A 42,218-nucleotide genomic window follows, 5' to 3' on the forward strand; every position below is an offset into this window, starting at 1 on the left:
CCCGTGCAGGCCGTCTGATCATGAACAACCCTCACAGAAACACAATACAAGGGCGGGTTAGCCAAGCGTAACCCGCCACCTCCACGACTCTTGCCCTTGGGAAGGCGGCTTACAGCGGTCACCTAACCCGCTGATTTTGTGCTGAGCAAACCGCAGCAAAAGAAACTGCATCAACTTGAGCTTGTCGGTATGCGGCAGGAATTCCACCATGGGCAAGAGTTCAGCCATAGACATCGCTATAAAATCCCCAGATAGCCAAAAAGGCCAAAGTCACGGCGCAATCTTGGGCGGTTTGTCGCCCCACGGCATCATCGCCACTGCCGAAAGCGAATTTTTCGGCGAGCCTTCGACCAGCTTGTCGCTATAGACCAGATACACCAAGGTATTGCGCGGCTGGTCGAGGAAGCGCACCACCCGCATCTTCTTGAACAGCAGCGAGCGGCGCTCGGTGAATACTTCCTCGCCGTCCTTGAGCTTCTCCTTGACGCTAATCGGCCCTACTTGACGACAGGCGATAGAGGCATCGGAGGTGTCCTCAGCCAGCCCCAGCCCGCCTTTGACACCGCCGGTCTGCGAGCGGCTGACATAGCAGGTCACTCCGGCAATTTTGGGGTCATCGAAGGCTTCAATCACAATCTTGTGATTCGGCCCCAGCCACTGGAAGGCGGTATCCACGCTGCCAACTTCCTGAGCATGAAGCCCGGACGCCAACAGCCACAGGGTGCCGCCCAGCAAGCCGGTGAATAGAGTGCGTTGCATCAAAGTCTCTCCGTAAAGGAAATCGGGCGGGAAGATACCGCTATTCAATCCGAGAACAGCCGCTACTGCCCGGCACACAAGGACTCACACGGCATCCCGTCCTTGTCGCCATCCAGTGATTTTACCCCGCAGGTGTCAAGATAAAACCGCGCCTCAGCGCACGAAGCCATTTCTCCACAGCGGTGTTTAGACCCGCATGAGTCATTCCGCGCCGCAGAAATCGCTGGTTTTGGCGCTTCGCCATGCCGCCAATCCCACGGCGGCAGCGGATTCGAATCAGCCCACAACCCGCGCCGCGCCGCTTTCGCCTCCGCTTCCAGCGTATACAGGCTCGGCGTCGTCGCATATTGGCGATACACCCACGCCATCCCGCGCCGCACCTGTTCGGCATCGAGACTCTGGCCCGCCACGAACACCACGCCAACAGTGCGCCCGTAGTCGTCGTGGGCGCGCACCTCGACAGTCACGGTCTTATTGAAGGCCAGTTGCGACAAACTCTGCTTGCTGCGCGATCCAAACGGTTGATCCTGTTCCGGCGCGTCAATTTCTGCCAGGCGGATTTTGACCCGCTGCCGGTCAGCAGTGAGCAGCGTCAAGGTATCGCCATCGGATACGCTGACAACCCGACCGGTCAAGGTTTCGGCTGTCGCTGCTCCAACCACAACCAGCGCCAGCAGCACACCTAACCCACGCAGCATCACGGTTATTCTCCCTAAAAGCGGCGGTCAGCACGATCAGGTCAACCAGGCTGGCAATCAGCACAAACGGCAACAGCAGAGCAGGCGGGATTCGAGAAAAGGGCGGTAGCGTTCATAAAAAGATTGCGCGACGATTGCGGAGAGTCGCAGGTGTGCGTTACTTCAGCGCTTCATTGAATCGAAGAATTCCTTGTTGGTCCGGGTACTTTTGAGCCGATCCAGCATGAATTCCATGGCCTGCAACTCATCCATCGGGTGCAGCAGCTTGCGCAAAATCCACATCTTCTGAAGTTCGTCGGCATCGGTCAGCAGTTCCTCGCGGCGGGTGCCGGAACGGTTGATGTCAATGGACGGGAACACCCGTTTTTCGGAAATTCGCCGGTCGAGGTGAATTTCCAGGTTGCCGGTACCCTTGAATTCCTCGTAAATCACATCGTCCATCCGCGAGCCGGTATCGATCAGCGCGGTGGCAATGATGGTCAACGAACCGCCTTCCTCGATATTGCGAGCCGCGCCAAAGAAGCGTTTCGGTTTTTGCAGCGCATTAGCGTCCACTCCGCCGGTCAGCACCTTGCCGGAGGCCGGCACCACCGTGTTGTAGGCCCGCGCCAGCCGGGTGATGGAATCCAGCAGAATCACTACGTCACGCTTGTGTTCGACCAGCCGCTTGGCCTTGTCCGACACCATTTCCGCCACTTGCACATGGCGGGTGGCCGGCTCGTCGAAGGTGCTGGACACCACTTCGCCGCGCACCGACCGCTGCATCTCGGTCACTTCTTCGGGGCGCTCGTCAATCAGCAATACGATCAAATAGCATTCGGGATGGTTGAGGGCGATGCTCTGGGCAATGTTCTGCAACATCATGGTCTTGCCGGCCTTGGGCGGCGACACGATCAAACCACGCTGACCCTTGCCGATGGGTGCGATCAGGTCAATCAACCGCGCCGTAATGTCCTCGGTGCTGCCGTTGCCGCGCTCCAGCGTCATCCGGCTGTTGGCGTGCAGCGGGGTGAGATTCTCAAACAGCACTTTGTTCTTGGAAGCTTCCGGCGGCTCGAAATTGATGTCGCCGACCTTGAGCAGGGCGAAATAGCGTTCACCTTCCTTGGGCGGGCGAATTTTGCCGTTGACGGTATCGCCGGTGCGCAGGTTGAAACGGCGGATCTGGCTGGGCGAAACGTAGATATCGTCGGGACCGGCCAGATAGGAACTGTCGGCAGAGCGCAGGAAGCCAAAGCCATCCTGCAGGATTTCCAGCACACCATCGCCGGAGATGTCCTCGCCACTTTTGGCCAGCGCTTTGAGGATGGCGAAGATCACATCCTGCTTGCGGGACCGCGCCATGCCTTCGAGTTTCAGCTCCTGGGCAATGGCGATCAGATCGGCGGCGGATTTCTTCTTGAGTTCAGTCAGATTCATGGACGAAACAGGCTCAGGGCGGCGGGCGCGACGGAAAGGCGCTCGTGGGGAGGAGTGAATGGCAGGGCTCCTGGGTGGGGGCCGAACCGGACAGGCGGAACGGTGCGGGGAACAAAATGGAATTTTAGAGGTCGCGGCCTAGCAACTAACCTAGCACGGACGTAAAACGGCGTCTACCTTGAAGCGGACGCCGTGGGTAAGACTTCAGCTCAGGCCGCTGTCCAGAAAGGCGATCAACTGTGACTTGGATACAGCGCCCACCTTGGTCGCTTCAACCGTACCATTACGGAACAGCATCAGAGTGGGAATGCCACGGATGCCGTACTGGGGGGGCGTATTCTGGTTTTCATCCACGTTCAGCTTGCAGATCTTGATGCGCCCTGCGTAATGAGTTGCGAGTTCGTCCAGGATCGGCGCAATCATCCGGCACGGCCCGCACCATTCAGCCCAGTAATCCACCAACACCGGCTGTTCGGCCTTGAGTACCTCCGCCTCAAAAGTGGCATCGGTGATATGCACAATTTGCTCGCTCACGGATAGAGTTCTCCAATTCGGAATCGGGAGGCGGTTCGCCAAAATGCAATGATTCGGGAAATACGGCGCCAGCCATCGTGGCGCGTTCCAGCAGCTAACGGGATATTTACGACGGGGGCAACCGCGAAAATCAGCGGCGCACAGCATTCAATGACGGATATTGTGGCAAAATAATCAATCGGGGCACAAATTCTTTCGATGTATTCCAGCCCAAATCGGGCACTCGCGCAAGCCCCCAACCCTGCTCACCCGGGAATAATCACCAAAAATCATGCAAACCGATCATCTGACCCATGTCCTATTTTCCTCACTTGGTCTAAGCGAATCGCTGCTGGAAAGCCTGGCGGATGCTGGCTTCGTCCATTGTACGCCGATTCAGGCTGCTACCTTGCCTCTGGCGCTTAAAGGCCAGGATATCGCTGGCCAGGCCCAAACCGGCACCGGTAAAACAGCCGCTTTTCTGCTGGCTGCTCTGCATCATTTGATGGAAACCCCCATCGCCGAAGGCACGGTCGGTCCCTGGGCTATCGTCATCGCGCCCACCCGTGAGCTGGCGGTGCAAATCCACCGCGACGCCGAATTAATCGGTCGCTACACTGGCCTTAAGTTCGCCGCAGTGTTCGGCGGCACCGGCTACGAATCCCAGCGTCGCCAACTTGAAGCCGGCGTGGACGTACTCATCGGTACGCCCGGACGCCTGATTGATTACTACAAACAGGGCATCTACACCCTGAATGGGATTGAGGTGGTGGTGCTGGATGAGGCCGACCGAATGTTCGATCTCGGTTTCATCACCGATATCCGCTATCTGCTGCGCAAGATGCCGGCGCCCGGCCAGCGCATTAACATGCTGTTCTCGGCCACTCTGAGCAACCGGGTGATGGAACTGGCCTACGAACACATGAACAACCCCCAGGTGATTCGAATCGAGGCCGAGCACGTCACCGCCGACAAGGTGCGCCAGGTGCTGTATCACGTCTCCGCTCACGACAAAATATCACTTCTGCTCGGGTTACTGCGCCAGCAGAAACCCAAACGCACCATGGTTTTCGTCAACACCAAACGGGCGGCGGATCAGGTGACCGGTTATCTGCTCGGCAACGGCTATGAAGCCGGGGTATTGTCGGGCGACATCCCTCAGAACAAGCGCTTGCAATTGCTGGAAGCGTTTCAACGGGGCGAACTGCCAATTTTGGTCGCGACCGAGGTGGCGGCGCGAGGTCTGCATATCGCCGATGTCACCCACGTTATCAACTTCGATCTGCCGCAGGATCAGGAAGATTACGTTCACCGCATCGGGCGCACGGCCCGGATTGGCGCCAGCGGCGACGCCATCAGCTTCGCCTGCGAGCAGTACGTCTACTCGCTACCGGATATTGAAAATTTCATTGGTCAGAAAATTCCGGTATTGCCAATTACTGAGGATCTGCTGGTGGAATACAAGCCGCCCAAACGACTGGATCGTCCGCGTCCGCCACTGGCTGGCGGTGATCGCCACCGGGGTCGTGCGCCGCAACGTCGCCCCACCCACCGGACCTGAGCCGGCTTTGCGCGTAGCGCAACCGTGATCGCCAGCCCCTCATGCCAAGCCGCAGCAGTCACGCGACAACGGTTAATTGAGGCTGTGAAACCAAGGGGTATGAGGTTAACACGATGGAATTGAAAGACTATCTGTTACTGCTGGCTCGCCGGGATGGATCGGACATCTACCTCAGTACTGGAGCGCCCCCTTGCGGCAAGTTTCAGGGGGTACTGCGGGCGCTGGACAAGGATCCGTTGCTGCCAGGCCGGGTCAAGCAGATCGCCTATTCAGTGATGGATCCGGCGCAGACCGCCGAATTCGAGAAGACGTTGGAGATGAATCTGGCGATCAGCGAGACCGGGATCGGGCGGTTCCGAATTAATATCTTCAAGCAACGCGGTGAACTCTCGATGGTGATCCGCAATATCAAGACCGACATCCCCAGCGTCGCCGATCTGGGTCTGCCACCGATCCTAACCGAGGTGATCATGTCCAAGCGCGGACTGATCCTGTTCGTCGGCGGCACCGGATCGGGCAAATCCACTTCGCTGGCGGCGCTGATTGACCACCGCAACAGTAACAGTGGTGGCCACATCATCACCATCGAAGATCCTATCGAGTTCGTCCATCACCACAAACGCTCGATCATCAATCAGCGTGAGGTCGGGGTAGACACGCTCAGCTACGCCGACGCACTGAAGAACACGCTACGGCAGGCGCCGGATGTGATCCTGATCGGCGAAATCCGCGACCGCGAAACCATGGAACACGCGCTGGCTTTTGCCGAAACCGGTCATCTGGCCATCTCCACCCTGCACGCCAACAGCGCCAATCAAGCGCTGGACCGCATCATCAACTTCTTCCCGGAAGAGCGGCGCCCGCAACTACAGATCGACCTGTCAACCAATCTGCGCGCCTTCGTGTCACAACGGCTGATCCCAACGGTGGACGGCAAACGGGCCGCCGCTATCGAGATTCTGCTGAACTCGCCGATGGTGGAGATGCTGATCAAGCGTGGTGAGGTGGGCAGTATCAAGGAAGTGATGGAGAAGTCTGCCGGACTGGGGATGCGGACCTTCGATCAAGCCCTGTTTGAACTGTATCAGGCCGGACGGATCGGCTATGAGGAGGCGATCAAGAATGCCGATTCCGCCAATAATCTGCGATTGCGGATCAACTTGGGCGGGCAATCGCCACGCCCGGAAGGCGGCGGCGGAGCAACCTTGACGCTGGAGACGATTGAGGAGCCGGCTGAGAAAGAACCCGCTGCCGGTGCGTCGCCGGTCGCCGGTCGCCCGATGCCGCGTCCGGGTGGGAGTTAAGGTGAACGCCGCTGCTCGTTTGACAACCCTGTTGGTTCCCACCGAGGTGAGGGGCTTGATCTTCGACTGCGACGGCACCTTGGCCGATACCTTGCCGCTGCATTATGCGGCGTGGGAGGAGACCTTTGCGACGCTGGGGCTGCATTGCCCGCTGGAATTTCTGCTTCGACACAACGGCAAGCCTACTGATCGGATTGTCACCCTGTACAACGCCGAATTTGATCAGCAGATCGATATTCATCAATTCACGGCGGATAAGGAACGCCGGACCTATGCCCGACTCGACCGGGCGCAGCCCTTGGAGCCGGTGGCGACGCTGGCGCGGCGCTATCACGGCCGCCTGCCGATGGCCGTGGTTTCAGGCAGTAACCGCGCCAACGTGGAGCGGACGTTGAAGACCATCGGTCTGCGCGAGTTATTTCCGGTGGTGCTGACCGCCGACGATGGTTTGCCACCCAAACCGGCTCCGGATTTGTTTCTGGAAGCGGCTCGTCGGTTGGGAGTGGACCCACGGGATTGTCAGGTGTTCGAGGATGCCGACGCCGGTCTGGAAGCCGCTCGTTGCGCTGGAATGCTGGCCACCGATGTGCGTTCAGTGTTGGGACTGTGATAGATCTCAAGCCATGCTCGAACCTCTTCCGCCGCGCCCCCGCCTTTTCGGCCTCAAGCGCCAATTTTTGCTGCTACTGGCCGGGGTTTATGTGCTGACCGGCACGGTAGCGCTGGGGCTATTCGGCTGGGGCATCCACCGCGTGACCCGGCAATTGGGCGAGGAATTCGCTGCCCAATACGCGCTGCGACAGAAAGACCGCATTCTGGCGCCGATTCAACGCGAACTGGCCCTGGCCCGCACGCTGACCGATTCGCCGCTGCTCCAACGCTGGGTGCGCGACGAAAACAATCCTGATCTTAAGGCCGCTGCCTTGGCGGAGTTGGAAAGCTACCGCCGTCATTTTGCTGACCGCAGTTACTTTGTCGCTATTGATTCGTCCAAACACTTCTACTTCAACGACGCCGCCAACGCTTATCAAGGTCGGGAACTCGGTCATACCCTTGATCCTAATCTGCCCAGCGATTCCTGGTACTTTGCCACGCTGGCGCAGTCGGCAGATTTCGTGCTGAACATCAATTACGACGTGCCTCTCAATATCAATAAGCTCTGGTTTAATGTCGTCATTCGGGATGGCGCTGAACAACTGGGGGTAGGCGGGACCGGGCTGGAGTTGGACCGCTTTATCAAGGCGGTACTCAGCGAGGATCGCCAAGGAGTGCAAACCCTGTTACTGGATCGGGCGGGCGCGATTAAGGCACATCATCAGCGCGCCTACATTGATTTCAATACCGTAGCCAAGCCTGAAGCGGAACGCAGCACCCTGTATCGGTTGCTGACGACGCCACAAGAGCAAGATTTACTGCGCGCCCAACTGGAACGGCTTAGCACCGGTCAAATCGCGGTTGCGGTGCTGCCATTGACAGTCGAGGGAAAACCGCATCTGGTCGCTATTGCCTATCTTCAGGAAATTCAATGGTTCGCGGTGGCTCTGGTGGATATTGCCGATATTTACCGTTTTGGACGGTTTGCGCCATTTGCGGCGCTGTTGGCCTTGTCGCTGCTGGCGCTGGCGGGCGCAGTAACGGTGCTGCTTAACCGGCTGGTACTCAATCCGCTGGCCCAGTTGCATCATTCCACTCAAGCCATTGCCGCCGGTGATTACAGGCCATTGGCTGTGGTGGAGACCCATAATGAGATTGGGGAATTGACCAGCGCGTTTAACGACATGGCGCGAACGGTGCGGCAACACACTGATCATCTGGAGCAGCGAGTCGCAGAGCGCACCCGCGAACTCGATCAGGCCAACGGACAACTGGCGGAAGCGCACCGCCAGGTTCTCGACAGCATTCAATACGCCCAATTGCTCCAGCAGGCGATTCTGCCCCTGCCGGAATTATTGGCGCGGGCGCTGGGCGAACATTTTGTCATCTGGCGACCCCGCAATCTGGTCGGCGGCGATTTCTACTATTGCCAAGCGGATGAGCGAGGCTGTCTGTTAGTGGTCGCGGACTGCACCGGTCATGGGGTGCCCGGCGCGTTTATGACCATGGCGGTTAATTCGGTGTTGAACCATATCACCGGCACTTGCGGGATTGACGATCCAGCCCGTCTCTTGCAAGCGGTTAACCGGCTGTTGCGCGCCACCTTGCGGCAGGACGAGATGGGCGAGGGTTTCGAGAATGGTCTGGATGCCGGCGTGTGCTATTGGTCCTGGTCGGCGTCGAGCCTGATCTTCGCTGGGGCGCGGCTGGATTTGTACTATCGGGATGCCGACGGCGCCGTTGCAGTCCTTCGCGGTGACGGGTGTAGTGTGGGCTATCGGCGTTCCAACCCGGACTGGACCTTTGTGAGTCACGCCGTCGAAAGGGCGCCGGGTCGGGTTTTCTATCTGATCACCGATGGCCTGCTGGATCAGTCCGGCGGGCCGAAGGGTTATGGTTTTGGACGCCAACGCTTTCTGGCGTTTTTGCAGCAACAGGGCCATCTGCCGCTGGCTGCGCAGCAGATAGCGCTGGAACAGACGCTAGCGAACTGGCAGGGCGAACAATCGCAGCGCGATGATATGACCGTAATCGGTTTTCGTCCCGTGCTGGAACCACCCCTCTCACCTTGAGGAGTATGAACCGTGAACCCTCTTGATCTGACCCGTCTGCAACAGGAACTTAGCGATCAGGGCATCCTGATGAGTTTTAGTGGGCCGTTTTCGCACAGCATCATCGAGGAGTTGGGCAAAGCAGTGAAGAATCATCTGGAAAATGCGCAGGCGACCCGCTCGGTACTGATGGATGTGTTCGCGGTCTATATCGAACAGGCCCAGAATGTGCGCAACTATATCTCCCGTTGGGAGCAACATGCGGATCAGGCGCGGCTGGCGAATTCCGGTATCGTAGTGATTGCCCGCGAAGGTGAGCGCTATGTGGTCAGTTCCGGTAATCTGCTGAGTTGGGCGGACGCGCCGACCTTGATGGCGCGGCTGGAGCGGCTGCGTGACTTGGATAAGGCGGGATTGAAAGCCTTGTACAAGGAGCAGATGCGCCAGCCGCTGACCGCAGAAGGCGGCGCGGGACTGGGGTTGACCGAGATGGCGCGCAAAGCCAGCGAACCCCTGGAACATACGCTGAGTACCGTGGATGATCAGTATTTATTCTTTAGTCTACGGGTGGTGATCTGACGGCCAAGAGGGAACAAAGCAATGGATAATCTCATAATTGAAGCCACCCGGTCGTCGCCCGCAATTCAATTTGACGCTGACCGCCATTACTTGAGTATTTGTGGTGAGTCCTATCCAGAGAATGCGGCAGCGTTCTATGCGCCGGTCTTTGCCTGGCTCAAAGCGTTTTTGGCTGGACTCAATGATCCCGCTACGGCAGTGCAGGTCAATCTGGAAATTCGCTATTTGAACAGTAGCAGCACCAAGGTGATGCTGAATTTCCTCGACCTGCTGGAGCAGGCGGCGCAGGACGGCAAGCAAATCCGGGTCCACTGGTTTTACGATCCCGATAACGAGGCGGTGCTGGAATGTGGTCAGGATTTCAGCGAGGAGCTACAAGCATTGACCTTCAAGTTAGTAGAGAAAGGCTAAGATCCGGAAGATGAGCGCCCCCGAAACCGGTTTACTTGATAACGAAGAACAAGCGCTGGCGGCAGCAGAAGGGCTGGTGCGTGCTGGCCCACCGGGGCCTGGGGCCGATGCCTTCGCCGACCTGACCCGGCAATACGCCCGGCTGCTGCGCCATGTGCGCTATCTCATTAAAGTCAGTGACCGGATGCAGGTAGAACTCAATCATCTCAATGACCGGTTGCGAGAAAGCGAGCAGAAATATCGGTCGCTGTTTGAAAACGTCAGTGAGGGCATTTTCATTGCGCAACTGGATGGGCGGTTTGTGGATGTCAATCCAGCGCTGGCGCAGATTCTGGGCTATAAAATGCCGGTCGAGTTTTTGCGGGCACATGCGGAAGATTCGCTGTGGCCGTTTCTGGATGAAACCGAGAAGGAGCGCTTTCTTGGTACGCTGGCGGAATATGGGGTAGCGACCCATTTGCAATTGCGAATGATGCGCCGGGATGGGGTGGCGATCTGGGTTGAGATCAACGCCCATACCTGCACCGATGTTCGGGGGCCGGTGATGGCGGTCGAAGGAATGCTGTCCGACATTACTGAGCGCAAGCGGATGTTGGAGGAATTACGCTATTTGGCGACCACTGATGGGCTGACCGGTCTTTACAACCGCCGGCATTTTCTGGAGTTGTGCGAGCGGGAATTGCTCCGATCCCGCCGTTATCGGTCGGAAATCGTGCTATTGATGCTGGATGCCGATCACTTCAAAACGGTCAATGATACTTACGGCCATAGTGTGGGCGATGAGGCGTTGCGCCTGATCGCTCGCCTGTGTCGATCCCAGTTGCGCGAGGTGGACATTATTGGGCGGCTGGGCGGGGAGGAGTTCGCGGTGCTGCTGCCGCAAACCAGCTTACAGGCCGGATACGAGGCCGCTGAACGCCTGCGCAATGCCATTGCCCAAACGGCCCTGCCGCTGGGCGACGGACGAATGCTGCGATTCACGGTGAGCATTGGGGTGTGTTCCTGTGCGACCCAGAAAGTGACGGTCGAAGAACTGCTCAAGGCGGCGGATCAGGCGCTGTATGCGGCCAAGGACCAAGGACGCAATCAGGTGGCGCTGCAACCGGAGGGGTGAACCGCAGCGGCGGTGCGGGCGCTGGCGTCAGGTGGCGCTGCAACCGGAGGGGGTTGACAGCTACTGAAAACTTTATTGACTTTCATGGGCTTTCATTTAAGAATCTTGGCCGTTCTCAGGAACCTACCGCCAGTTGGGCGGAAAGTAACGCTTGCAGAGAGGGCGTGAGACCTGGGGGAACATGCGGTCGCCTCATCAGCGTAAAGTTCCCCACCCGTGGGGAATTTGAGTGGCGAAAACCAAGCCGTACCCTTGGGCAACCTCGTTGAAGCAAGAAGTGAGCTATGGAATAAAAGACCATGGTTTACGCAACGGATCACCCTGAAAGATCCCAGGGTCTTCCTTAAGTCATCCCGCTGCCCGCCCGCAGCATCCCCCGTCCAACGATGAACTCGATCACCGCCTCCAAGCCCTGCCGGGTTTTGAGGTTGGTAAACACAAAAGGACGCTCGCCGCGCATCTTGCGGGCGTCGCGATCCATCACTTCCAACGAGGCGCCGACATAAGGCGCGAGATCAATTTTATTGATCACCAGCAGATCGGAGCGGGTGATGCCGGGACCGCCCTTGCGCGGAATCTTGTCGCCCGCAGCCACGTCGATCACATAAAGCGTCAGGTCTGACAGTTCTGGGCTAAAGGTCGCGCTCAGATTGTCGCCGCCGGATTCCACGAGAACTAAATCCAGATCGGGAAAGCGCTCGCAGAGTTGCGCCACCGCCGCCAGATTCATTGAGGCATCTTCCCGAATTGCAGTGTGCGGACAACCGCCGGTTTCCACCCCGACGATGCGATCCGGTTCCAACGCCTCAGCGCGGGTCAGAAACTGGGCATCTTCGTAGGTATAGATGTCGTTGGTGACCACCGCGATCTGATAACGGTCGCGCAACGCCTTGCACAATGCCTCTACCAGAGCCGTCTTGCCGGAACCGACCGGCCCGCCTACGCCAACCCGCAGGGTGGATTTATTCATGCGACGTTCCATGATGGCGATCCAGAAAACCGCATTGTCGCCACGCCTCGTAAACGACAATGGCAACTGCGTTGGACAAATTCAAACTGCGGGCTTCAGTTCGCATCGGGATGTGCAGCCGCTGTTCCGACGCAAGATCGGCCAAGACTTGAGCGGGCAATCCTCGCGTTTCTGGCCCGAACAGCAAGGCATCATCAGGCTGGTAAGCAACCGCGTGGTAAGAACGTGCGCCTTTGGTGGTCAGGGCGAACAAGCGTGGCGGTCGCACCTCAGCGAGAAATGCCGCCAGATTGCGATGCAGTTTTACCGTGGCCCACTGGTGATAATCCAGCCCGGCCCGCCGCAACAAGCGATCTTCCAGTTGGAACCTGATCGGTTCAATCAGGTGCAGCCGTGCGCCGGTGTTGGCGCACAGCCGGATGATATTGCCGGTGTTGGGGGGAATTTCCGGCTCAAACAGAATGATGTCGAACATGGCTAGCTGGACCACCGCGCCTGCCCATTCATTCGAGTTGCAATTCCTTGATTTTGCGGGTCAGGGTATTCCGTCCCCAGCCCAGCAACCGAGCCGCATCCTGCCGATGACCGCCGGTCTGCTCCAGCGCCACCTGAATCAGCACCCGCTCGAAGCTCGGCAGCGCCGTTTCCAGCAGGCTCTGCTCACCGCGCCCCAGGCTCTGGCTCGCCCACAGCCGCAGTGCCGTCTCCCAGTTGTGGCCACCGTCATTCGCCGCCGGACTGCGCTCCCGCAATTCCATCGGCAAATCTTCCAGGTGAATCTCCCGACCCGAAGCCATCACCGTCAGCCAGCGGCACAGATTTTCCAACTGGCGGACGTTACCAGGCCAATCCAGCCGGCTCAGATAGGTTTCAGTTTCCGGACGCAGAATTTTTGACTCAACCCCCAGTTCCCGTCCCGCCTGCCCCAAAAACCGCCGGGTCAACAACGGGATATCCTCGCGCCGCCGACTCAGCGACGGCAACTGAATGCGAATGACATTCAGCCGATGGTAGAGATCATCGCGGAATAACCCATCACGCACCCGCTGCTCCAGATTCTGATGCGTCGCAGCGATCACCCGCACATCAACCCGGGTTGGCAGGTGACCGCCCACCCGGTAAAACTCACCCTCGGCCAGCACCCGCAACAACCGGGTCTGCAATTCCGCCGGCATATCGCCGATCTCGTCCAGAAACAGGGTGCCGCTATTGGCTTGCTCGAAACGTCCTTGGCGAGCAGTTTGTGCGCCGGTAAAAGCGCCGCGTTCGTGGCCGAACAGCTCCGATTCCAGCAAATCGCGGGGAATAGCGGCGGTATTGATGGCGATAAACGGCTTGTCAGCGCGTGGACTGTGGCGGTGCAGGGCGCGAGCCACCAGTTCCTTACCGGTGCCGGATTCGCCGGTGATCAGCACCGTAATATTGGAATGCGACAACCGGCCAATGGCGCGAAACACCTCCTGCATCGCCGGCCCTTCACCAACAATCTCAGGCAGTTTTTCAATCTGCTCCGGCGGATCAGTTTTCTGGCGGTGCATCTGGCAGGCACGGCGGACCAGGGCCACTGCTTCGTCTACATCAAACGGTTTGGGCAAATACTCGAACGCTCCGCCCTGATAAGCCGACACCGCGCTATCCAGATCGGAATGGGCGGTCATAATAATGACCGGCAAATCCGGCACTCGCTCCCGCAGCCGGGCCAGTAGTTCCAGACCGCTCATCCCCGGCATCCGGATATCGGCGATGATCGCATCCGGTCGCCCTTGGCGCAGTGCCTCAATGACGCCCGCCGCACTGTCGAAGGACTTGACCGTCATCTCATCGCGTTGCAGGGCTTTTTCCAGCACCCAGCGAATGGCATGGTCATCGTCAATCACCCAGATCTGTTCTTTTCGGATCATGCCGGTTTTCCCAAGGGCAGCAACAGTGTGAAAACGGTTTCGCCGGGCCGGCTGGTGCATTCGATCAGGCCACCATGCTGGTTAACGATGCTCTGGGCAATGGACAGGCCCAGCCCGGTGCCATCGGGCCGACCACTGATCATTGGATAAAAAATCTGTTCCTGTTGATCGGGAGGAATGCCGGGACCGTCATCCACGATGTCCAGCCGCGCCACCAGCTTATGACGCTTGGCGCCGATGGTGTACTGGCGCTGAACCCGGCTGCGCAGAGTGATGACGCCCCATTGGCCCAGGGCCTGCACCGCATTGCGCACCACGTTGAGCATCGCCTGAATCAGCCGGTCAGCATCGCCCCACAGCGGCGGAATACTCGGATCATAGTCGCGCTCAATCCGGATGCCGGGCGGCGCTTCGGCCTCGACCAGGCCACATACTCGCTCCATGATTTCGTGAATGCTGACATCGCTGTGAATGGGCAGTTGGTTGGGACCGAGCATCCGATCCACCAGATTACGCAACCGGTCGGCTTCACCGATGATGATGCGGGTGTACTCGCGCAACGCCGGGTCCGGCAACTCCCGCTCCAGCAGTTGCGCCGCTCCGCGCAGACCACCCAGCGGATTTTTGATCTCATGTGCCAGGTTGCGCACCAGCGCACGGGTGGTGTGATGCTGGGCCATGATGTTTTCCTCGCGACTGATTCGCAGCCGCCAATCCACTTGCCGCAGCTCCAGCAACAAGCCGATGGGTGGATCACGCTCCAGCAACGGCGCGGCAGTGCAATCCACCGTCACGGTCCGATCCAGGGCAAGGTTGAGTTGCAGTTCCCGCTCGATATAGGGGTGGCCGTTTTCCAGACACTGCCGCAACCCGGCAATAAACGATTTGGCACCGACGATCAGGTCTGGTAAAGCCAGTTGGTGGGCTTTACGAAAACTCAGTTCGAACAGCGTCTCCGCCGACGGATTCATGAACAACAACCGCAACTGCTGGTCAAGCACCAGTACGGCAATGCTCAAGCCCTCCACCACTCGGCGGGAGTAGTCTTTATACACGTTCGCCTCGTTTTCTGGTCGTCATCACCGTTACAGCAAAAACCAAACCAATTTAGGTAACTTGCGATCACTGATACTTAATATCGTGTTCGCCGCGCCCTTCCAGGACACACCACTGCGTTATGTGCGCATCTGATTTATCATTATGGCCGATCTTTTGCACTTTATTAGTGCAAAACCTCCAATAAAAACGCCCCCGATGGGGGCGTCGTTGTAAACGGACATGGGCCTAGCGCGGCTTTCACGCTACGCCTGTGACGATTACAGGCTGTAGTACATATCAAATTCGACCGGGTGCGTGGTCATCCGCAAGCGAGTTACTTCCTCGTTCTTGAGGGTGATATAGGCCTCGATCAAGTCGTCAGTGAACACGCCGCCCTTGGTCAGGAACTCGTGGTCGGCAGCCAGTGCGGCCAGCGCCTCGTCGAAGTAGAAGCAGACCTTGGGAATGGCTTTCTCCTCCTCCGGTGGCAGGTCGTAAAGATCCTTGTCCATCGGCTCACCCGGATGGATCTTGTTCTGGATACCGTCCAGGCCAGCCATCATCATCGCGGCAAAGGCCAGATACGGATTAGCGGTCGAATCAGGGAAGCGCACTTCGATCCGGCGACCCTTCGGATTCTGGACATGAGGAATACGAATGGAGGCGGAACGATTACGGGCCGAGTAGGCCAGCATCACCGGCGCTTCAAAGCCGGGCACCAGTCGCTTGTAGCTGTTGGTAGATGCATTGGTGAAGGCGTTCAGAGCCTTGGCGTGCTTGATGATGCCGCCGATGTAATACAGCGCCGTTTCCGACAGGCCGGCGTACAGATCGCCGGAAAACAGGTTGACGCCATCTTTAGTGAGCGACTGGTGAACATGCATCCCGCTGCCGTTATCACCGACCAGCGGCTTGGGCATGAAGGTGACGGTCTTACCGTAACTCTGGGCGACGTTCTGGATCGCATACTTCAGCGACTGCACCTCGTCGGCCTTGCGCACCAGGGTGTTGAACTGGACGCCGATCTCGCACTGGCCGGCGGTGGCGACTTCGTGATGATGCACCTCAACAACATGACCCATCTGCTCCAGCGCCAGGCACATTGCGCCACGGATGTCGTGCAGCGAATCCACCGGCGGCACCGGGAAGTAGCCCCCCTTGATGCCGGGGCGATGGCCGAAGTTGCCGCCTTCGTAGGCACGCTCGGAATTCCAGCCGGCCTCGGAGGAGTCAATTTTGTAGGAACAGCCGCTGATATTTGCGCCCCAACGCACGTCGTCGAAGATAAAGAACTCATTTTCCGGGCCGAAATAGGCGGTATCGGCAACACCAGTGGACTTCAGATAGGCTTCTGCCCGCCGCGCCACCGAACGTGGGTCACGTTCGTAGCCCTGCATAGTATTGGGTTCAATCACATCGCAGGTGAGCAGCAGGGTGGGTTCCTCGAAGAACGGATCGATGCAGGCGGTGGCCGGATCGGGCATCAGGATCATGTCCGATTCCTGGATACCCTTCCAGCCGGCGATAGATGAGCCGTCGAACATCTTGCCGTCCTCAAACACATCCTCGTCCATGGCACTGATCGGCACGGTAACGTGCTGTTCCTTGCCACGGGTATCCGTGAAACGGTAGTCCACGAACTTGATGCCCTTTTCCTCGATCAGCTTCATCACATCGGCAGCATTCATCGTCATTGATTCCTCGGGTTTGGAAAGAGTCGGTTGTTAGTGGGTCGCCTGCGGTGCGAAATGGCAACACACTCTGCCCGCCGCGTTTCAGCAGGAACCGTGCCACAGGAATTTTTTTCCAGCAATGGCCGTAAACCGTGCAGTTTCAGGGTGCATAAATCCATTATCTCTGTTCTATTTTAGGGCGCAGATGGAAGCAGTCGCACTATTTTAGTGCTTCTGCGCTATGTGATGCCGACGGCTATCCTATTGGGTGAACGGCTTATACTGCCGCCCTGGCAAAATCTATTAACTGGAGAGCAAAGCATGAAACTGGAATTTATGGTTGAGAATGTCAAATGCGGTGGCTGCGCCGGCGCGATTCAGGCGGGCCTGCGCCAGAATACCCAGGTTAGGGATGTCGTCGTGGATGTGCCGGCTGGCCGGGTTACGGTGGAGGTCGAAGCAGACCTCCGGGCGGAATTGAGCGCGGCATTGAAAGCGCTGGGCTATCCCGAAAAAGCGCACTAATCCGCGCCCGTCAGTACCAGATGCAGGAGCCGGAAGAGCGCCGGCCCTGCGCCCGTCACCCATGCTTAGAAGCGCATACCAATGTTGAGACCCACGACAATCGGATCGATGTTCACAGTACCAAGGGTGCCGAGGACGTTTGACTTGGCCTTGGTATCAATATCCATATAGCTGACCACCGCGTTTACAAACCAGTTAGGAGCCACGTCAATATCGACGCCTAACTCCCCCGCTAGGCCCCAGGACGGATCCAGGGTTAGCTTGGTGCCGGACAGGGGACCGGTGGTGTCTTCAGAGAAGAAGAAGGTGTAATTCAGGCCCACACCGGCATAGGGACGAACGGTGCTGGTTGGCATGAAGTGATACTGTAAAAAGAGCGTCGGGGGTAACTGTGAAGTGCTGCCAACCTTGGTGCCCGCGAGGGTGATGTCGTGCTTGAACGGCAGGGCAGCAATCAGTTCAATACCAATGTTCGGCGTCGCCATGTAGGTGAGGTTGAAACCCAGGCTGTAGCCGTTGTCCACATCGATCATTCCCAGTGCAGTATTCAGGTTATCGGATTTTGGGAATATGCCCCACGCACCGACCCGACCGATCCAGTCGCCGGCCTCATAGGCTTGGGCGACTCCCACCAACAGACTGCCCGCCAGAGCTGCTGCCAAAGTGCTTTTGGTGAATTTCGTAGCCATCGCTTACTCCCTATATCACTCTATTTTCGGTGGATTGAAGAATCAAAATGCGGTATTCACGCAAAACTATTGTGTACTATTCCTGACAAAACAGTCAAAATAATAAAAATGTATCTACAACGCAACAACTGGTTACATTATTCCTCCTCCAGCGGCGGCAGCACCTGAATGATCTCTTCAAAGGTGGTCAGCCCGGCAGCAATCTGTAAGGCGGCGCTCACCCGCAGCGGGCGCATCCCCTGTTCACAGGCTCGGCGGCGAAGGTCGGTCGCGTCCATATCGGGGCGCAACAACCGGCGCAGTTCCGGGGTAACGGTCAGCAGCTCATACAGACCGACGCGGCCCAGATAGCCGGTGTTACGGCATTCTGGACAGCCGCGTGGCTCTCGGATCATGGCTGGTTTCGGTAGCGACCACGGCCGAATCAGTGCATCCCACAGAGCCGGATCCAGTTGGCCCTCACCTTTGCAATGCGGGCACAGGGTCCGCACCAGCCGCTGCGCCATCACCCCGATCAACACGTTTTGAATCAGATAGTGGGGAATACCGAGATCGAGCAGTCGGGTTACTGCCGAGGCCGCATCGTTGGTATGCAGGGTTGAGAGCACCAGATGCCCGGTTAATGCCGCCTGCACTGCCATTTGTGCGGCTTCCAGATCCCGGATTTCGCCCACCATGATGATGTCAGGGTCCTGCCGCAGCAGGGTGCGAATGCCTTGGGCGAAGCTCAAGTCAATCGCTGGATGGACCTGCATCTGATTGAGTTCCGGCACCACCATCTCGATGGGATCTTCGACGGTGCAGACGTTCACCTCCGGGTTCGCCAGATGCTTGAGCGTGGTGTAGAGGGTGGTGGTCTTGCCGGAGCCGGTTGGGCCGGTGACCAGTACGATACCGTGCGGACGGGCGATCATCGTCCGCCAAATTGCTTCCTCGGCGGGGGCGAATCCCAACTGGCCGAAGTTTTTGGTCACCGTGTCCGGGTCAAAAATACGCAGTACACATTTCTCGCCGAAGGCAGTCGGCATGGTGGACAGGCGGAGTTCAATTTCCCGTCCGGCTGGGGTGCGAGTCTTAATCCGGCCATCCTGCGGGCGGCGCTTTTCAGCCACGTCCATCCGGCCCAGAATCTTGATCCGGCTGGTGACCGCGCTCATCACCGGCGGCGGCAACTGATAAATCGCGTTCAGCACCCCGTCAATGCGGAAGCGGATCTGGCCCTGTTCGCGGCGCGGTTCCAGATGAATATCACTGGCACGCTGGGCGAAGGCGTATTGCAGCAGCCAATCCACAATCTGCACGATGGGCCGTTCATCCGCGCTCAGTTCGCCGCGTCGGCCCAGTTCCAGTAACTGCTCGAAGTTGAGGATGCTCGATACCGGTTCCAGCGAACCTTTAAGGGCACCACGCACCGAGCGCGATACGCCATAAAATTCCAACTGATAGCGGTTGAGATCCAACGGATTGGCGATGACCCGTTGAATCTCCCGACGCAAAGCCTGCCGCAATACATCCTGCCAGCCGGTGAGATAAGGTTCAGCGGTGGCGAATACGACCCGGCGTTCATCCGCTGCAACCGGCAGGATTTGATAGCGAGCGGCGTACTCGTAGGACACATAGGGCAGTAGCCGCTCGACTGCGGCGATATCAAGCTTGAGCGGATCGATGCGCAAATAGGGCAATCCGACCTTACCGGCCAGCCACTCGGTGAGCCACTCCAGGCTCAGCGCCTGATGCGGCGGTTGCAGTTGGCGCAACTGTTTGTTGGTGATCACCACCAAAGGATGAAGTTCGCCGCGTTCCGAGCGAGCGCCGGCACTGACCTTTTCAATCTCGGTTCGGTCAACCAGACCATCGGCGACCAGTTCATCCAGCACTTCCTTGACGGTCAGCCGGTGTTCGGGCAGGCGTGGTCTGGATGAAGGGCTGGAACGGGGATCAGGGCTGCTGCCCAAAGCGGGAGGAGTGACTGAAACAGTGAGGATCGGCGCATTCACAGCGTTTCCAGCTTGGCGTAAGCCACCACCAGCCACTTGGAACCGCCTGCCTGCGGGAAATCAATCCGCGCTCGGGCGTGGTAGCCCGCGCCCTCGACTTCCAGCACCATGCCTTCGCCAAACTGGGCATGGCGCACCCGCTGGCGGGGCCGCAGCCCGGTGGGTAAGGTAGTGGGCGGCGCCGTTGACACGGCAATGGGCCGGACCGGCAGCGGCGTTTTGGTGCGATGACCGGCGCGAACCCGCACTGCGTGGATCAATTCAGTGGGGATTTCATTCACGAAGCGCGAAGGAGCCGGGTAATTTTCGCGCCCGTACAGGCTGCGTTTTTCGGCATAGCTCACATACAACTGGCGCCGGGCACGAGTGATGCCGACATAGGCCAGCCGTCGTTCTTCTTCCATGCGACCGGCTTCGGCATCGGAACGACTGTGCGGAAACAGCCCTTCCTCCAGCCCGACCAAAAACACCAGCGGAAATTCCAGACCCTTAGCCATGTGCAGCGTCATCAGTTGCACACTGTCCTCGTGGGCAGCGCCTTGGCCTTGGCCGGATTCCAGCACCGCATGAGCCAGAAAAGCGTTCAACCAGTCGGGTTCGTCCGGGTCTATGCCGACAATGACGGGATCGGCGTGAAGGGTAAAATCGCCGCTGGCGTTGACCAGTTCCTCCAGATTCTCCACCCGCATTTCACCCTTGTCAGCCTTGGCCTGTTCGTACATCGCCACCAGGCCGCTGTGGTGGATAACTTGATCAACCCGTTCCGGCAGGGGCCGGTCGCGGCTTTCATGGTCCAACGCTTCGATCAGGTTCAGGAAGCTACGCACCGCGCTGGCCGCTCGCCCGCTCAGTCCGCCGGTGGTGAGCAATTGCAACGCGGCTTGCCACAGTGAACCTCCTTGGTTACGCGCCATTTCCCGCAGCACTTCAACGGTGCGGTCGCCTATCGCCCGTGGCGGCGTGTTGACCACTCGCTCGAAGGCTGGATCGTCATTACGATGGGCGACCAGCCGTAGATAAGCCAGGGCGTCCTTGATTTCAGCGCGCTCGAAGAAACGCAGCCCGCCGTAAATCCGGTACGGCAATGCTGCTGCAATCAGGTGTTCTTCAAACAGCCGCGACTGGGCATTGGAACGGTAGAGAATTGCCGCGTCACTGCGGCGACCACCGTTGGTGACCCACTGGCGAATGCGTTCGATGACAAACCGCGCTTCGTCTGCTTCATTAAAGGCGTTGTAAAGCTGGATCAGTTCACCGTCGCCATCGGCGGTCCACAAATTTTTGCCCAGCCGACCGGCATTGTGGGCGATCAGGGCATTCGCCGCCTTGAGGATGTTGTGAGTGGAGCGGTAGTTCTGTTCCAACCGTATTGTTCGCGTACCGGGAAAGTCAGCGGCAAAACCCTGGAAATTTTCGACCTTGGCCCCGCGCCAGCCGTAGATCGACTGATCATCATCGGCAACGATAAACATATCCGTCTGAGCGTTGCTCAACAGCCGCACCCACTGATACTGAATGGTGTTGGTGTCCTGAAATTCGTCCACCAGCACATGACGAAATCGTTCGCGGTAATGCGCCAGCAGATCTGGGTTATTGCGCCAGAGTTCATAGGCGCGCAGCAGCAGTTCGCCGAAATCCACCAGCCCGCTGCGCTCGCAGTGCTGCTGATAGGCAGCGTAGATGCGCTGGTTTTGGCGTTTGACCGGATCGCCATCGTCGGCCAGATCGGCAGGGCGCTGACCCCCGTCCTTGCACTGATTGATGAAGCTGGCGGCAGCTTGCGGCGGCCATTTCTTCTCATCCAGATTTAGTCCAAGCAGCACCTTTCTCAGCAGCCGTTTCTGATCGTCGCTATCGAGAATCTGGAAGGCGCGGGGCAGCCGGGCTTCCTGCCAGTGCTGGCGCAACAAACGATGCGCAATGCCGTGAAAGGTACCGATCCACAGTCCGGCCAGCGGCTGATCCAGCATCGCCTCGACCCGACCACGCATTTCAGTGGCGGCTTTGTTGGTGAAAGTGACCGCCAGAATAGACCAGGGCGAAGCCTTCTCCACCGTCAGCAACCAGGCAATGCGCCGGGTCAGCACCCGGGTTTTGCCGCTGCCGGCTCCGGCCAGAATGCGGAGAGGCCCCAGCGGCGCGGTGACTGCTTCGCGCTGGGGGTCATTGAGATCTTCGAGAATCCAGGATACGTCCATGGGCGGCGATTCTAGCAAAACCGCCCGGTCGGGGCAGTGTGCTAAATTGACGACTCTATCAAAGTTAGGACTTTCGCTTTCCGTCATTCCCGCGTAGGCGGGAATCCAGTCAGCCGCTGAAAAGCGTGGATACCCGCATTCGCGGGTATGACGGATTTTAGGGTTTGGCGAACATCCTGAAGGTACTAAGCTGTTTGGCAACCAAACAGCGCCATTTCTTTTGTCAATCCATCTCTAAAAGTACCGCAACCATGAAAATCACGATTTTTGGCTCCGGTTATGTCGGACTGGTCACCGGCGCCTGCTTCGCTGAGGTCGGTAATGACGTGCTATGCGTAGATGTCGATCACCGCAAGGTGGAGATGCTGCGGCGCGGCGAAATTCCGATTCACGAACCCGGACTCGATGAGGTGGTCAAGCGCAATAGCGTCAGCGGACGGTTGCGTTTTACCACCGATTTGGCCGAAGGCGTGGCTCACGGCCTGTTCCAGTTTATCGCAGTAGGCACTCCGCCTGACGAAGACGGTTCCGCCGATCTCCAGCATGTGCGCGCCGTCGCCCGTTCGATTGGCGAACACCTCGATGACTACCGGGTGGTGGTCAACAAATCCACCGTGCCGGTGGGCACCGCTGATGTGGTGTGCGACACCATCATGGAAGTTCTCGCCAAACGGAGCCGGGACGTGCCCTTCGCAGTAGTTTCCAACCCGGAATTCCTCAAGGAAGGCGCAGCGGTGCCGGACTTTATGCGGCCCGACCGCATCATCGTTGGCTGCGACGATGAGCGGGCTATCGTGCTGCTGCGCAATCTGTATGCGCCCTTTAACCGCAATCGCGACCGCTTGATCGAGATGGACGTGCGCTCGGCGGAACTGACCAAGTACGCCGCCAACGCCATGTTGGCCACCAAGATTAGCTTCATGAATGAGATCGCCAATCTGGCCGAGCGGCTGGGAGCGGATATTGAGAAAGTGCGGGTGGGCATCGGCGCCGATCCACGCATCGGCTATCACTTCATCTATCCGGGCTGCGGTTATGGCGGCTCCTGCTTTCCCAAAGACGTGAAAGCGCTGGAATACACCGCCCGGGCGGCGGACTACGACGCCACGCTGCTGAAAGCCGTGGAAACGGTCAATGAGCGGCAGAAGGATGTGTTATTCACCAAGATTCAGCGCCATTTTGGTTCCGCATTGCGTGGCCGAACCTTTGCCGTATGGGGTCTGGCGTTCAAACCCGGTACCGATGACATGCGGGAAGCGCCTAGCCGCAATCTGTTGGAGGCGCTGTGGCAGGCTGGCTGTACGGTGCGAGCTTACGATCCAGCAGCGATGACTGAAGCCCGCCGTATTTACGGGGAACGGCCCGATTTCCGGTTGTGCGATCAGCCGACGGCCGTTCTGGACGGTGCAGATGCTCTGGTGATCGTCACCGAATGGAGCCTGTTCCGCAGCCCGGATTTCGATGCGATCCGCCAAACCCTCAAGCAGCCGGTGATCTTCGACGGGCGCAATCTTTATGATCCCGAATACCTGCGCGAACTCGGTTTTATCTATTACGCCATTGGCAGAGGCCAAACTTCATGATCATCCCGGTTATTTTGTCCGGTGGCAGCGGCACCCGGTTGTGGCCGCTATCACGCGAAACCTACCCCAAGCAATTTCTGCCGCTGGTGGACGAGCGGACCATGGTGCAGAACACCGCACTGCGGATTGTGGGAATGAGCGACGCAACCGCGCCCATGGTGGTATGCAACGAGGATCACCGTTTCATGGTCGCCGAGCAGTTGCGTGCCATTGGCATCCATCCGGCGGCGGTGATCCTGGAACCGATTGGCCGCAATACCGGGCCAGCAGTCGCGATTGCAGCGTTGCACGCCCAGAATGCGGGCGCTGATCCGATCCTGCTGATTTTACCGGCGGATCATGTCATCGCCGATGTGGAAGGTTTTCGCGCCGCAGTGCGCCAGGTCGTGCCCCACGCCGAAGCGGGCCGGCTGATCACCTTCGGCATCGTCCCGACCGCCCCGGAAACCGGCTACGGCTACATCAAGGCCGGCGTGCCGCTGGATGAATCAGAGGTGTACGCGGTGGATCGCTTCGTCGAAAAGCCCGACGCTGCGACCGCTCAGCGCTATCTGGATTCCGGCGATTATTACTGGAACAGCGGCATGTTCATGTTTCGCGCTTCGGCGTTTCTGGCGGAACTGGAGCGACTGGCTCCGGCGATGCTGGCCGCCTGCCAGCAGGCACTGAGCGCTGGCCGGGCCGACCGGGATTTCCTGTGGCTGAGCCGCTCAGCCTTCACCGCCTGCCCCAAGGATTCGATTGACTATGCGGTGATGGAGAAAACCGATCATGCGGTGGTAATGCCTCTCACGGTCGGTTGGAACGATGTCGGTTCCTGGTCGGCGCTGTGGGATGTAGGTGAGCGCGACGCCGATGGCAACATCAGTCGTGGCGATGTGATCAGCGTCGACACCCATGATTCCTATGTGGATGCCACCTCCCGGTTGGTCGCGACGGTGGGGGTTGAGCATCTGGTGGTGGTCGAAACCAGCGATGCAGTGCTGGTCGCTACCAAGGATCGGGTGCAGGAGGTTAAGGCGGTGGTGGATCAGCTCAAGGCCAGCCAACGCCCGGAAGGTCGCAACCATCGCAAGGTCTATCGGCCCTGGGGCTGTTATGACTCCATCGATCTCGACCAGCGGTTTCAGGTCAAACGTATCACCGTCACGCCCGGCGCCAGCCTGTCCTCGCAGATGCATCATCACCGCGCCGAACATTGGGTGGTAGTACGCGGTACGGCCCGGGTGACCCGTGGCGAAGAGGTATTCATGTTGACCGAGAATCAATCAACTTATATTCCGGTGGGAGTCCGCCACCGGCTGGAGAATCCCGGCAAGATTCCGCTGGAGATCGTTGAGGTGCAATCCGGCAGCTATCTGGGCGAAGACGATATCGTCCGCTATGACGACGCCTATGGGCGAGAAAAAGGCGAGGCGTAAATAGCCCTGTAAAAAGCCCTGAAGCCTTCTGTTGATTCCAGGACTTTCGCCAAGCCCCTTAAATTCGTCATACCCGCGAAAGCGGGTATCCAATTTTTTCAGTGGCTTACTGGATTCCCGCTGACGCGGGAATGACGGAAAGCGAAAGTCCTGGATTCAATCAGATGAGCGATAGCACCACGCATACCACCACTGCCCCAGCCATTCGTAACCGGCATAATGAATCTCCGCGATGGCGGTGACCGATGGCAGCCAGGATTGGAAATCAAAGGGATGCGGCTGATCATCGAAGAACAGCGTAGGCGCGGGAATCACTACCAGCCCCTGCGCCTGAAACGCTGCTACGGCTCGTGGCAGATGCGCCGCGTTGGTGACCAGCAGGATGGTGTTGATGTGGCGTTCGCGCAGTAGCGCCGCGCTGTTGACGGCGTTTTGCCAGGTGTCCCGGCTCGTGGTTTCCGTCAGGACGTGCGGGATACCGAATTCTCCCTCCAGGATGCCCTTCATCAACTCCGCTTCACTGGGGCCTTCATCCGCTTTGGGGCGACCCCCGGTAGCCAGCACCGGCAACCCGGTCAACCGGGCCAGGCGGGCGGCGTAGCGAACCCGACCCAAAGTCCGGTCATGGACGGTAGGTCCATCGCCATATTCTGAGGCATAGGTATACAGACCTCCGCCCAATACCACGATGGCGCCAGGTTGTTGCGATTTGAGAACGTGCGCTGTCGGCGGCATGTAGGGTTGCAGGGGACGACTGAGCAGGCTGGCGGTGAAGGGGATGCTAAACCCATAGCTCAATAAGAATCCGACGACAAGCAGACGCTGGCTCAATTGTGGGCGCCATCGCAGCAATAATACCCCGAGCAGACTGATCAACAGTGGACCGCCTGGTGGGATCAACAAGGTTTTAGCGAGTGAAGCAAAGGAAGTGGAGGCGTCAATGATGAGAGTGACCTGTTGTGCGGGTGATCATCGTTGGGTTGGACTGTAGCGGAAGTGGCAAAGAGGGAATGTCACCGGCAGCGCCATTTCCCGCCGGTTCTCCGGTCTGGAAAACTAGCTCTCTGACGGTAGCGTGGGCTGGCTGCGACGGTGTCGGATGCGTTCAGTGGGCATCGCTAGTTCCGCTGGCGTGGTGGGGATCGGATGGTGGGAAACCACCGGCAGATGGATACCCGTCGTCGAACCGGTGCGCGCCCGGCGCAGCCAGCCCAGCACCCGGCGCTCCACCGCATCCTGATCAGAGGACGACATATCCCGGAAAATCAGCGTCCCAACGCTGATCAGCAGGGTTAATCCACCGAGAAAGGTCATCAGCGGCTGCATGAAAGCAATCGCCAGCAGCGCAAGTAGCCCAAACAGGATATGCCGGATTTTCAAGTGAGTTCCTCCATCAGGTCGATCATGTCCGGTGCATTACCGTGTGTTTGGCGATTTCCAACGGGGCAGCTATTTTACCTTCTGCTAGACTAGACAATAATTCAAGTGGGATGACGACATCATCCCAATTTTTGGAGCCATCCGCGAATCCGTGGCTTATGGACATCGAAACCCGTTCTAAAGAAGTGGCAGACACCTGCGTTGAAGGTCAACTGGACCAGGAAGCCTTGCTGGACAGCGCAGCGGACGCAAATCTCCAGTCAGCAGCAGACAACCTGACGCTCAGTATCGTGGAAGGCCCCGAGACTGAGATCCGGGCCGTGGGTGAGGGCATTGGACTGGAAACCCTGGAGTCCGGCAAGGTGATCGGTCCCGCTGATCGACGTGTCCGCCTCCTGCACGATCTCAGTGGCGAGAAACGAATCTGGCTGGCACGCGCTGTCGCACCGACGCTCGGTCAAAATGATGGAGTGGCGGAAGAATTCCAGGCCGTCAAGATTTTTCTGCCCGTCGGTCATCCCGCGATTACCCGGGAATCCAAGCGCGAAGAGCGGGCACAACGGGCTGATCTCATCGGCTTGCGGGCGTACCTGGCTAGAGTCAGAGCGCGGGTCGAACTGGCTACAAAGCTGGATCACCTGAATATCGCTCACGTCCGGGGTTGGCGGTACGGTGCTGACGGCTGGCCGTTTGCGGAAATGGAATACATTAACCCCCGCAATGGTTACACGCTTGCGCAACGGTTGCGTGAGCAGGGCCGGGACGGCTTTCCCTGGGACACCATCATCACTTGGCTGCTACCGGTTACCGACGCACTGGATTATGCCCGCCGGGAGCATCGGATCGCTCATCAACACCTCGACACAGACACGGTTTTCGTCACCGATCAGGGCGAAATCAAGCTGCTGGGATTCAGTCTGGCCATCGAGTCGCGTGAACCACGCAGCGTGCTGTTTGCCGGCGGAGGGCCGACGGCTGGGGCGAATCCAGAAGGTTCAACCGATCCGGCTACCGCTGAAACGACCTTTCGCCGCGATGTATTCGCATTGGCGTTGCTGGTTTACCAGCTATTGACGGGCAAGAGTGTTTACGAGGTACAGAGCCAGCAGCCGAACACGGTGCCGCGCCCGGACCGGTTGAATGATGATGCCTGGCGGGTGTTGCGCCGAGGTCTGGCCTATCCCAGCGAACTGTGTCCAACCGATGCCGGTCCATTTCTAGCGGCACTGGATGCAGCACAATGCCCTGGTACGACGGTCGCGCATCGCCGTAACCCGATCCTGAAACGGAAATGGAAATGGATGCCGGTGGCAGGCTTGGGTTTAGCAGCCATCCTGTCCATCTATTGGCTGACCACGCGGGTTAACAAGGCGCCTGAGCCAACACCGCCGGCGCGGATCGCCCAATCCGGCGAGACGGCGCCAGGATTGGATATAACGCCGCCCTCCACGGTGGGTGGTTCCGCACAAGCGCTGGAGCGTGAGGCCGACCTGCACGCATTTGAGGCAGCCCGGCGGGTGGATACGCAAGTGGCTTACCGGCTCTACCTGCAGCGTTGCCCGCGCTGTGGTTACGAGCGGGAGGCACGGGCTGCCGTTCAGCGGCTGGAAACTGCGGATAAAATCCGCGAGATCAAGGCAGCCTTTGAGACTGCGGTGCTTGCGCTGGAGCGTGAAAGCCGAGGTGACCGGGGTGATGTGGCGAGATCCCGCCTGGATGCGTTGGCGGCACTGGCGCCTGATGAACCACTGCTCACTACCGGGCGATTGCGGTTGGTACTCGGCTGGGCCGCACTGGCGCAGGCGAGTCTGGACAAGGCGGATTTGGGCGAAGCCCGACGCTGGTTGAAAAAGGCCGAATCCCTTCAGGTAGAACACCCCGAATTGAAGGCATTGGCCCAACGCCTCGACCAGGTTGATGCAGAGGAACGGATCAAGCGTCTGGATGCCGATGCGTTCGCTGCAGTCCAGCGTGTCCACACTCGCAAAGCCTACTGGAGCTACCTCGAGCGCTGTGCGCCGATGTGCAACCACCGTGCGGAAGCGGAGGCGGCGCTGGTCCGGTTGGCGCCTGCCAATCCGGTACTCCGGGATCGGCTGAGCGACGGCTCGCAAGGGCCTGAAATGGTGGTCATTCCGTCTGGCGGGTTTCTGATGGGATCGCCGCCTCAGGAAAAGGGTCGCTACAACGACGAAAAACTCCGTCCAACCTTGATTGAAACCTCGTTCGCTATCGGCAAGTACGAGGTGATGTTCCACGAGTACGACCGGTTCGCAACCGCGACTGGGCGCACCCTGCCCCTCGATCAAGGTTGGGGGCGTGGCCGCCGTCCGGTGATCAATGTGAGTTGGCAGGCTGCGGTGGACTATACTCAATGGTTGTCTCAGCAAACCGGCCACCGTTACCGGTTGCCAACGGAAGCAGAGTGGGAATACACGGCCCGCGCCGGGATCGCCGCCAGCCGCTACTGGGGTGACGATCCGGATCAGGGCTGTGCCTATGCGAACGCCGCCGATCTGGATGGCAAGCAGATGTTCGTAGGCTGGACGGTGATGAAGTGCCACGATGGGCAGATTTATACCGCGCCGGCCGGTAGCTACCGTAGCAACGATTTCGGTTTGCATGACATGCTCGGTAATGTCCTGGAGTGGACCTGCTCGTTGTACGACAAGGAGGCTCCAGCGCCAATCCAGAGTTGCCAACAACCGGCTGAGGATCGCCAGTTCGTAGTGCGCGGCGGTTCCTGGAACGATGAGCCGCGCAACGTCCGTTCGGCGGAACGGCACCGCAGCCGGGCCAACTATCAGGATTATTTCCTGGGGTTCCGCCTGGTGCGGGAATTACCGTAGGCATGATTCATTCTCCCTGAACCCTCGATCTGAACCCTCGATCATGGCGGTGATCCAATGGGTGTCGCGGTTCTGGCGCGGGGTCGAGAGGCTTAGCCGGATGGTGATCGTACCCCTCGACCGTTTGCTGGAAGAACTGGGTTTCCTGTCCATCGTGTTGGTAAGCGTCGGACTGGCGACACGAGGGGAATGGCCCTTTCTGGCTCGATACACCGGGCAACAGATTTACTTTACCGCCGTACAGCGCACCTACATTTTCACCGTCGTCGGCTTGATCATTGGTGCGCTGACCGCTTTTCCACTGATCGTACTCGGCATTCGCGATCCCCAGATATTGGGACGCATCATGCATCTCATGATTTATCACCAACTTGGTCCTATTCTGGCGGCGCTGTTCGTCGCGGGATTATCGGGCGCAGCCATCACCGCCGAGTTGGGCGAACTCCGAGCCAATCAGGCCCTTGACCATCTGACAGCCATGGGTGTCAACCCTTACAGCTTTTTCGTATTTCCCCGTCTGATCGGTATGGCGTTGTCGTTGTTAATCCTGAACTGCTGGTTGAACGTCGGGGTAACCGTCGGCGCGGCGCTGATGCTGAATCTGTATCACAACATCCCGCCGACAGTGTTTCTCCGGGTCTGCGTGGCCGGGTTGACGCCGACGGCACTAACTCTGACCGGCGGGATGATCGTGATGCAGGCGACCCATATCGTGCTGGTTCAGACGCTGCGCGCCTTTCAGGTTCGGGCTTATGTGGACATTCCACGGGCGTTACCGAACGCTTTTACCCAATCCTTTATCGGCTGCCTGCTAATCAGCCTGCTGTTCTCGCTGGTGCGTTATGGCTGAGGCGCGGCTGCGGGTGCGGGATTGGGTGCTGGATGCACAACCCATCCCGGAACCGTTTGATTTCCAGGCGCTACCCGGTGAGTTGTGGCTACTGGTGGGTCGGGTGGATTCGGGGAGGCGCGAGTTGATCAGGAGTATCGCCGGGCTGGATCGACCGCTGGCGGGTTACCTTGAACTGTTCGGTCAAGCAGTGGAACCCTTGCGGGCGCGGGCGCTGGGGCGATTGCGCAGCCAGGTAGGTGTGGTGCTGGAACAGTCCGGTTTGGTTCCGGCCTGGAGCGTCTTCGAAAATCTGGCGCTGCTGCTCCACTATCATCGCCTGGCGCCCATCGGGGCGGTTGAGGATTACGTGGTGAATTTTGTCGAATCCTGTCGGGTGCCGCAGACCTTGTTGCCCCGGCGGGCCAGCGAGTTGTCACCACTGGAAAGCGCGTGGATCGCCTTGCTGCGGGCGCTGATTATCAAGCCAAGGTTACTGCTGGTCAGTGCGTACCTGCCACGGGAAACTCTGGCGGTGAATTACAGCGTATGGGCGTTTTTTGAGGAGGTTATCCAGCCGATGAACATGACGATCCTGGTGGATGCCGGCCCTGGAGCGTTGCCGATTGGCTCGGAAACGCGGCTGCTGGTGATGGACCAAGGGACGCTGCGAGCAGCGGGCATGGCGCAGGATTTAAGCGATCATCCTGATGCCCTGGTCCGGCATTATGCAGGTTCCGAATATGCTTGAGACGGTCATCGGCGCCCGTTACCGCTTTTACCAACGGTCGGTAGGCTTGCTGATCCTGGTGACACTCACCGTATTGTTTGTGATGCTATGGATGGCGAATCGCCAGTTCGGCTTTTTCACTCAGACCTATCATTTGTACGGCTTCCTGGATAACGTCAAAAACATCCAGAAGACCACGCCGGTGACTCTGGCCGGGCTGAAAATCGGGGCAGTACGCGATTTGGCGATCACCGATTACAACCGGATTCGGGTCGCCTTGATTCTTGACCGGAGCTACCAGCCGCGCATTCGTGGCGGCTCGATGGCGTTGGTCAAGACTGATCTGCTGGGCAGCGCCCAGATCGAACTTAACATGGGCGCCCCCGATCAGCCGATGTTACAGGATGAGGCAGAGATTGCATTTGTGCGATCGGCCGATCTGGAGGTGTTGCTGCGGCAGGCGCAGGAACAATTAGCGCAGGTTTCCGCTGTGCTGACCAACGTCAAAATCCTCACCGACGAACTGAAAAAACCTGAAGGGGCATTGTTAGGTACGCTGACGGCGTTTGCCCGGTTGGCCCAGGACTTCTCAACCAGGCTGTCGGGGTCCATGGAACGCATGGACGAGGTGCTGCGCAACGTCGCCGAACTCAGTGGGCAATGGACCCCGCTGCTGCGGAATATCGCGGTGGTGAGCGGAGAAATGAGCCGGGCGGCGACCGATCTGGCGGCGGTCAGTACCCGGATTCGCCAGGGTCAGGGGGTGTTGGGCGGGATGACGGATAGCGAAAGTCCACTGTCCCGCCATGTCGTGGCCAGCGCGCAAAAATTGCAGACCGTGTTGACCGGCCTGGAAAAACTGAGCGGGCAACTGCCTGGGTATGGCCGGCGGATTGAACAAATTTTGCGGCAAACCGAAGTGTTGACCACTCGCTTGGCCGAGGCCAGTGGACGAGTGCCCGGCTTGCTCGACCGTAGCCACACCGTCGCAGAAGATGTAGACGAGGTGATCGGATCGGTCAAGCAGAGTGCTTTGCTGCGGGTGCTGAACCCACCGCAACCGGGTCAGCCACCACTGGAAGCACCCCGGGACATGGGGTGGCCGATTCCCGCTGCGCCGCCGCACTGATCCGGGCTGGAGGTTGCGGTTGCGATGGATGTGAAGGTGAGCAGTCAGGCGAAACGGAACCGATGGTGGGTAATGCTGACCGGGCTGCTGCTGCTGCTACTGGCGGCCTGCGGCGGTCCAGCCTTAACACCGTTGCAGGCGCAGTATCAGCGCGAGCAGGAACGGGCATTGCGTTATCATGCCCGGGGTGAATTGCCACGCGCCTTGCAAGCCTATCAGGACAGTCTGCGCTGGGCGGAGATAGCCGATGACCGGGCGGCGATAGTGACCCAGGCGCTGAACCTGGGCACGGTTGCGTTGGCGCTGGGTGAATGGGCGCTGGCGGAATCGAGCTTTCAGCAAGCGCAACGAACGGCCGTTGAATTGCGGAATGTAGCGAGTGAATGGCGGGCGCGGCTGGGGCTGGCCCAGGTCAGCTTGCGGCAAGGCCGATTTGAAGCAGCCCTGACCGCGTTTCAACATGCGCTGGCAGAGGTGCGTGAACGGGATACCGCTGCGGCGTTGGTGGCGCTCAATGGGCTGGGATTGGCACATCAGGGGCTGGAGCAATGGTCTGACGCCTACCGGGCCTTACGCGAAGCCGAAATACTGGCGCGCGCCCATGGCAACGAGCGATTGCTGGCGGCAACCCTCGCCAATCAAGCCGCGCTGGCGCTGCGAACCGGCCAGTTCAGCCCAGCCGCAACCAGGCTGGATGAAGCGATTGCCCTGGATCGCAACACAGAAAATCTGCCCGGTCTGGCGCAGGACCTGGCACTGCTGGCGCGGGTGCGTGAGCAGATGGGCGATGGGCCGGGCGCACTGGATTTGTACCGACAGGCCCGGATCATCGCCCGCCACACCGGTCAATTCCTGCCGGTTGAATCAGGCCACCGGGTAGATCGTGGTTCAGAGGGCGATTCCAGTGGGCGTTTACAACCGGGAGGGCTAAAATCAGCAGAGCAGAGCGGCCTGACTCCGTAAGGCCACCGGCTGATTTTCCGGGTTTTTCGGAACGATCGTGCGACCCCGCCAGAGGCGCTCACCGACACTACGACCAGGATGCCATGATCAAGAAACCCAATAACACGCTGCCCGTCGGTTATCGCTTGCATCAGTACCGTATTGAATCGGTGCTGGGCGCCGGTGGATTTGGAATCACCTACAAAGCCGTGCATGAGGCGTTGCAGACCAGGGCGGCTATCAAGGAATACTTTCCGGTCGAATGGTCCTATCGTGATCGCGACGAGGTCAATGTCCTAGCCAACACTCAGGGTGGTTTACCGACTTCAGAAGCGGGTGAGGATGCCTGCTATAGCTGGGGCTTGGAGCGGTTCCTTAACGAAGCCCAAATTCTGGCGAAGGTGAATCACTCCGGCGTGGTGCGGGTACGGGATTTTTTCGAGGAGAACGGTACGGCCTATATCGTGATGGATTACGAGGATGGTGAACCGCTCAGCCAAACGCTCCAGCGGGAAAAAAACCTGATTGAAGACTCTATTCGCCGCCTGCTGGGCGATGTGTTGCCCGCCTTGGAGGCGGTGCATGCCTTGGGTTATCTGCATCGCGACATCAAGCCCGCCAATCTCTATCGCCGCGCCGACGGTCGAACCATCCTGATTGATTTCGGCGCGGCCCGCCAAGCACTGGGCCGGCGCAGCAAAAGTGTCACCAGTGTGTTTTCACCCGGTTACTCGCCGATTGAGCAGTATCTAACCGAGGGCAAGGGCTATGGACCTTGGACTGATATCTACGCCTTGGGCGCGGTTCTGTATCACTGTGTGGCCGGAGTAGCTCCTATCGAAGCACCGGGGCGAGTCCTCGACGATCCGCTGCGCCTGGCCGAGGAGTTGGCCTCCGGGCGCTACAGCCAGGGATTACTGCGGCTGATTGATCGGGCCATGGCGGTTCGCCCTGAGAAGCGGTTCCAGACGGTCGCGCAGATGCGGACTGCGCTGGAGGCGCGGATGGATGATGACGGTGAGCGCACCGTGAAGCTGGAATTACCGCTGCGTTCGGATCTGCATCGCAGTGGCGAGAAGCCGCGCCTGGTCATCGTTGATCCCCCCAAGACACCCCTGAAATCCCGGCGCTTGGACTGGCGATGGGGGGTTGGCATTCTGGCAGTGTTGGCGATAGCCGGAGGAGGTATTGCGATCTGGAAGGGGCAAGTTCCATCAACTCAGGTCGAGCAGCCATCTCATCCGCTCGCTTCGCTAAAACATTCTGGACCTCCCGCCAGCCCTCAACCCGGTCAGATCTACGCCGATCCGGGCACGGGTCTGGATTTTGTCTGGGTGCCACCGGGTTGTTTCATCATGGGCAGTCCAGACACCGAAAAAGATCGCAGCGCCAACGAGGTACCGCATCAGGTGTGTCTGAAGGGTTTCTGGATGGGTAAAACTGAGGTGACAAATGCCCAGTATCAGCAGTTCGACCCCGGCCATGACAGCGGTGCCTACGAATCCTACAGCCTGAACGCGCCCAATCAGCCGGTAGTTCGGGTCAGTTGGCAGGAGGCGGTCGCCTATGCCGACAAGCTGTCTGATAAATCCGGCCTGCGGTTTCGCTTGCCGACGGAGGCCGAGTGGGAATATGCGGCGCGCGCGGGTAACACCCATTCCCGCACTTGGGGCGATGATCCGAATCAAGCCTGCCGCTACGCCAACATCTACGACGAGACCGCACGTAAGACCAAGCCTTTCAATTGGGCCAATTACCCCTGCGAGGACAAACAGGTCGTGGTTGCTCCGGTCGGCCAATATGAGGCGAACGCCTTTGGTCTCTACGACATGCTGGGTAATGTCGCAGAGTGGACTTGCTCCGAATACGACAACGCTTATACCGGCAGCGAAACCCGTTGTGCCGATCGTAAGGTCGCGGCGGGTGGGCAGCGGGTGTTGCGCGGCGGGTCATGGTCCGATTCTCCAAGACTGGTTCGCTTTGCCTATCGGTTTCCAGTCGCGCCGGAATTGCGCAAGTTTGACTTGGGATTCCGGCTGGTGCTGGAACCATGAGCCGGTTGGTGATCTGTAACCGAGGAGCTTGATATGGATAAAACCCTGCTGAAGGTATTTGGGTGGCTGCTGGCGTTGGTAGTCGAACTGCTGACGGTACCGGTTTGGGCTGCGGAGAACCCACCGCCAGCGCGGATGACGGCGACGGTGGTCGAATTCACGGTGCGCGGCGGCCTTGACGAGCAAGCCGGGGCGATTCTCGCCGACTTGATGATGTCAGCGATTGCGAATACCAGCCGCTTCACCCTGAAAGACCGGTTGCCATTGTCGGCAGCAGCCAAGATTGCCAAATCTCAGGAGCTGGGTTCGACCGGCCTGATCGATCCCAAAACTGCCGCCGAGCTGGGGCGCTTGTATGGGGTGGATGCAGTGGTGACCGGCGGAGTTAATAAGCTGGGCGATCTGATTACCGTCACTGCGAGGCTGATTGATACCAAAACCGCTTCCCTGCTGCGCAGCGGCCAGATTCAAGGCAAAGACATTGACAGCATCCAGATCAAGATCAATGAACTGGCGACCATGATCACCGCGCCGCCTGAACCGCCGAAGACCTATGCGCTGACGGTGGTGGCCCAACCGCCGGATGCCCAGATTCGGCTGCTTAACAACCCGGTCGCGTATCAGACCGGGGTCCGGCTATTGCCCGGCGATTATGAAGTCGAAATCACCCGCCCCGGCTATCTGGCGCACAAGGCACCGGTGCGAATCGGAGATCGCGACGTGACGGTAACCGTGGCTCTGGATGCAGCCAAGTACGGCCTGACTGTCCGCCCGGAACCTGCGGATGCCCAAATCCGGTTGCTCGGCAGTTCCGTAGCCTATCAGGCGGGCGTCGCGCTGCCACCGGGTAGTTATGAGATCGAAGTGAGCCGGGACGGCTATGTGTCCCGCAAATTCCCGGTGCGGATTGTGGATAGCGAGGTCACGGTGCCCATCGTTCTGGACAAGACGACCCCGCCGCCGCTGGCGCCTTCTCAATACCGCTTGACGGTGCAAACCGATCCACCACAAGCGGTGGTGCGTCTGGTCAACGTAAAGACGCCTTATCAACCCGGAGTACGGTTGCCACCAGGCGATTATCCACTGGAGATTAGCCAATCGGGCTACGAACCGGTACGAATGACGGCGAAAATCGTGGACAGCGATGTGCTGGTGCCGGTGAAGCTGATTAAGCAAGCGGAACCGGAACGGCCAAAATTGTACCGGCTGACCGTGCGCGTCGACCCGCCAAATGCCCGGGTTCGGCTGCGCGGCGTCAAGACCGCTTACAAACCCGGAATACCTTTGCCGCCGGGCAATTACACCGTTGAAGTTTCGCGAGCGGGTTATGAGACGAAGCAACTCCCGATAAGCATCGCTGATAGTGACTTGACCGTGCCGGTGGTCTTGGTCAAGCAGGCCGCACCCGAGCTGTACCAGTTGACGGTGCAGGTTGATCCGCCGGGTGCCCAAGTGCGGTTGCGTGGCACCGGAACGGTTTACCGGCCTGGGGTGCAGTTGCCGCCAGGCAACTACACGATAGAGGTCGCTAAATCGGGCTATGAAACCAAAAGTACGACGGTGCGGATTGCGAACAGCGATGTGAGCGTACCGATAACGCTGCTCAAATCGCCCGAGATCGCGCAATACCGGTTGACGGTGCAGGCTACGCCGCCGAGCGCCCGGGTACGGCTGGTCAATTCCGCGTTCACCTACCGTCCCGGGGTGCTATTACCCTCCGGTAACTACACCGTCGAAGTGACCGGGCGCGGCTATGAAACCAAGCGTCTGACCGTGCGGATCGCGGGTGACGATGTAGCGCTGCCGGTCGAACTTGAAAAGACCGCAGCGGTGGCATCCTCCACCTCAACCGCCGCTCCTCCGTCCTTGCGCGCAGGTGAATGGCGGATTAGCGCGGTGCAGGCCGACAGTGCGCTGGACAGTCAGGATCGCGCCGAGGTGCTGCGCATTTTTAACGGTTATGTCGGGCGAACCGTGACCCGCGACGCTTTACTGGATGGCGCGCTGCGGGTCTATCAGTCCACCGGGGTGACGCTCAGCTTTACCGTGCGCGAAAACGCGGCGGGCAGCGCCGAACTGTATGCGCGGGCTGCCCGGCGGGTGCGAAAAACCTATGAAAGCAGCATCCCGATCATGACCCGCAGCCAACTGGAAAATTCCGGTTTCGGGGTGTCGGTGCAGTGAGCGGGAATCGCACACTCATCGTCCTGACCGAACCTCCGCTCACTCGTCCTTGGGATAGCCAGGGTGGTCAATCATCGCGGTGTGATCGCCGCGAGTGATCGGCAGGTAGCGGGGTTTCCAGGATCGCGTTCGCAGATAGGTGTCGAGGTCGCGTCCTGCTAACTCGGTCTTGCCCGCCACCCCTTCCTTCAGCGCCTGTTCGATCACCCGTGCCCCGACCCGGATGCTGACTTCACGCAGTTCGCTCACTGGCGGGTAAATTCGTCCGGATTGTAAATGGGCAGCGGTGGTGTATTCGGCCAGCGCATACGCTGCTTCCAGCACCATACCGTCGGTCACTTCACGGCATTCGGCCAAAATGGTGCCGAAGCCCAGCCCAGGGAAGATAAAGGCGTTGTTGCCTTGGCCGATATGATGCACCTGACCGTTCCGAATCACATCCGGGAATGGACTGCCGGAAGCCACAATCGCCCGACCTTCGCTCCAGTCCAGAATGTCTTCCGGTAGTGCTTCGCAGGCTGAGGTTGGATTGGAGAGTGGAAAAATGAGGGGGTGGGTCGTATTGCGAGCCATGGCTTGCACCACCGGATGATTAAACGCGCCGGTCTGACCGCTTAAACCGAGCAGAACGGTGGCTTGGGTATATTCGATGACTTCCAACAGGGTCGGGATCTCGTTGGCGATCTGCCAGCCAGCAATTTTTCCACGCGGTTGCAGATAGTCCTGTTTGTAGGCTTCAACGCTGCGCCCTTCTACCAGCAGGCCACGCGAATCGAGTACACAAACCCGGTCGCGGGCTTGCTCCCGGTTCAGACCTTCGCGCATCAGCCCTTGCGTAATCGCCCAAGCGACACCGATACCACCTGCGCCGGCACCGAGAATCACGATGCGCTGGTCACCCAGGGTTTCGCCCCGTAGTCGGCTGGCTGCAATCAGACCGGCCAGCGCCACCGCGCCAGTGCCCTGAATGTCATCGTTGAAGGAGGGAAGCTGTTTGCGGTAGCGTTCCAGCACCGTGAACGCCACGTCTTTCGATAAATCCTCCCATTGGATCACGGCACGCGGCCAACGCTCGTGGATGGCCTTGACGAACTTGTCCAAGAACGTCAGGTAATGCGCGCCGCGCAATCGCCGTTGCCGCACCCCAAGATAGAACTCATCGTTGAGCAGTTCCTGCCGGTCGGTCCCCACGTCCAGTTTGACCGGCATAGTGTGAAACGGGTTGACGCCACCGCCGATGGTATACAGCGCCAGCTTGCCAATGGCGATAGCCAAGCCGCCGTACCCCTGATCGCCGATACCAAGAATGGCCGAGGAGTCAGTAGCCACAATCATCCGCACGTCATTCCACGGATAGTTGCGAACCACCTTGGCGGCGCGGTCGACGTTCAGCGGCGAGAACGACAGCCCACGCGGATTCTGGTACAGGTGGCTGAACTGCTGCACCGCCTGACCTACGGTCGGGGTGTAGATGATTGGCATCATCTCTTCAAGGTGTTTTTCCAGCAGGGCGTAAAACAGGGTTTCGGCCCGTTCCTGCAAGGCGCGCAGATATTGGTATTTGGCAATGGGGTCGGGTTCGCGCAAAAAGCCACGATAGACCCGCTCAACCTGTTGTTCCAAGGTATTGACCTGTGGCGGCAACAGGCCGTCCAACCCCAGCGCAACCCGCTCATCCTCGGTGAATGCGGTGCCCTTGTTGCTCAGTACCAGCCGCAACAGGGCAATACCTTCCAAATAAACCTCCATGTAATCGCGACCTTCAGCGTCTTTCTTAATATCGAAATAGGGGCTAATTGGCTCTCGTTTCATTTGAATTCAGAACTAGGAATCAAAAAAAGGGGTTGGGCTGCGAGGTGATCGCCCAATAAGATGCATAAAAAAGCGCGCATTTATGACATTTAACGATGTCCGGGTCAAACGATGCAGCGAAATAATGGTCGTAGGGCCGAGACGAATATGTCGAGTTCTTGCTGGTCCTGCTCCATCGGACCAAACTGGACCGGTTCAGAGCAGTATATGAAACTTTTAATTGACTAATGTCGTAAAAATTGACTATTTATGGCAATTCTAGCCAAATATATTGAGTGTGAACTTTAATTTTATTAAGCATCTTACTGATTATTAAGTTTAATTTATTAAAAATTGGCTTATGTAAAGTTAGGCATGATTGTGGCATGTAGCGGCACTATACTGCGACCCCCCTAGCTGGATAGCCTGGAGCTTGTTTTATGAACACTCAAATCCATCGCAAACAAATCATCATACTCATTTTGTCCATGATGCTGGCGATCGTGTCCTATTGGATTCCACTGCCATCTCGCTATCAAGGGCTTAACCCGGACTCACCCGAAATGGCAACACGGCCCGTGCCGGTAGAGTCGGTGACCTTCGCCCGTGAACCCGTGACGGCGTGGCGATTCCCGGTGACGGTACGAATCCCCCAGACCACTGCCCCAACGGACAACAGCGTAACGCTGCCGGATAGCAGCGCACAGCCGGTGAAGCACATGATTAATTTATGGGAATTATCCAACGGTGAAGGGAGTCATCTGAACAAATCAAGACTGATGCCGATTATGGATCAGACTCACGACCCGGCACGTTAGAGACTTATGAAAACCAACCCATTGATTCTTAAATAAACATGGGCTTTTAGCCCGCTAAACTGGCTGGAAGCCGGCTCTATTGGGTGATCAAGCCATGAGTTAGTTTTTTTGTACAGCCGCTGAGTCGTCCTGGCTGGAATCAGTCGGCGCTCATCGTCGGATTCATCCCCTCTATACCCATCATCACCGCTGTCACCCTCCCTCCATATCCTTCATCCTGACGTATACTGTGCGTATTGGCCAGCCGCCGGTCACGTATGGCATTTCCGTTCAAACCAGTCACCCCCGGCTCGGTCAAGATCGGAATGGCTTAGTACACCTCAAGAAGGAGAATAACAATGAGTTACCAGAATATCCGGGTCGAAACCCGTGGCCCGGTAGCCTTGATCACGCTAAACCGACCCAAAGCTTTCAATGCCCTGTCCAACGATCTGATGGACGAACTCAGTCAGGCGCTGGATGCAATCGAGGCCGACGAGTCTCTTCGCGCCATTGTCCTTACCGGGGGCGAAAAGGTGTTCGCCGCCGGTGCGGACATTAAGGGCATGAAAGACTACTCCTACATGGACGCTTACAAGGGCAACTTCATCACCCGCAACTGGGAACGGGCCAGCCAATGCCGCAAGCCGATCATCGCGGCAGTAGCCGGCTACGCGCTAGGCGGTGGTTGCGAACTGGCGATGATGTGCGATTTCATTCTCGCCGCCGATACCGCCAAGTTCGGTCAGCCGGAGATCAAACTCGGTATTTTACCGGGTGCCGGAGGCACTCAGCGCCTCACCCGGCTGATCGGTAAATCCAAGGCGATGGAACTGTGTCTGACCGGGCGAATGATGGATGTTGCCGAGGCCGAGCGGGCCGGGCTGGTCAGCCGGATCGTGCCGGTTGCCGAGTTAGTCGAGGAGGCGGTCAAGACTGCCGAAACCATAGCCGCTTATTCGTTACCGGCAGTGATGATGGCTAAGGAGTGTATCAACCGCTCCTATGAAACCACGCTGGCCGAGGGTCTGCTGTTCGAGCGGCGAACCTTCCATGCGGTGTTCGCCACTGAAGACCAGAAAGAAGGCATGGAAGCGTTCACCGGCAAACGCACACCGGAGTTCAAGCATCGTTGAGGCGTAGTAGCGGCACAGGCGGGTCTGATCGTCACGGTGCTGTCATATACGTTGACCGGACCGCCCAGGGAATTCATTATATTTAGTGTTGTTGAGACCGGTGATCGCGGAATGCCGGAAATGGTGTAGCAAGAGTAACGAGAAAGGAATAAAACGATGGAAATCAAGAAAGTCGGCGTCATGGGCTGTGGTGCAATGGGTTTGGGTGTAGCGCAGGTGTGCGCGCAGGCGGGCATTCCGACGGTCGCCGTCAAGGCAACGCCTGGTTCGACCGACAAACTGCGGGCGGGACTGGAGAAATCGTTCGGTAAAATGGTTGAGCGTGGCAAGATGACCGCCGAACACAAGGATGCCACGCTGGGTTTGCTGCACTTCACGACTAAGGAAGAGGAGGTCGCCGATTGTGATCTGATCATCGAATCTATCGTCGAAGATCTGGCGATCAAGAAAGCGTTATTCCAGCGGTTGGAAGCTATCGTATCGCCGCAGGCGCTGCTGACCACCAATACCTCTACGCTATCGGTGACGGCGTTAATGGCGGTGTGCAAGCAGCGCGACCGGGTGGCCGGCCTGCACTTCTTCAACCCGGCCCCGGTGATGAAGCTGGTCGAGATTATCCACGGTTTCGAGACCTCGGATTCCGTCATCAGCACACTCAACGAGTTCTGCAAGAAGGTCGGTAAGGATGCAGTCACGGTGCAGGACACCACCGGGTTCATTGTCAATCGCCTGCTGACCCCGTACATGCTGAGCGCGATTCGTCTGCTGGAAATGGGCACCGGCACCATTGCCGATATTGACCAGGCCATGAAGCTGGGTGCTGCTCATCCGATGGGGCCGTTTGAACTGGCTGATTACATTGGTTTGGACGTGGTAGAGGCGATGGCGCTGAACATCTATCAGGATATGCACCAGCCGCACGTCTCCGCGCCGCACACTCTGACCCGTCTGGTTCAGCTTGGCTATCTGGGTCGCAAGACCGGTAAGGGCTTCTACGATTATTCAGTCAAGCCGCCGGTCGGAAATCCAGCCTTGCGGCATCCCGTCGCCTGAGTTCTTGCGCAACCCTCTCCCGGTGGGAGAGGGTGAAGGCATTTAACTAACATGAGTTATGTTTTTAAAAACAACAAGTTATTTTTTTATGCCACGACAGGCAACATCCGATCTGTCGTTGTGTTCGAATTTAGAGACGGTTTTTTGTCTTGATAGGTGTAGGCGACGAGGGCACCCAGCAAATTCAGCATAAACCCAGTAAGGCTACGATGACGAGTGTGTTCTATTTGTGAAATATTTTTTCTCTGGAGGTAATTGCAAAATTATAAAGAGCGCGGGTTTTTTGGTAGTGTCCCTCAACGGGTGTGATGAGCTTTGATGTTTTTGACCATCCATAGGCATCCTC

The 42,218-nt window shown here is 58.5% G+C and carries 35 protein-coding genes and 1 pseudogene; 20 read left to right on the forward strand and 16 right to left on the reverse strand.

Translation table 11 applies throughout. The features are described from left to right. Positions 1–270: 270 nt before the first annotated feature. The 4 genes from BN874_RS18415 to trxA all read right to left on the reverse strand — a co-directional run bounded on the left by BN874_RS18415 (position 271) and on the right by trxA (position 3,410). Positions 271–759, reverse strand: coding sequence for a CreA family protein (locus BN874_RS18415; protein ID WP_034435814.1), 489 nt, complete (start codon positions 757–759; stop codon positions 271–273). Positions 760–821: 62 nt separating this feature from the next. Then, positions 822–1,457, reverse strand: a complete 636-nt coding sequence (locus BN874_RS18420) for a thermonuclease family protein (protein WP_034435815.1) — start codon at positions 1,455–1,457, stop codon at positions 822–824. Positions 1,458–1,619: 162 nt separating this feature from the next. Further along, the gene (gene rho / locus BN874_RS18425; protein ID WP_034435816.1) at positions 1,620–2,876 is read right to left on the reverse strand and encodes a transcription termination factor Rho; all 1,257 of its coding nucleotides are present in this window, start codon (positions 2,874–2,876) and stop codon (positions 1,620–1,622) included. 204 nt (positions 2,877–3,080) lie between these two features. Next, positions 3,081–3,410, reverse strand: coding sequence for a thioredoxin TrxA (gene trxA / locus BN874_RS18430; RefSeq protein ID WP_034435817.1), 330 nt, complete (start codon positions 3,408–3,410; stop codon positions 3,081–3,083). A gap of 271 nt (positions 3,411–3,681) precedes the next feature. Between trxA and BN874_RS18435 the strand changes: the two genes are divergently transcribed. The 7 genes from BN874_RS18435 (at position 3,682) to BN874_RS18465 (ending at position 11,003) form a co-directional block, all read left to right on the forward strand. After that, the gene (locus BN874_RS18435; protein ID WP_034435818.1) at positions 3,682–4,950 is read left to right on the forward strand and encodes a DEAD/DEAH box helicase; all 1,269 of its coding nucleotides are present in this window, start codon (positions 3,682–3,684) and stop codon (positions 4,948–4,950) included. A 113-nt stretch (positions 4,951–5,063) separates the two neighbouring features. Beyond that, on the forward strand, positions 5,064–6,254 hold the full coding sequence (locus tag BN874_RS18440; RefSeq protein ID WP_051498050.1) for a PilT/PilU family type 4a pilus ATPase: 1,191 nt from the start codon (positions 5,064–5,066) through the stop codon (positions 6,252–6,254). 1 nt (position 6,255) lies between these two features. Further along, positions 6,256–6,864, forward strand: coding sequence for an HAD family hydrolase (locus BN874_RS18445; RefSeq protein ID WP_051498051.1), 609 nt, complete (start codon positions 6,256–6,258; stop codon positions 6,862–6,864). 13 nt (positions 6,865–6,877) lie between these two features. Then, positions 6,878–8,920, forward strand: a complete 2,043-nt coding sequence (locus BN874_RS18450; RefSeq protein ID WP_051498052.1) for a SpoIIE family protein phosphatase — start codon at positions 6,878–6,880, stop codon at positions 8,918–8,920. A 12-nt stretch (positions 8,921–8,932) separates the two neighbouring features. Continuing rightward, positions 8,933–9,478 carry a SiaB family protein kinase gene (locus BN874_RS18455; RefSeq protein ID WP_034435819.1) on the forward strand — a complete coding sequence of 182 codons (546 nt, stop codon included), beginning with the start codon at positions 8,933–8,935 and terminating at the stop codon, positions 9,476–9,478. A gap of 21 nt (positions 9,479–9,499) precedes the next feature. After that, a complete protein-coding gene (locus BN874_RS18460) occupies positions 9,500–9,889 on the forward strand; it encodes a DUF1987 domain-containing protein (RefSeq protein ID WP_034435820.1) in 390 nt (129 codons plus the stop codon). A 10-nt stretch (positions 9,890–9,899) separates the two neighbouring features. Next, positions 9,900–11,003, forward strand: coding sequence for a GGDEF domain-containing protein (locus BN874_RS18465; protein WP_051498053.1), 1,104 nt, complete (start codon positions 9,900–9,902; stop codon positions 11,001–11,003). A gap of 343 nt (positions 11,004–11,346) precedes the next feature. Here BN874_RS18465 and ureG read toward each other — a convergent pair whose 3' ends face one another. The 5 genes from ureG to glnA all read right to left on the reverse strand — a co-directional run bounded on the left by ureG (position 11,347) and on the right by glnA (position 16,600). Continuing rightward, positions 11,347–11,973, reverse strand: a complete 627-nt coding sequence (gene ureG, locus BN874_RS18470; RefSeq protein WP_034435821.1) for an urease accessory protein UreG — start codon at positions 11,971–11,973, stop codon at positions 11,347–11,349. Continuing rightward, positions 11,966–12,448 carry a tRNA (uridine(34)/cytosine(34)/5-carboxymethylaminomethyluridine(34)-2'-O)-methyltransferase TrmL gene (trmL, locus tag BN874_RS18475; protein WP_034435822.1) on the reverse strand — a complete coding sequence of 161 codons (483 nt, stop codon included), beginning with the start codon at positions 12,446–12,448 and terminating at the stop codon, positions 11,966–11,968. The genes ureG and trmL overlap by 8 nt, the downstream gene beginning before the upstream one ends. A 28-nt stretch (positions 12,449–12,476) precedes the next feature. Beyond that, positions 12,477–13,874 carry a nitrogen regulation protein NR(I) gene (ntrC, locus tag BN874_RS18480; protein ID WP_034435823.1) on the reverse strand — a complete coding sequence of 466 codons (1,398 nt, stop codon included), beginning with the start codon at positions 13,872–13,874 and terminating at the stop codon, positions 12,477–12,479. Further along, entirely contained in the window at positions 13,871–14,929 is a 1,059-nt protein-coding gene (glnL, locus tag BN874_RS18485; RefSeq protein WP_034435824.1) for a nitrogen regulation protein NR(II), read from the reverse strand. Before glnL ends, ntrC begins: the two co-directional genes overlap by 4 nt. Positions 14,930–15,190: 261 nt before the next feature. After that, positions 15,191–16,600, reverse strand: a complete 1,410-nt coding sequence (gene glnA / locus BN874_RS18490; protein WP_034435825.1) for a glutamate--ammonia ligase — start codon at positions 16,598–16,600, stop codon at positions 15,191–15,193. A 306-nt stretch (positions 16,601–16,906) separates the two neighbouring features. On the opposite strand from glnA, the gene BN874_RS18495 reads away from it, so the two are divergent. Next, positions 16,907–17,110, forward strand: a complete 204-nt coding sequence (locus BN874_RS18495) for a heavy-metal-associated domain-containing protein (protein ID WP_034435826.1) — start codon at positions 16,907–16,909, stop codon at positions 17,108–17,110. 65 nt (positions 17,111–17,175) lie between these two features. Here BN874_RS18495 and BN874_RS18500 read toward each other — a convergent pair whose 3' ends face one another. The 3 genes from BN874_RS18500 to uvrD form a co-directional block, all read right to left on the reverse strand. After that, the gene (locus BN874_RS18500; RefSeq protein ID WP_034435827.1) at positions 17,176–17,799 is read right to left on the reverse strand and encodes an OmpW/AlkL family protein; all 624 of its coding nucleotides are present in this window, start codon (positions 17,797–17,799) and stop codon (positions 17,176–17,178) included. Between the two features lie 137 nt (positions 17,800–17,936). Then, positions 17,937–19,754, reverse strand: a complete 1,818-nt coding sequence (locus BN874_RS18505) for a GspE/PulE family protein (protein ID WP_051498060.1) — start codon at positions 19,752–19,754, stop codon at positions 17,937–17,939. A gap of 38 nt (positions 19,755–19,792) precedes the next feature. Beyond that, positions 19,793–21,994 (reverse strand): DNA helicase II, encoded by a 2,202-nt coding sequence (uvrD, locus tag BN874_RS18510; protein WP_034435828.1) that lies wholly within the window; start codon positions 21,992–21,994, stop codon positions 19,793–19,795. A gap of 251 nt (positions 21,995–22,245) precedes the next feature. On the opposite strand from uvrD, the gene BN874_RS18515 reads away from it, so the two are divergent. Continuing rightward, positions 22,246–23,577 carry a UDP-glucose dehydrogenase family protein gene (locus BN874_RS18515; protein WP_034435847.1) on the forward strand — a complete coding sequence of 444 codons (1,332 nt, stop codon included), beginning with the start codon at positions 22,246–22,248 and terminating at the stop codon, positions 23,575–23,577. Continuing rightward, positions 23,574–24,998, forward strand: coding sequence for a mannose-1-phosphate guanylyltransferase/mannose-6-phosphate isomerase (locus BN874_RS18520; protein WP_034435829.1), 1,425 nt, complete (start codon positions 23,574–23,576; stop codon positions 24,996–24,998). The genes BN874_RS18515 and BN874_RS18520 overlap by 4 nt, the downstream gene beginning before the upstream one ends. A 156-nt stretch (positions 24,999–25,154) precedes the next feature. Here BN874_RS18520 and BN874_RS18525 read toward each other — a convergent pair whose 3' ends face one another. Together BN874_RS18525 and BN874_RS18530 are read right to left on the reverse strand one after the other, a co-directional pair. Then, positions 25,155–25,874, reverse strand: a complete 720-nt coding sequence (locus BN874_RS18525) for a YdcF family protein (protein WP_230314487.1) — start codon at positions 25,872–25,874, stop codon at positions 25,155–25,157. Positions 25,875–26,054: 180 nt separating this feature from the next. Next, complete coding sequence (locus BN874_RS18530; protein WP_034435831.1) at positions 26,055–26,378, reverse strand: hypothetical protein; 324 nt, start codon at positions 26,376–26,378, stop codon at positions 26,055–26,057. A 158-nt stretch (positions 26,379–26,536) separates the two neighbouring features. On the opposite strand from BN874_RS18530, the gene BN874_RS22955 reads away from it, so the two are divergent. The 7 genes from BN874_RS22955 (at position 26,537) to BN874_RS18565 (ending at position 37,095) form a co-directional block, all read left to right on the forward strand. Continuing rightward, complete coding sequence (locus tag BN874_RS22955) at positions 26,537–29,227, forward strand: SUMF1/EgtB/PvdO family nonheme iron enzyme (protein ID WP_051498055.1); 2,691 nt, start codon at positions 26,537–26,539, stop codon at positions 29,225–29,227. A gap of 43 nt (positions 29,228–29,270) precedes the next feature. Beyond that, a complete protein-coding gene (locus tag BN874_RS18540; protein WP_034435832.1) occupies positions 29,271–30,077 on the forward strand; it encodes an ABC transporter permease in 807 nt (268 codons plus the stop codon). Then, on the forward strand, positions 30,070–30,807 hold the full coding sequence (locus BN874_RS18545; RefSeq protein ID WP_034435833.1) for an ATP-binding cassette domain-containing protein: 738 nt from the start codon (positions 30,070–30,072) through the stop codon (positions 30,805–30,807). Before BN874_RS18540 ends, BN874_RS18545 begins: the two co-directional genes overlap by 8 nt. Beyond that, complete coding sequence (locus tag BN874_RS18550) at positions 30,800–31,915, forward strand: MlaD family protein (protein ID WP_034435834.1); 1,116 nt, start codon at positions 30,800–30,802, stop codon at positions 31,913–31,915. The genes BN874_RS18545 and BN874_RS18550 overlap by 8 nt, the downstream gene beginning before the upstream one ends. Positions 31,916–31,987: 72 nt before the next feature. Further along, positions 31,988–32,878, forward strand: coding sequence for a tetratricopeptide repeat protein (locus BN874_RS18555; RefSeq protein WP_195912225.1), 891 nt, complete (start codon positions 31,988–31,990; stop codon positions 32,876–32,878). An 83-nt stretch (positions 32,879–32,961) separates the two neighbouring features. Next, positions 32,962–34,911, forward strand: a complete 1,950-nt coding sequence (locus tag BN874_RS22960) for a bifunctional serine/threonine-protein kinase/formylglycine-generating enzyme family protein (RefSeq protein ID WP_051498056.1) — start codon at positions 32,962–32,964, stop codon at positions 34,909–34,911. A gap of 33 nt (positions 34,912–34,944) precedes the next feature. Next, positions 34,945–37,095 (forward strand): PEGA domain-containing protein, encoded by a 2,151-nt coding sequence (locus BN874_RS18565; RefSeq protein WP_034435836.1) that lies wholly within the window; start codon positions 34,945–34,947, stop codon positions 37,093–37,095. A 39-nt stretch (positions 37,096–37,134) separates the two neighbouring features. On the opposite strand, the gene BN874_RS18570 is transcribed toward BN874_RS18565, so the two are convergent. Then, positions 37,135–38,907: an NAD-dependent malic enzyme gene (locus BN874_RS18570; protein ID WP_051498057.1), complete on the reverse strand. Its 1,773-nt coding sequence runs from the start codon at positions 38,905–38,907 to the stop codon at positions 37,135–37,137. A 419-nt stretch (positions 38,908–39,326) separates the two neighbouring features. Here BN874_RS18570 and BN874_RS18575 point away from each other — a divergent pair, with 419 nt between their 5' ends. The 3 genes from BN874_RS18575 to BN874_RS18585 all read left to right on the forward strand — a co-directional run bounded on the left by BN874_RS18575 (position 39,327) and on the right by BN874_RS18585 (position 41,872). Next, on the forward strand, positions 39,327–39,704 hold the full coding sequence (locus BN874_RS18575) for a hypothetical protein (RefSeq protein ID WP_034435837.1): 378 nt from the start codon (positions 39,327–39,329) through the stop codon (positions 39,702–39,704). A gap of 338 nt (positions 39,705–40,042) precedes the next feature. Then, complete coding sequence (locus tag BN874_RS18580; RefSeq protein ID WP_034435838.1) at positions 40,043–40,819, forward strand: enoyl-CoA hydratase; 777 nt, start codon at positions 40,043–40,045, stop codon at positions 40,817–40,819. Between the two features lie 156 nt (positions 40,820–40,975). Next, the gene (locus BN874_RS18585) at positions 40,976–41,872 is read left to right on the forward strand and encodes a 3-hydroxyacyl-CoA dehydrogenase family protein (protein ID WP_051498058.1); all 897 of its coding nucleotides are present in this window, start codon (positions 40,976–40,978) and stop codon (positions 41,870–41,872) included. A gap of 86 nt (positions 41,873–41,958) precedes the next feature. On the opposite strand, the pseudogene BN874_RS25890 reads toward BN874_RS18585, so the two are convergent. Next, positions 41,959–42,120, reverse strand: a pseudogene (locus tag BN874_RS25890) (IS982 family transposase); the annotation flags it as partial. Between the last annotated feature and the right edge of the window lie 98 nt (positions 42,121–42,218).

It is taken from the genome of Candidatus Contendobacter odensis Run_B_J11 (assembly GCF_000531125.1).
GTDB lineage: Bacteria > Pseudomonadota > Gammaproteobacteria > Competibacterales > Competibacteraceae > Contendibacter > Contendibacter odensensis.

Coding starts and splice junctions, on each gene's coding strand:
- BN874_RS18415 (WP_034435814.1), bottom strand. CDS start 759: ATGCAACGCACTCTATTCACCGGCTTGCTGGGCGGCACCCTGTGGCTG.
- BN874_RS18420 (WP_034435815.1), bottom strand. CDS start 1,457: ATGCTGCGTGGGTTAGGTGTGCTGCTGGCGCTGGTTGTGGTTGGAGCA.
- rho (WP_034435816.1), bottom strand. CDS start 2,876: ATGAATCTGACTGAACTCAAGAAGAAATCCGCCGCCGATCTGATCGCC.
- BN874_RS18435 (WP_034435818.1), top strand. CDS start 3,682: ATGCAAACCGATCATCTGACCCATGTCCTATTTTCCTCACTTGGTCTA.
- BN874_RS18440 (WP_051498050.1), top strand. CDS start 5,064: ATGGAATTGAAAGACTATCTGTTACTGCTGGCTCGCCGGGATGGATCG.
- BN874_RS18450 (WP_051498052.1), top strand. CDS start 6,878: ATGCTCGAACCTCTTCCGCCGCGCCCCCGCCTTTTCGGCCTCAAGCGC.
- BN874_RS18460 (WP_034435820.1), top strand. CDS start 9,500: ATGGATAATCTCATAATTGAAGCCACCCGGTCGTCGCCCGCAATTCAA.
- BN874_RS18465 (WP_051498053.1), top strand. CDS start 9,900: ATGAGCGCCCCCGAAACCGGTTTACTTGATAACGAAGAACAAGCGCTG.
- ureG (WP_034435821.1), bottom strand. CDS start 11,973: ATGAATAAATCCACCCTGCGGGTTGGCGTAGGCGGGCCGGTCGGTTCC.
- trmL (WP_034435822.1), bottom strand. CDS start 12,448: ATGTTCGACATCATTCTGTTTGAGCCGGAAATTCCCCCCAACACCGGC.
- ntrC (WP_034435823.1), bottom strand. CDS start 13,874: ATGATCCGAAAAGAACAGATCTGGGTGATTGACGATGACCATGCCATT.
- glnA (WP_034435825.1), bottom strand. CDS start 16,600: ATGAATGCTGCCGATGTGATGAAGCTGATCGAGGAAAAGGGCATCAAG.
- BN874_RS18495 (WP_034435826.1), top strand. CDS start 16,907: ATGAAACTGGAATTTATGGTTGAGAATGTCAAATGCGGTGGCTGCGCC.
- BN874_RS18500 (WP_034435827.1), bottom strand. CDS start 17,799: ATGGCTACGAAATTCACCAAAAGCACTTTGGCAGCAGCTCTGGCGGGC.
- uvrD (WP_034435828.1), bottom strand. CDS start 21,994: ATGGACGTATCCTGGATTCTCGAAGATCTCAATGACCCCCAGCGCGAA.
- BN874_RS18515 (WP_034435847.1), top strand. CDS start 22,246: ATGAAAATCACGATTTTTGGCTCCGGTTATGTCGGACTGGTCACCGGC.
- BN874_RS18520 (WP_034435829.1), top strand. CDS start 23,574: ATGATCATCCCGGTTATTTTGTCCGGTGGCAGCGGCACCCGGTTGTGG.
- BN874_RS22955 (WP_051498055.1), top strand. CDS start 26,537: ATGGACATCGAAACCCGTTCTAAAGAAGTGGCAGACACCTGCGTTGAA.
- BN874_RS18540 (WP_034435832.1), top strand. CDS start 29,271: ATGGCGGTGATCCAATGGGTGTCGCGGTTCTGGCGCGGGGTCGAGAGG.
- BN874_RS18545 (WP_034435833.1), top strand. CDS start 30,070: ATGGCTGAGGCGCGGCTGCGGGTGCGGGATTGGGTGCTGGATGCACAA.
- BN874_RS18550 (WP_034435834.1), top strand. CDS start 30,800: ATGCTTGAGACGGTCATCGGCGCCCGTTACCGCTTTTACCAACGGTCG.
- BN874_RS18555 (WP_195912225.1), top strand. CDS start 31,988: ATGCTGACCGGGCTGCTGCTGCTGCTACTGGCGGCCTGCGGCGGTCCA.
- BN874_RS22960 (WP_051498056.1), top strand. CDS start 32,962: ATGATCAAGAAACCCAATAACACGCTGCCCGTCGGTTATCGCTTGCAT.
- BN874_RS18565 (WP_034435836.1), top strand. CDS start 34,945: ATGGATAAAACCCTGCTGAAGGTATTTGGGTGGCTGCTGGCGTTGGTA.
- BN874_RS18570 (WP_051498057.1), bottom strand. CDS start 38,907: ATGAAACGAGAGCCAATTAGCCCCTATTTCGATATTAAGAAAGACGCT.
- BN874_RS18575 (WP_034435837.1), top strand. CDS start 39,327: ATGAACACTCAAATCCATCGCAAACAAATCATCATACTCATTTTGTCC.
- BN874_RS18580 (WP_034435838.1), top strand. CDS start 40,043: ATGAGTTACCAGAATATCCGGGTCGAAACCCGTGGCCCGGTAGCCTTG.
- BN874_RS18585 (WP_051498058.1), top strand. CDS start 40,976: ATGGAAATCAAGAAAGTCGGCGTCATGGGCTGTGGTGCAATGGGTTTG.